The sequence below is a fragment of the Marinobacter manganoxydans MnI7-9 genome (assembly GCF_000235625.1).
Lineage (GTDB): Bacteria > Pseudomonadota > Gammaproteobacteria > Pseudomonadales > Oleiphilaceae > Marinobacter > Marinobacter manganoxydans.
This window is the reverse complement of record NZ_AGTR01000032.1, coordinates 55,609-108,235: the sequence shown is the minus strand read 5'-3', so window position 1 is coordinate 108,235 and position 52,627 is coordinate 55,609. Positions and strand designations below refer to the sequence as shown.

Annotated in this window: 62 protein-coding genes; 32 read left to right on the top strand and 30 right to left on the bottom strand. The window is 55.8% G+C overall.

The genetic code is table 11. The features are described from left to right. Positions 1-834, top strand: an 834-nt coding sequence (locus tag KYE_RS08910) for a sensor domain-containing diguanylate cyclase (RefSeq protein WP_008172522.1), incomplete at its 5' end; no start/stop codon positions are given. 203 nt (positions 835-1,037) lie between these two features. Here KYE_RS08910 and KYE_RS08905 read toward each other — a convergent pair. Together KYE_RS08905 and KYE_RS08900 are read right to left on the bottom strand one after the other, a co-directional pair. Beyond that, a complete protein-coding gene (locus KYE_RS08905) occupies positions 1,038-1,634 on the bottom strand; it encodes a class I SAM-dependent methyltransferase (protein WP_008172521.1) in 597 nt (198 codons plus the stop codon). Between the two features lie 131 nt (positions 1,635-1,765). Further along, positions 1,766-2,308 carry a nucleoside 2-deoxyribosyltransferase gene (locus tag KYE_RS08900; RefSeq protein WP_008172520.1) on the bottom strand — a complete coding sequence of 181 codons (543 nt, stop codon included), beginning with the start codon at positions 2,306-2,308 and terminating at the stop codon, positions 1,766-1,768. Between the two features lie 130 nt (positions 2,309-2,438). On the opposite strand from KYE_RS08900, the gene rho reads away from it, so the two are divergent. From rho to KYE_RS08865, 8 genes are all read left to right on the top strand, one after another. Then, positions 2,439-3,509 (top strand): transcription termination factor Rho, encoded by a 1,071-nt coding sequence (gene rho, locus KYE_RS08895; RefSeq protein ID WP_008172519.1) that lies wholly within the window; start codon positions 2,439-2,441, stop codon positions 3,507-3,509. Between the two features lie 38 nt (positions 3,510-3,547). Then, positions 3,548-3,760: a hypothetical protein gene (locus KYE_RS08890; RefSeq protein WP_008172517.1), complete on the top strand. Its 213-nt coding sequence runs from the start codon at positions 3,548-3,550 to the stop codon at positions 3,758-3,760. 31 nt (positions 3,761-3,791) lie between these two features. Next, positions 3,792-4,424: a nucleotidyltransferase domain-containing protein gene (locus tag KYE_RS08885; RefSeq protein ID WP_039881949.1), complete on the top strand. Its 633-nt coding sequence runs from the start codon at positions 3,792-3,794 to the stop codon at positions 4,422-4,424. Continuing rightward, positions 4,387-4,806, top strand: coding sequence for a hypothetical protein (locus tag KYE_RS08880; RefSeq protein ID WP_008172514.1), 420 nt, complete (start codon positions 4,387-4,389; stop codon positions 4,804-4,806). The genes KYE_RS08885 and KYE_RS08880 overlap by 38 nt, the downstream gene beginning before the upstream one ends. 87 nt (positions 4,807-4,893) lie before the next feature. Continuing rightward, positions 4,894-5,073: a DUF1294 domain-containing protein gene (locus tag KYE_RS21950; RefSeq protein WP_081467527.1), complete on the top strand. Its 180-nt coding sequence runs from the start codon at positions 4,894-4,896 to the stop codon at positions 5,071-5,073. A 97-nt stretch (positions 5,074-5,170) separates the two neighbouring features. After that, a complete protein-coding gene (locus KYE_RS08875) occupies positions 5,171-5,611 on the top strand; it encodes a DUF4174 domain-containing protein (protein WP_008172511.1) in 441 nt (146 codons plus the stop codon). A 167-nt stretch (positions 5,612-5,778) separates the two neighbouring features. Further along, positions 5,779-6,324, top strand: a complete 546-nt coding sequence (locus KYE_RS08870) for a ferric reductase-like transmembrane domain-containing protein (RefSeq protein WP_008172509.1) — start codon at positions 5,779-5,781, stop codon at positions 6,322-6,324. A gap of 6 nt (positions 6,325-6,330) precedes the next feature. Continuing rightward, positions 6,331-6,726, top strand: coding sequence for a hypothetical protein (locus KYE_RS08865; RefSeq protein WP_008172508.1), 396 nt, complete (start codon positions 6,331-6,333; stop codon positions 6,724-6,726). Positions 6,727-6,883: 157 nt separating this feature from the next. On the opposite strand, the gene gtfA is transcribed toward KYE_RS08865, so the two are convergent. The 3 genes from gtfA to KYE_RS22245 form a co-directional block, all read right to left on the bottom strand. Continuing rightward, positions 6,884-8,326 carry a sucrose phosphorylase gene (gene gtfA, locus KYE_RS08860; RefSeq protein WP_008172506.1) on the bottom strand — a complete coding sequence of 481 codons (1,443 nt, stop codon included), beginning with the start codon at positions 8,324-8,326 and terminating at the stop codon, positions 6,884-6,886. 17 nt (positions 8,327-8,343) lie between these two features. Further along, the gene (ggpS, locus tag KYE_RS08855) at positions 8,344-10,617 is read right to left on the bottom strand and encodes a glucosylglycerol-phosphate synthase (RefSeq protein WP_008172505.1); all 2,274 of its coding nucleotides are present in this window, start codon (positions 10,615-10,617) and stop codon (positions 8,344-8,346) included. Positions 10,618-10,809: 192 nt separating this feature from the next. Next, on the bottom strand, positions 10,810-11,091 hold the full coding sequence (locus tag KYE_RS22245; protein ID WP_227497796.1) for a hypothetical protein: 282 nt from the start codon (positions 11,089-11,091) through the stop codon (positions 10,810-10,812). A gap of 69 nt (positions 11,092-11,160) precedes the next feature. On the opposite strand from KYE_RS22245, the gene KYE_RS08850 reads away from it, so the two are divergent. Beyond that, positions 11,161-11,772, top strand: coding sequence for an MFS transporter (locus KYE_RS08850; RefSeq protein ID WP_008172503.1), 612 nt, complete (start codon positions 11,161-11,163; stop codon positions 11,770-11,772). 72 nt (positions 11,773-11,844) lie between these two features. Here KYE_RS08850 and KYE_RS08845 read toward each other — a convergent pair whose 3' ends face one another. Further along, positions 11,845-12,279: a DUF3010 family protein gene (locus KYE_RS08845; protein ID WP_039881956.1), complete on the bottom strand. Its 435-nt coding sequence runs from the start codon at positions 12,277-12,279 to the stop codon at positions 11,845-11,847. A gap of 27 nt (positions 12,280-12,306) precedes the next feature. After that, on the bottom strand, positions 12,307-12,651 hold the full coding sequence (locus KYE_RS08840; protein WP_008172500.1) for a PBPRA1643 family SWIM/SEC-C metal-binding motif protein: 345 nt from the start codon (positions 12,649-12,651) through the stop codon (positions 12,307-12,309). 260 nt (positions 12,652-12,911) lie between these two features. Here KYE_RS08840 and KYE_RS08835 point away from each other — a divergent pair, with 260 nt between their 5' ends. After that, positions 12,912-13,205 (top strand): hypothetical protein, encoded by a 294-nt coding sequence (locus KYE_RS08835; RefSeq protein ID WP_008172497.1) that lies wholly within the window; start codon positions 12,912-12,914, stop codon positions 13,203-13,205. A gap of 178 nt (positions 13,206-13,383) precedes the next feature. Continuing rightward, positions 13,384-14,016: a DUF1294 domain-containing protein gene (locus KYE_RS08830; RefSeq protein ID WP_008172495.1), complete on the top strand. Its 633-nt coding sequence runs from the start codon at positions 13,384-13,386 to the stop codon at positions 14,014-14,016. Between the two features lie 176 nt (positions 14,017-14,192). On the opposite strand, the gene KYE_RS08825 is transcribed toward KYE_RS08830, so the two are convergent. From KYE_RS08825 to KYE_RS08820, 3 genes are all read right to left on the bottom strand, one after another. Further along, positions 14,193-14,873: a hypothetical protein gene (locus KYE_RS08825; protein ID WP_008172492.1), complete on the bottom strand. Its 681-nt coding sequence runs from the start codon at positions 14,871-14,873 to the stop codon at positions 14,193-14,195. 30 nt (positions 14,874-14,903) lie between these two features. Beyond that, the gene (locus KYE_RS21625; RefSeq protein WP_008172490.1) at positions 14,904-15,071 is read right to left on the bottom strand and encodes a hypothetical protein; all 168 of its coding nucleotides are present in this window, start codon (positions 15,069-15,071) and stop codon (positions 14,904-14,906) included. Positions 15,072-15,192: 121 nt separating this feature from the next. Then, the gene (locus KYE_RS08820; protein ID WP_008172489.1) at positions 15,193-15,636 is read right to left on the bottom strand and encodes a YHS domain-containing (seleno)protein; all 444 of its coding nucleotides are present in this window, start codon (positions 15,634-15,636) and stop codon (positions 15,193-15,195) included. Between the two features lie 196 nt (positions 15,637-15,832). On the opposite strand from KYE_RS08820, the gene KYE_RS08815 reads away from it, so the two are divergent. Beyond that, positions 15,833-17,974 carry an ATP-binding protein gene (locus KYE_RS08815; protein WP_008172488.1) on the top strand — a complete coding sequence of 714 codons (2,142 nt, stop codon included), beginning with the start codon at positions 15,833-15,835 and terminating at the stop codon, positions 17,972-17,974. Here KYE_RS08815 and KYE_RS08810 read toward each other — a convergent pair. Continuing rightward, on the bottom strand, positions 17,971-18,618 hold the full coding sequence (locus KYE_RS08810; RefSeq protein ID WP_008172487.1) for a response regulator: 648 nt from the start codon (positions 18,616-18,618) through the stop codon (positions 17,971-17,973). The genes KYE_RS08815 and KYE_RS08810 overlap by 4 nt on opposite strands. A 172-nt stretch (positions 18,619-18,790) precedes the next feature. Here KYE_RS08810 and KYE_RS08805 point away from each other — a divergent pair, with 172 nt between their 5' ends. Further along, positions 18,791-20,779 (top strand): hypothetical protein, encoded by a 1,989-nt coding sequence (locus KYE_RS08805; RefSeq protein ID WP_008172485.1) that lies wholly within the window; start codon positions 18,791-18,793, stop codon positions 20,777-20,779. A gap of 150 nt (positions 20,780-20,929) precedes the next feature. On the opposite strand, the gene KYE_RS08800 is transcribed toward KYE_RS08805, so the two are convergent. The 3 genes from KYE_RS08800 to KYE_RS08790 form a co-directional block, all read right to left on the bottom strand. Then, positions 20,930-21,136, bottom strand: coding sequence for a cold-shock protein (locus tag KYE_RS08800; RefSeq protein ID WP_008172483.1), 207 nt, complete (start codon positions 21,134-21,136; stop codon positions 20,930-20,932). A 281-nt stretch (positions 21,137-21,417) separates the two neighbouring features. Then, a complete protein-coding gene (locus KYE_RS08795; protein WP_008172481.1) occupies positions 21,418-22,227 on the bottom strand; it encodes an OmpA family protein in 810 nt (269 codons plus the stop codon). Positions 22,228-22,254: 27 nt separating this feature from the next. Further along, positions 22,255-22,641, bottom strand: coding sequence for a DUF4398 domain-containing protein (locus tag KYE_RS08790; RefSeq protein ID WP_008172479.1), 387 nt, complete (start codon positions 22,639-22,641; stop codon positions 22,255-22,257). 228 nt (positions 22,642-22,869) lie between these two features. Between KYE_RS08790 and KYE_RS08785 the strand changes: the two genes are divergently transcribed. The 4 genes from KYE_RS08785 (at position 22,870) to KYE_RS08770 (ending at position 26,725) form a co-directional block, all read left to right on the top strand. After that, complete coding sequence (locus KYE_RS08785) at positions 22,870-24,627, top strand: DEAD/DEAH box helicase (RefSeq protein ID WP_008172477.1); 1,758 nt, start codon at positions 22,870-22,872, stop codon at positions 24,625-24,627. 89 nt (positions 24,628-24,716) lie between these two features. Then, positions 24,717-25,199 carry an FKBP-type peptidyl-prolyl cis-trans isomerase gene (locus KYE_RS08780; protein WP_008172475.1) on the top strand — a complete coding sequence of 161 codons (483 nt, stop codon included), beginning with the start codon at positions 24,717-24,719 and terminating at the stop codon, positions 25,197-25,199. A 16-nt stretch (positions 25,200-25,215) separates the two neighbouring features. Next, complete coding sequence (locus KYE_RS08775) at positions 25,216-25,671, top strand: metallophosphoesterase family protein (protein ID WP_039881955.1); 456 nt, start codon at positions 25,216-25,218, stop codon at positions 25,669-25,671. A 139-nt stretch (positions 25,672-25,810) separates the two neighbouring features. After that, positions 25,811-26,725 carry a DUF4124 domain-containing protein gene (locus KYE_RS08770; RefSeq protein ID WP_008172473.1) on the top strand — a complete coding sequence of 305 codons (915 nt, stop codon included), beginning with the start codon at positions 25,811-25,813 and terminating at the stop codon, positions 26,723-26,725. On the opposite strand, the gene KYE_RS21940 is transcribed toward KYE_RS08770, so the two are convergent. The 3 genes from KYE_RS21940 to KYE_RS08760 are packed head-to-tail and all read right to left on the bottom strand — an operon-like array spanning position 26,720 to position 28,027. Then, positions 26,720-26,944, bottom strand: a complete 225-nt coding sequence (locus tag KYE_RS21940; protein WP_254775530.1) for an MBL fold metallo-hydrolase — start codon at positions 26,942-26,944, stop codon at positions 26,720-26,722. The genes KYE_RS08770 and KYE_RS21940 overlap by 6 nt on opposite strands. Further along, complete coding sequence (locus KYE_RS08765; RefSeq protein WP_008172471.1) at positions 26,908-27,438, bottom strand: MBL fold metallo-hydrolase; 531 nt, start codon at positions 27,436-27,438, stop codon at positions 26,908-26,910. The genes KYE_RS21940 and KYE_RS08765 overlap by 37 nt, the downstream gene beginning before the upstream one ends. Next, complete coding sequence (locus KYE_RS08760; RefSeq protein WP_008172470.1) at positions 27,428-28,027, bottom strand: NUDIX hydrolase; 600 nt, start codon at positions 28,025-28,027, stop codon at positions 27,428-27,430. Before KYE_RS08760 ends, KYE_RS08765 begins: the two co-directional genes overlap by 11 nt. Before the next feature lie 226 nt (positions 28,028-28,253). Between KYE_RS08760 and KYE_RS08755 the strand changes: the two genes are divergently transcribed. After that, complete coding sequence (locus tag KYE_RS08755) at positions 28,254-29,825, top strand: inorganic phosphate transporter (RefSeq protein WP_008172469.1); 1,572 nt, start codon at positions 28,254-28,256, stop codon at positions 29,823-29,825. Here KYE_RS08755 and KYE_RS08750 read toward each other — a convergent pair. Next, positions 29,803-30,048 carry a hypothetical protein gene (locus KYE_RS08750; protein WP_008172468.1) on the bottom strand — a complete coding sequence of 82 codons (246 nt, stop codon included), beginning with the start codon at positions 30,046-30,048 and terminating at the stop codon, positions 29,803-29,805. The genes KYE_RS08755 and KYE_RS08750 overlap by 23 nt on opposite strands. A gap of 38 nt (positions 30,049-30,086) precedes the next feature. Continuing rightward, on the bottom strand, positions 30,087-31,895 hold the full coding sequence (locus KYE_RS08745; protein ID WP_008172467.1) for a Na/Pi cotransporter family protein: 1,809 nt from the start codon (positions 31,893-31,895) through the stop codon (positions 30,087-30,089). A gap of 202 nt (positions 31,896-32,097) precedes the next feature. Between KYE_RS08745 and KYE_RS08740 the strand changes: the two genes are divergently transcribed. Next, positions 32,098-32,565 (top strand): AtaL-like protein, encoded by a 468-nt coding sequence (locus tag KYE_RS08740; protein ID WP_008172465.1) that lies wholly within the window; start codon positions 32,098-32,100, stop codon positions 32,563-32,565. A 63-nt stretch (positions 32,566-32,628) separates the two neighbouring features. Continuing rightward, on the top strand, positions 32,629-33,063 hold the full coding sequence (locus KYE_RS08735) for an SRPBCC family protein (protein ID WP_008172464.1): 435 nt from the start codon (positions 32,629-32,631) through the stop codon (positions 33,061-33,063). Between the two features lie 23 nt (positions 33,064-33,086). Here KYE_RS08735 and KYE_RS08730 read toward each other — a convergent pair whose 3' ends face one another. Continuing rightward, complete coding sequence (locus KYE_RS08730; RefSeq protein ID WP_008172460.1) at positions 33,087-33,290, bottom strand: hypothetical protein; 204 nt, start codon at positions 33,288-33,290, stop codon at positions 33,087-33,089. 72 nt (positions 33,291-33,362) lie between these two features. Between KYE_RS08730 and KYE_RS08725 the strand changes: the two genes are divergently transcribed. Together KYE_RS08725 and KYE_RS21620 are read left to right on the top strand one after the other, a co-directional pair. After that, entirely contained in the window at positions 33,363-33,692 is a 330-nt protein-coding gene (locus KYE_RS08725) for a rhodanese-like domain-containing protein (protein WP_008172458.1), read from the top strand. 80 nt (positions 33,693-33,772) lie between these two features. Further along, positions 33,773-33,931 (top strand): hypothetical protein, encoded by a 159-nt coding sequence (locus tag KYE_RS21620; RefSeq protein WP_008172456.1) that lies wholly within the window; start codon positions 33,773-33,775, stop codon positions 33,929-33,931. 8 nt (positions 33,932-33,939) lie between these two features. On the opposite strand, the gene KYE_RS08720 is transcribed toward KYE_RS21620, so the two are convergent. After that, positions 33,940-34,113 carry a hypothetical protein gene (locus KYE_RS08720; protein ID WP_008172455.1) on the bottom strand — a complete coding sequence of 58 codons (174 nt, stop codon included), beginning with the start codon at positions 34,111-34,113 and terminating at the stop codon, positions 33,940-33,942. Positions 34,114-34,289: 176 nt separating this feature from the next. Between KYE_RS08720 and KYE_RS08715 the strand changes: the two genes are divergently transcribed. Together KYE_RS08715 and KYE_RS08710 are read left to right on the top strand one after the other, a co-directional pair. Beyond that, positions 34,290-35,429: a mechanosensitive ion channel family protein gene (locus KYE_RS08715; RefSeq protein WP_008172454.1), complete on the top strand. Its 1,140-nt coding sequence runs from the start codon at positions 34,290-34,292 to the stop codon at positions 35,427-35,429. A gap of 285 nt (positions 35,430-35,714) precedes the next feature. Further along, complete coding sequence (locus KYE_RS08710; RefSeq protein ID WP_405421057.1) at positions 35,715-36,962, top strand: carboxylate--amine ligase; 1,248 nt, start codon at positions 35,715-35,717, stop codon at positions 36,960-36,962. Positions 36,963-37,022: 60 nt separating this feature from the next. Here KYE_RS08710 and KYE_RS08705 read toward each other — a convergent pair whose 3' ends face one another. The 5 genes from KYE_RS08705 to KYE_RS08685 form a co-directional block, all read right to left on the bottom strand. Further along, the gene (locus KYE_RS08705; protein ID WP_008172450.1) at positions 37,023-37,754 is read right to left on the bottom strand and encodes an SDR family oxidoreductase; all 732 of its coding nucleotides are present in this window, start codon (positions 37,752-37,754) and stop codon (positions 37,023-37,025) included. Positions 37,755-37,776: 22 nt separating this feature from the next. Continuing rightward, on the bottom strand, positions 37,777-39,390 hold the full coding sequence (locus tag KYE_RS08700; protein WP_008172449.1) for a GMC family oxidoreductase: 1,614 nt from the start codon (positions 39,388-39,390) through the stop codon (positions 37,777-37,779). Between the two features lie 253 nt (positions 39,391-39,643). Then, positions 39,644-40,021 carry a cupin domain-containing protein gene (locus KYE_RS08695; RefSeq protein ID WP_008172447.1) on the bottom strand — a complete coding sequence of 126 codons (378 nt, stop codon included), beginning with the start codon at positions 40,019-40,021 and terminating at the stop codon, positions 39,644-39,646. Positions 40,022-40,087: 66 nt separating this feature from the next. Further along, a complete protein-coding gene (locus KYE_RS08690; protein ID WP_008172445.1) occupies positions 40,088-40,756 on the bottom strand; it encodes a glutathione S-transferase family protein in 669 nt (222 codons plus the stop codon). A 90-nt stretch (positions 40,757-40,846) separates the two neighbouring features. Continuing rightward, the gene (locus KYE_RS08685; protein ID WP_008172443.1) at positions 40,847-41,740 is read right to left on the bottom strand and encodes a patatin-like phospholipase family protein; all 894 of its coding nucleotides are present in this window, start codon (positions 41,738-41,740) and stop codon (positions 40,847-40,849) included. A gap of 154 nt (positions 41,741-41,894) precedes the next feature. On the opposite strand from KYE_RS08685, the gene KYE_RS08680 reads away from it, so the two are divergent. Next, positions 41,895-43,490, top strand: coding sequence for a BCCT family transporter (locus tag KYE_RS08680; protein ID WP_008172442.1), 1,596 nt, complete (start codon positions 41,895-41,897; stop codon positions 43,488-43,490). A 71-nt stretch (positions 43,491-43,561) separates the two neighbouring features. Here the strand turns inward: KYE_RS08680 and ltaE are convergent, their stop codons facing one another. After that, on the bottom strand, positions 43,562-44,572 hold the full coding sequence (gene ltaE, locus KYE_RS08675) for a low-specificity L-threonine aldolase (RefSeq protein WP_008172440.1): 1,011 nt from the start codon (positions 44,570-44,572) through the stop codon (positions 43,562-43,564). Positions 44,573-44,707: 135 nt separating this feature from the next. Between ltaE and KYE_RS08670 the strand changes: the two genes are divergently transcribed. Further along, on the top strand, positions 44,708-45,163 hold the full coding sequence (locus KYE_RS08670; RefSeq protein WP_008172437.1) for a GatB/YqeY domain-containing protein: 456 nt from the start codon (positions 44,708-44,710) through the stop codon (positions 45,161-45,163). A gap of 115 nt (positions 45,164-45,278) precedes the next feature. Continuing rightward, positions 45,279-45,707 (top strand): organic hydroperoxide resistance protein, encoded by a 429-nt coding sequence (locus KYE_RS08665; protein WP_008172436.1) that lies wholly within the window; start codon positions 45,279-45,281, stop codon positions 45,705-45,707. 33 nt (positions 45,708-45,740) lie between these two features. Here KYE_RS08665 and KYE_RS08660 read toward each other — a convergent pair whose 3' ends face one another. Beyond that, on the bottom strand, positions 45,741-46,559 hold the full coding sequence (locus KYE_RS08660) for a hypothetical protein (RefSeq protein WP_008172432.1): 819 nt from the start codon (positions 46,557-46,559) through the stop codon (positions 45,741-45,743). 144 nt (positions 46,560-46,703) lie between these two features. On the opposite strand from KYE_RS08660, the gene KYE_RS08655 reads away from it, so the two are divergent. The 4 genes from KYE_RS08655 (at position 46,704) to KYE_RS08640 (ending at position 49,841) form a co-directional block, all read left to right on the top strand. Next, positions 46,704-47,399, top strand: a complete 696-nt coding sequence (locus KYE_RS08655; RefSeq protein WP_008172431.1) for a hypothetical protein — start codon at positions 46,704-46,706, stop codon at positions 47,397-47,399. 46 nt (positions 47,400-47,445) lie between these two features. Continuing rightward, positions 47,446-48,165 carry a DnaJ domain-containing protein gene (locus tag KYE_RS08650; RefSeq protein WP_008172429.1) on the top strand — a complete coding sequence of 240 codons (720 nt, stop codon included), beginning with the start codon at positions 47,446-47,448 and terminating at the stop codon, positions 48,163-48,165. A gap of 107 nt (positions 48,166-48,272) precedes the next feature. Beyond that, positions 48,273-49,067 carry a transporter substrate-binding domain-containing protein gene (locus tag KYE_RS08645; protein WP_227497795.1) on the top strand — a complete coding sequence of 265 codons (795 nt, stop codon included), beginning with the start codon at positions 48,273-48,275 and terminating at the stop codon, positions 49,065-49,067. Positions 49,068-49,151: 84 nt separating this feature from the next. Next, on the top strand, positions 49,152-49,841 hold the full coding sequence (locus KYE_RS08640) for a hypothetical protein (protein WP_008172425.1): 690 nt from the start codon (positions 49,152-49,154) through the stop codon (positions 49,839-49,841). Positions 49,842-49,894: 53 nt separating this feature from the next. On the opposite strand, the gene KYE_RS08635 is transcribed toward KYE_RS08640, so the two are convergent. Both KYE_RS08635 and fabG read right to left on the bottom strand, forming a co-directional pair. Further along, positions 49,895-51,793: a PHA/PHB synthase family protein gene (locus KYE_RS08635; protein WP_008172423.1), complete on the bottom strand. Its 1,899-nt coding sequence runs from the start codon at positions 51,791-51,793 to the stop codon at positions 49,895-49,897. A gap of 25 nt (positions 51,794-51,818) precedes the next feature. Next, a complete protein-coding gene (gene fabG / locus KYE_RS08630) occupies positions 51,819-52,562 on the bottom strand; it encodes a 3-oxoacyl-[acyl-carrier-protein] reductase (RefSeq protein WP_008172421.1) in 744 nt (247 codons plus the stop codon). Positions 52,563-52,627: the final 65 nt, after the last annotated feature.

The following is a 52,627-nucleotide window of genomic DNA, read 5'->3' as shown; positions in this document are numbered from 1 at the left end:
AAATATCTGAACCATAAAGTCGAGAGCCTTACGGGATTGCCCGCGGAGGAGTTAATTGGTCAACCGCTTTCCCGGCTCGTTCATGAAGATCACATTGCGAAGCTTCCACTGTTCTTTGAGAGGGCCGAGGCTGGCGAGCCAATAACCCAAGAGATCAAGCTTAAGACCCACAGTGGAGGAGTCGGTCATAAGGACTTTGATATTATCCTTACCTCTACGCTTGAGGTGAATACCGCGCTAACTCAAGCAACCTTTTCTCCAGAGGATCCTCCTTTTTTGGGCATTGCCCGGGACATAACTGAGCGCAAACAGGCACTGGAATTAATGGAGTTTCGTGCTTCTCACGATTCATTGACCGATTTGCCTAATAGAAACTTGTTTATGGACAGACTTAGGTTGGCTGTCAGTCAGGCGAGGCGTAATAGGCAAAAGTTTGCTGTGTTTTTTATCGACCTCGACAATTTTAAGGCGATAAACGATGCATACGGGCATGGGATTGGTGATCAACTATTGCAGAAAGTCGCATCCGGTCTGAAACATTGTTTGCGAGAAGGGGATACGCTTGCTCGCTATGGTGGTGATGAATTTATGGCTCTGTTGCCCTCGCTTGATGAAAAAAAGGATGCCGCAACGGTCGCACGCAAACTTTTGACCTCGCTCGAAGCCCCTTTTCGTTTTGAGGGCTGCGACCTTGGCATTTCTATCGGAACCAGCATCGGGATTGCACTGTACCCTGAAAACGGTGATGAGGCGGAAACGCTGATAGAGCGGGCAGACATGGCCATGTATGCCGTGAAACGGGAGAAAAAGAACGACTTTCGCTTTTACAGCTAGTGCAAATCTGAAAACGTCTTGAAATCAGCTCTAACACGGCGATTGCTGATAGGTATAGAATTTGCGCTTATCTTGAGAAGGGTAACGACACAAGAGGCGCAAATAAACCGCCGCCCATATTTCTAGAACAAAAAGACAAGCTCTGGGCGATTTTTCAAGCCATTTGTCCACTGGACACTATCTTCACGAAGGCAACGTCTGACTCAAGATGGGATTACCGGTCGCTTACCGTTGATGCCGGGAGGGCTGAAAAAATACAGACCGTCTGGGCATCGATTCTCAAGCTCTTCATAGGAAATCAGTCCCCCAATCACCAAAGCGTCGCTAAAGACGAATTTCCCACCAGGTTTTAGCAACCGTTGTGTGTTGGAGAGAACTTCTCGCCGACGAGGGACATGGCACAGGACATCCGTGGAATAGATGGCGTCGAACGAATCATCTTCATAGGGCAATTCTTCAGACGCATCGTGTTGCTCGAATTTCACGAGGTCGCTGACCTTCTCATCTTCGGCCAACGCATTCGCCGTTTTCACGCCCGATTCATTTATCTCGAACCCTAGAACCCTACAGCCTATACGCTTTGCCAGGCCGACAGCGTACCCGCCAGATCCACACCCTATGTCCAGGACCGATGAATCCGATGTCAGCTGAAGTAACTCGGGTATCTCGTGGGATTCTTCAGTCGAAACCCAGCTGGTTTGCCCATAATCCTCGCCATAGGTCTCCAGCCGGACCTCGCTGTAGGTTTCCAGCGAGTAATTGCTGTACGAGCTACTGTAGAGATCGATCTTTTTGCTCATGGATTCTTCCCTTCCTGTGCTGCCGGCTTTCGCTGCTAGGTAGTGGATACGGCAAACCGGTGGTCTTGTTTCACTGTAGCAACGCCTGCACTTCGTCACCACGAGCTAGCTTGGGGGAAACCGGGACAGATTTATTTTTTTATCGCCCTCACGCAACGACGGAACAGCTCGGCCGAAAAGTACCGGTGTTCGCCGGGCTGCTCTGCCACGAAGAGCTGGCCACCGGAACTGTAGATTCCGCCCTCGATCATCAGGTTGTCGCTCATTTCAAAGTCTTCAATGGTATGGCCCAGTTCGTCCAGGTCGGTGGCGCCTGCTCGTTCCCGGTAATATCGGCTTTCGAGGGTAAACCCGAAGGCGGGTTTACCCTGTCCGATCATGTAACCCACCTCAAAGACGGTGCCCGGGTCCGCGCTGATGCCGCGGAAGGGGGTCAGGTTGGCGATGATGGCCTGGCAGCTGTCCATCAGTTCCCGGTTGGCCCGGTAGATCCGATGCCCGCGCCTGAATTTCGCCTCGTTGGCGGACAGCGCCAGTTCAGTATCCAGCGGGTCTACGCCCTCCAGTCCGTTTTCCTGAAGCAGGCGTTTTTTCTCGGCCACGATGGCCTGATGTTCAGCTGCGGGGAAGAAAACTTCCGGGCCGGCGAGGTAGATTCGTTTTGGCTTCGTCATGGGTGCCTCATAGAGCTGATGAAACTGCAGGATAGCATCCAGTATTTTGGAGGTAGCAGAAATGGTGCAGCGTGGTCATACTCGCCAGCCTGTTTTCACGTTCCTTTGTGACCGTTCGGATGAGTGAAAATTGGGACAGACGTATTTTGTGCACGCTGGTGTTTTGCCTTGGGCGGTGTTTTTCGAAAAATATTTATCAAACAAGAGCTATCAAACAATCATGACGAGAAAGACATTAGGTTTAACCGGAACACGAAAAAAAGACCCTAAACCAGTGGCTACGGAAACCGAAGCTAAGGTTGAGGTTGAAAGTGAGGCTGATCCACAAAAACGTTTTTTAAATGCTGTGGCTATCAATCCCGCGCCGGGGATTCGCCTGGAGTTGGGTTCCGAACAGCTCACGGTGCGCGCGATGGATTTGATCACGCCGATTGGCATGGGGCAGCGAGGTTTGATCGTTGCGCCGCCGGGGTCTGGAAAATCGACGGTTTTAAAACATATTTGCCAGGCGGTGGGAAAGGCGTATCCCGAGATTAAACTCTACGCGTTATTGATAGATGAGCGACCCGAGGAGGTCACTGATTTCAGGCGTAGCGTCCCGGCTGAGGTACACGCTTCTTCTTCGGATGAAAGCTATGCTCATCACGTTCGCGTTGCCGATGAACTTCTTGATATCGCTCGCCAACAAGCGGGCGAGGGTCACAACGTTATGATTGTGATTGATTCTCTCACGAGGCTTTCGCGTGTGCATAATGCGGAGCGAAAGAGCAGCGGTCGTACTATGTCTGGCGGGATGGATGCTCGAGCGATGGAGATCCCGCGGAGGTTGTTTGGCGCTGCACGAAACATTGAGAATGGCGGCTCGCTGACCATTCTGGCAACCGTTCTGGTGGATACGGGCAGCCGCATGGACCAGGTTATCTTTGAGGAATTCAAGGGCACGGGGAACATGGAGCTGGTGTTATCGAGAGACGTTGCGAATCAGCGAATTTTTCCCGCGCTGGATATTTCGAAAAGCAGTACACGCCGTGAAGAGCTGCTGTTGGATCCAAAAGATTTAGACAAAATAAGAGCATTGCGCCGGGCGCTTGGCGGTCTCAAACCGCTAGAGGGCACAAAAAAGTTGGTGGAGCTGCTTGAGAAGTACCCCACAAACGCCGAGCTTCTGAAAAACATCCCCCATTCTTTTGACAAGGCGTAAGCGTAGCGTTCAAGACAGGGCGTTTTTGAGGAGTAGGTATGTTCCACATTCACGTCGAGCGGGTGCTTGAAAAGGATATTGATACGGTTTTTGAGGCCATGGAATCGGCTTTTCCTTTCGGGCTCTTTCGAGCTGAAGATGAACCCGGAGATGCCAACGATGCAGTCCCCGGCGCCAATGTCGCAGAGGTTTTCTGTGGTTTCTTCAGCCACAGTTTTAGAGAGGTGCTTTCCGACCCATTTTGGGTATAATTGTACCTTAATTGGGTATTTCGGGGTTTGTATGGGAAATCAACAGCTTTCGAAGCAAATGGGAATGGCGGAAGCGCTTTTCCCCGCGACCCGGCAAAAGGTTTTAAAGCTTTTTTTCTTGAGGCCCGATGCCGAATTTGCTCTACGTGAGGTAATTGATGCGGTTGGCGCAGGGTCTGGTGCAGTGCAACGAGAGGTAGCGCGGCTGGTCGATTGCGGACTCGTTTTTCAAGATCATCGAGGCCGGCAAAAGCGCTACAGAGTAAATCGAGAATCCCCGATTTACTTTGAGCTCGCCTCTCTGGTGACGAAATTGCTCGGCCCAGAATCTCAGATCGATGCTGCGTTGCAACCTCTGTACCCTGAGATTGATATCGCGTTGCTTTACGGCTCGGTGGCGAAGGGTGTTGATCACGCGGGAAGCGATGTTGATCTCTTGCTAGTATCCGACACTGTGAGTCTGGAAGATATTTTCGAGACCCTTGATCCGGCAGAACGTTCGCTCGCTCGGACAATTAATCCTACGGTGTATACTCGAAGCGACTTCAGAAGCCGTATTGTGAAACAGCAATCTTTCCTTACCAGGGTCCTGGATGGGCCTTACATCCTACTTAAAGGGAATTTGGATGAATTCGGAATCTCTCGACAATCTGGTCAAGATTAATAAGCTCCATCGGGAGCCTCCCGATGCAGAAGAAATCAAAGGATTGATACGCTCTGGGACCGTTCGTTTGAACGATGCACGTTTTGAATCGCTTAGCATCGAAAGCCGTTTTGATCTCTCGTATAACGCTGCACATGCGCTGTCACTCGCCGCTTTACGGCATTGCGGTTATCGGTCGGACAATCGCTATCTCGTCTTTCAATGTTTACAACACACCCTGGGGTTGTCGGCGGCGAAATGGCGGGTGCTTGATCAAGCCCATAAAAAGAGAAATCTGGCGGAATATGAAGGGGAGATCGACCTGAGCCCTGCCTTGGTTCAGAGTGTTCTCAAAATTGCAGAAGAGATCGAGGAGGCCGTTCTCAGGCTAACGGGCGATTGAAGAACGTATCGTCAAACTCTTGCATCGAATCCAGGGCTGCTCACCTCATTGAGCCAATAAAATCCAGTCGAAGCATTCGAAACCCAAATTGGGTACAAAAATACCCGATTTGGGTATTTTGATAAGCGGTCAGCAAAGCGGGGCGGTCAGCGCATCGCGGAAAACACGCTGCACCTGTTCGAGCTGTGTTGTCACTGGCCCGGCGCACTGGTCGCCCAGCAGTTGGGCTTTGATTTGTCGAAGTCTTTGCAGCCGCTTATCTGGTAATCGCCACTGGTTTCACGATCCACTCAGGCAGTTCGCCTGATCAACTGAGCACAAACTCTCGTAGCTCTACAGGGAGAACGATAACGGGAGCAAGCAAATGAGCTTCAACTTAGCCGTCAACAAAAATCGCACCATTCTGACGTTGATGCTTTTACTCATCACACTGACTACTCAAGGGGCCGGCATGAACAGCCTGAGCGACTATCAGTGGAAAAACCGACTGATTCTGGTGCAAGCCACAGATGAGAATGCCGGCGAGATTGACACGCTCAGGAGTGCCCGGGCCGAAGTAGATGACCGTGATATCGTCTGGTTTGTATACACCGGCGCAGACCTGGTTTCAAATCAGGATGGGGTTTCGAGCAGTCTAGAGAGCGAGATCAAGGCTCTGCTTGACCAGTTCCGTTCGGATGAGAGGGTTCTGTTGATCGGCAAGGACGGCGGTATGAAAAGCCGAGAGCCCAGTCTCGATCTCGACGCTATTTTCCGCCGTATCGACCGCATGCCAATGCGCATGCGAGAGATGCGCTCTGATTGAAGCACCAGGCTCTATCTCCGTGTTCAAGGGCTATACTGGAAGGGCCTTACGTCGACTGAGATTGACATTCCACTCCATGCCACGTGACCCCATCGGGGTGAGGGTTTCTGGCAGGCTTTGAAGTTGGGTAGATTGAATGACCAAAGGAAGGGAAGCAAACTAGCCAGATGAAACCGCTTTTTCTGATCGTTGCTTACCTTGCCGCTGTCACCCTGCCGTTGCTCCTGTCCGCATGGGTGGGAGGTCCACCACGCCAGTTCCACCAGGAACTGGCCTCCGGCTTTGGCATTCTTGCCTTCTCGATGATCCTCGTGGAGTTCATCCTGTCCGGGCGTTTCCGGGCCATTTCAAATGACGTGGGCATGGATGTGACCATGCGGTTTCACCAGGTCATGGCTCGCACGGCGCTCGCTTTTGCTCTGCTGCACCCGTTTCTTTACCAGGGAACGCCGACAGGAGGGCAGCGCCCATGGGCCCCCACGCGCCAGTTGACGCTCACGACTGATTTCTCCGATCTGGCGACAGGCATTGTTGCCTGGCTGCTGCTTACCGGCCTTGTTGTCATGGCCATCGGGCGCACCCAGCTGGGCTACCGATACGAGACATGGCGCCTGTTACACGGGATTGGCGCGCTGCTGATCGCGGTACTTCTGTTGCACCATACCGTGTATGCCGGGCGTTACGGATCGCAGCCGGTGATGACCTGGGTGTAGTTGGCCATGACGGGTGTGGCGATTGGGTCGCTGCTGATGGTGTACCTGGTGGTTCCCTGGCTGCAGAAGGCTCGCCCCTGGCGCGTGACGTCCGTGGTCCGGTTGACGCCAAAGCAATGGGAAGTGACCGTGACCCCCAACGGTCACCGTGGTCTGGATTACCGGGCCGGGCAATTCGCCTGGCTGAATGTGGGGCAAAGCCCTTTCTCGATGAAGGAACACCCTTTCTCCATTTCCATTGATGGCGAGCTGATGGATCGCGTCTTTTCAGAGCTGGAGTTCCGTGACTGGGTGTTTGTGATGTGCGGCCCGGCGGTCATGATGGATGTTGTTGAGGATCATCTTATCCAGCGGGGCACACCCGCTCACCGGATTCTCTCGGAGCGGTTCAGCTATGACTAATCCAATCCAGCGGCTGACTCAGCGGCGGCGGCTTTCTTTGGTTATCTGGGGACTGAATATAACCCTGGTCCTGATCCTGCTGGTTTTTGTGTTGCGCTGATGCGAAGGCAGGCCAGGGGTATGATCAGGTGAGCCCGATGCGCATCCAGCGCCTCGGTCAGCACTCCAGGTGTCGGGTTTCCCCCGTTTCCACATCGGTATAAGTGACCTTCACGGTTTTGAAGTTCAGGTCTACAAACAGGTGGCAGTAATAGTCGCCATGGCGCCAGGCCATGGCCACGCTTGAGTTGTTGGAATAGTTCAGTTCGAAGTGCCCATCAAAGGCCGGGTAGTTGCTGCGGAATTTCATCAGGTTCAGCAGTCTTTGCACCACCGGTTTCTGGATGTCCTGCTCCACCTCTTCCAGGCTGTAGTAATGCCGATTGATGTCTCGCAACTCGCCACTTTGTTCCATCAGTTCGTGATCGTTACAGCCGGCCAGCAGCCCCACGTAGTAAACCTGTGGGATGCCCGGGGTGAAAAACTGGATGGCCCGGGCGGCGATATAGGCGTCGTCGTTTTGCATCAGCGCGTCATAAAAGGTGCAGGTGAGCTGATAGATGGCACCCACGCTGTGAATGTTGGCCGCTGAGCGCCGCATGATGGGGTCCGCGCTGCGGGCGTCGATGTTGTCGATCAGTACTTTGATTTTCTCATCCGGCAAAACGCCTTCCACATCGGGAATGCAGATGCCGTCATGGGTATCCAGCACGGTGACCATGTTGCGCGGGCACATGCGCAGCCAGTTCTTCAGATACACACTGTTGGCGTCCAGCAGTGAATACAGCAGCAGCGGCGGCAGGGCAAAGCCGTAGGGGTGCATGTTGCGCCGGCTGATGGCGTATTGGTAGCTGGTGTGGTCGTGTACTTCCGGCAGGCATTCCGCCCCGTGTTTCAAGGCAACCTGGTTGACCCAGTCGAGGATCTGATACACCTCCGGTTCCACCAGAAAGCAGCTGGTGCCGATCCGTTTGGTGGTGTATCCGAAGGCGTCCAGCCGCAGCAGATTAACCCCTTTTGATGTCAGAAATCCGATGTAGCTTTCCATCAGCTGATAGGCCAGGTCGGATTCGTAATTCAGGTCGATCTGCTGCTCGGTGAAGGTACACCATACTCGGGTTTTGGTGCCGTCGGACAAGGTCACTTCCCGGAAGGGTTCTTTCTCCTTGCGGATGTGAATCTTCGCCATGTCGTCCGGTGAGATCTCGCCGAATTTGTCCACGTGCACAAACAGATCGGCGTATTCCGAGTCGAAGCCGTTGGCAATGAAGTCGGTGAACTCCGGCGATTCGTCCGAGATATGATTAACCGTCAGATCCACGCACAGATCGTACTTTGCCGTAAAGGCTTCGATGTCGTCCCAGGTGCCCACCTTCGGGTCCACTTCCTTGTGGGTCAGCGGCGAGAAGCCGCCATCGGCGTTGGAGGGAAAAAACGGCAGGATGTGCAGCCCGCCGATGGCCTCGGACAGATGCGTGTCCACCACGGTGTAAAGGTCTTTCAGATTGTTGCCGATCCGGTCCGGGTAACAGATCAGCTGCACCGCATTTTTGAGCAACATGGTGTGGTTTCCTCCGTTCAGGCGGCGCAATGACCAATGGGCAGAATTTTCTTCAGTTTGGTGGCGCGGCGCTGTTCGGCGGTGTCGATGAATTCCCGCCCCCAGTAATCGATGTCGTAACGGCTGACCACTTCAAAGGCCTCGCTGAGCCGATTCTGTGCTTCGCTGCGGCTCATGGCCAGGGCGTAGTAGCAGGTGTCGGCAAGGTCCTGGGGGTGGTGGGGATTGGCCAGGATGGCACCGCGCAGTTCGGCGGCGGCGCCGGCGAATTCCGAGAGCACCAGCCTGCCACTGCCCTGGGTCAGGCCCTGGGTGGCAATGTATTCCTTGGCCACCAGGTTCAGGCCGTCCCGCAGCGGGGTAATCCACATCACGTCCGCCATGGTGTAGTAAGAAACCAGTTCCTCGAACGGCAGGGCGCGGAAGAAGAATTGCACGGGCGTCCAGCCCACCTGCGCGAACTGGCCGTTGATGCGACCGACCGTCTGCTCGATCTGCGAAAGCAGTTCCTCGTAGATGGTCATCCCTGCGGCCGCCGGCACGCAGACCATCATCAGGGTGACTTTGGTTTTCAGCTCCGGGTGCTCGTTGAGCATGCGTTCGTAGGCATCCAGTTTTTCGATGATGCCTTTGGTGAAGTCCAGGCGCTCGACCGAGAGAATCAACCGAACGTCCATCAGTTCTTCACGCAAGATTTCCATTCGTTCTTTTACGCTCTGGTCCGCCAGGGCATTGCGCACCCGGTTCAGATCCAGCCCCACCGGGTGGGCGCCGAGCCCGATCTTGCGATCATTCACCTTGATTTCGGTGCTCATCTCATCAAGGCCGACGGCGCAGCCATAGGTCAGGAACCGGGGCGCACAGCCGGCTTTCTGAGTGACTTCCAGGGGGGTGACACCGCGAGCCACATCCACAAAGTTTTCGGCCTGCCTGGGGATGTGAAAGCCGATGTGATCGCACTGCAACAGGCTGCCAACGATTTCACGGCGCCATGGCAGCACGTTGAACACGTCCGCCGAGGGGAAATAGGTGTGGTGGAAAAAGGCAATTGTCAGGTCCGGGCGAATCTCGCGCAGATAAGCCGGCACCATCCAGAGGTTATAGTCGTGAATCCACACCACCGCGTTCTCTGCGGCTTCCTCGGCCGCGCGCTCCGCAAACTGCTTGTTGACCTTGAGGAACACCTGCCAGTGATCATCGTGGAAGGTGGCCCGTTCCCAGAAGGTGTGCAGGGTGGGCCAGAAGGCTTCCTTGGAGAACCGCTTGTAGAAAATCTCGACGTCGTCTTTGCTTAGGGGCACGCGCGCGGCCACAAGTTTTTCGTAGCGGTCGGTATCCACTTCGGTGTGGGTCTGGAACGGGCCCAGGTCCGGGTCGTCAATGGACCAGGCCACCCAGGAGCCGGCTTTGCCGTCGGCAAAGAAGCTCAGCAGCGTGGGGATGATGCCATTGGGGGATTTGGGGCGACGGCGGATCAGTTCGCCGTTTTCCACTACTTCTTCGTAGGGCAGGCGGTGGTACACGATCACCAGGTCGGATTTGCCCCGGTTCATGTAGTCCGGCGCTTCCGCTTCAATGCCCAGATGGCCGAGATACCCGAAGTGTTCGAACGCCTCAAGGATACCGCCGCAGCCGGTTGCCCCGGCGTGAAGAACCCTTGCCTTGTGCATGGTAGCGTCCAGCAGGTCGGGCTCAGATTCGCCCACGCACACGCCTTTGAAGCCGTGCTCGTACATCGACAGGTCATTCAGGGTGTCGCCGGCCACCAGCACGGATTCCGGGTCGACGTTCAGGTGTTTCACCAGTCGTGACAGGGTACGCCCCTTGTTCACGCCCCGGGGCAGGATGTCCAGGTACTTGTGGTTGGAGAAGAGCGCATTGCAGGACAGCGCCTCGATGCGGGCGACCATCTCGTCAGTGACCACATCGCCGTCGCAGAAATAGGACACCCGGCGTTCCTGGGGGACTTCCTGTCGCTGCAGGCCGTCAAAGGGGAGCAGGGCGTCTTCGATCATCTGTTCGCCCGGCCAGAGCTCGTCGATCTCGCCTTGCAGCGGTTGGATGGCCTGCTGGGTCTCGCCGTGAACCACGGTGCAGCCGACGTCACAGATGATGTAGTCCGGCTGCGGAATGGTGGGGTCGGACAGCAGCGGCAGCACGGATTCCAGGCCGCGACCGGTCACGAATACCAGGTCTATTTCGGGGTGGGCGGCAACCAGTCGGTAGAGCTTGAGGCGGTTATCGGGATCACCCGCGAGAAAAGTACCATCGAGATCGGTGGCCAGTAACATAGTCTGCTCCTATCGAAACTTTTGCTCAGATAAGGAATGCGTTGCAGCTTTCATACCGGAATCGGATTAACAGCGTCACCTATGGCGCAGCGATTGCAGGCCAGTAAGCAGTGGCACGGCGATCAGGGCGATACAACAACTGAACAACACACCCCAAGTGCTTGCTGTCTGAGGCAAACAAGCCCTTTCATTTCAGGGCAGGGAGGTGTGTATCTGGACTTTAATGCGCCCTATTGGTGCAATTCTCGCGAGTGTCGCGCTATTACAGCTCGGCAGTGGCTTGTTGAATACGCTGCTGGCGGTCACGGCCAATGAGCAGGGTTTTTCCACGGCACGGATCGGCGTCATCATGTCCGGTTTTTCGTGGGGTTCGCCTGCGGCATCTTTATCAGTGGCCGTTTGATCCGCCGCATGGGCCATATCCGTACCTTTGCCTTCTGCGCGGCGGTGTGCGCGTCCATCGCGCTGCTGCACTCCCTGTGGGTTGATCCCTGGGCATGGATGGCGCTTCGCTTCCTTTAAGGATTGTCCCTGGTCACCCTAATGACAGTAACGGAGAGCTGGCTAAACGCCCGCGCTGAGAAGCACGAGCGCGGGCGGGTCTTCGCCATGTATATGGTGGTCAACCTTGGGGGAATTGCCCTGGCTCAGCAACTGCTCAGGCTGAGCCCGGGCGAGCTGTTTGTGCTGTTTTCGGTGTCGGCCATCCTCAGTTGCTGGGCGCTGCTGCCCATCACCATCAGTAGTCGCAGCCAACCCCACATTCCCGAGCGGGCTAAGAGCAGTCTGAAGAAAATCATCGGCTTTGCGCCGCTGGCCGTTGCTACCTCGGCGCTCTCCGGCCTGGCCATGGGCGCTTTCTGGGCAATGGCGCCTTTGTACGCGAGCGAGCTCGGATTCGGGTTGTCGGAGGTGGGGCTGTTGATGAGCCTCACCATTGTGGGCGCTGCCCTGGCGCCTCTGCTCGTGGGTTTGATTATGAATCTGGTGGGCCCTCAGGGCATGCCTGTTTACATGGCCGTTGTTCTGGGCTTGCTCGCCACCTATGCGATCTATCAGGTACGCCATGTTTCCGTGCTCACCGCGGGCGAGCAGGCGCATTTTGAGCCGATGGCGCAGTCGTCCCATGAGATTGTTGAAATGATTGAGCGGTAGACAGTTATCGCACCGGCTCACCGCTCCAAGAACGCTGAGTGAACCGCGTTCGAGCTTCCGATAGCCGGGAAGTCATTGGCTCTTTAGCTGCCCTACATAGGCGGAAACGAAGGCCGCTTCCTGGAAGGCCTTCAACCCCGTCTCTGCAAACGCAATGGGCAGCGGATTGGCTGCCAGTGTGGACTTGATGAGAGCGGAGGGCAGCAGGGTCACCGTCAATTCGATATCGGTGATCAGTTGAATGGCCGCTTCCATTTTGAAGCTGACAGCACCACCGGCAAATTTGCCTTTGGGCATTCGCTCTTTGATCGCGACGTGAGTCACGCCGTACTCGGCCATTAATGCCGCAAAGGCCGCCTGGAACTGCTTCAGGTCTTCACGGCTATGGTTTTTTGGCAGTGACAGTTTGCGCACCTTGCATTCCGGCAAATTGAACTGCCCCCGGTCCATATTCAGCAAACACACCACTGCATCACTGCCGGTAAGCTCAACGCCGCAAACAATCATAGCCATTTCCCCCGTCTCCGCCGGTTATCAGCCGCAGCACTTCTTGAATTTGAGCCCGCTACCGCAGTTGCAGATATCGTTACGTGAAGGCGATTTTACCGTGGTAACCGTCCCGCCTTTGGTCAGGATAGCAGTGAGCTCGGTAATGGACTCAACGGCGCCCTCGCGGGTATCCACCGAAATGTTTGCGTACAGCTTTGCCCTGGCCACCTGCGCTTCGACTTCCTGCTTGCGCGCGTCACTGGTTACCACCAGCGTAAGCGGGTATTTCTTGCTGCCACTCTTCTGGCTGGCGTTGGTCTGAAAGCCGCCGTAAGCGGTGTGGTGCTGGCGTGCGTCCTGCCGGCCTTTGAAGAAAAATTTGTCTGACATGCTGAGATCCTGATGGGGAGAATGCCCGGGCTATTGCCGGGAGGAGTCTTTTAGCATGCTTATGGAGACGGCGATATAGGGAGATACGAAATCCGCCTGGTCCCCCGTGACGGTTTTGTGACCTTTCCTTGATCGACTTTTTACCCAGCCGTGACGGCCGCGTAAGCGTTCCTGCTTAGTCTGCATTCTGATGCTGCTGGTCTTCAGGTATGGGGGCGGCAGTGTCGAATAGACACTATTTCCAATAAGGAGAATGCACAATGAAAAGCCTGACAGCGACGCTTTTGGCCCTCGGTACCACCCTGGCCCTGATGGCCCCGGCCCATGCGGACGACATGGACAAGGGCAACAAGGGAATGGACGACACCATGATGCAGGACGACATGAAAGAAGACGGCATGGCCAAAGACTCCATGAAGTCCGACACCATGGACACCATGCATGACGGGATGAAGACCGAAAGCATGATGGATGAGGACATGAAAAAAGAGGGTATGGAAAAAGACGCCATGAAAAAGGATGGAATGTCCGAAGGGGATAAAACATCCATGTAATGGCCGGAAATTTTCCTGGTTGTAGTGGCAAGCTTAGCGTTGGTGAGCTTGCTATGAACTGAGGGGGTAACCGGAGTAAAATCTCGTGAAGTATCACGGAAAGTCCGCTCTGGAGTCTGTTCCAGTGCTGCGGGCTTTTTGTGTCAGGCACAAAACTAACTATTCAGGGAAGAAATAAGTGAATCAAAAGGGGTTTCTCACCTCATGGAACGATGCCAAGGGCTTCGGTTTTATCACGCCGGAAAACGGGGGCGAGCGTCTGTTTGCTCACATCAGCGCCTACAAGGGGCAGGGCAGGCCCTCGGCCAGCCGTAAGGTCGTTTACTCGCAGACCAAAGACGAGAAAGGGCGGTTAAGAGCGGCCAGTTTCCAGTACGCCGGCGTCGCACGGCACCGCGCAGCGGTCGCGCCCGGAGTATGGGTTGCGCTGTTGATTGCTGCTGCAGTCGGTGGGGCGGTGTCGACGTTGTATCTTTTGGGCTATGTGCCGGTTCTGTTGCCGGTGGCTTATGGGGTGATGAGCCTGGTTACCTTTTTGATGTACGCGATCGACAAAGGAGCCGCCGAGAGTGGTAACCGGCGCGTGCCGGAGGGACGGCTACACCTTTTTGAGCTTCTATGTGGCTGGCCGGGTGCGCTGGTGGGCCAGCAATTCTTTCGTCATAAAACCCGCAAAACCTCGTTTCAGGTGGTCTTCTGGGTTTATGTGATTCTCAATCTTGCGGTGCTCGGCTGGCTGTTGTTCTGGCCGGATGCCGAGTTTGCGCGGCAGGCGCTGGAGATTAAACCGGTCATGCTCATCAGGATGTAGTTATGCAGAAGGTCTGTTCAGAAGAGGCTTTGGCGGGCAGCGATTCGCGGAATTCGCCAGGGTGTTTTCTATTGGCGATATACGTTGTGCGCTGGAGCGGCCCTATGAGCTTATGACGCAGAATTGAATCAGGGCATACGATCTGCTTCTGAGTTGGCCACGAAACACGTCAGAGGCTACTCTTTGAGCCGAACGAGCAACCGCCCATCCTGGACCTGGATATAGTCCACGCCGGCTGCAAAGGATTGCCAGAACCCCGGGCTGGCACCGAACTCGTTGACCAGATCCACGTTTTTGAGGTTGCCCAGCCAGGCGTTGGGGATGGGAACGCCCATCAGGCTCACTCCCTTTAACTTAACCAGCGGGCGACCGTTGGCAAAGGAGAGTTCAACTCCTGCATTTACCCGCACCGTTCTGCCGCCGAGTACAGGGAAACCCTTTTCAAAAGGTACGAGAAGCACCGCGCTCAGAAGATCGTCCGAGAGATCGACGGCGAGGCGTTGAGCCAGATCCGTGTTGTTGGCGAGCATGCTATTGAGTTCCCGCTCGCTGAAGCGTACCTCCCGGCTGGCACCTTCCTCACTGTAGGGCTCTGGCTTTAACGGGCCGGCAGATCCACCACCTTGGGTGTCAATCCCCAGGGTGTTCAATTTGCTGTTGAGTGAATCCTGTTCACTGGCATTCAGGGTTACGGGTTCGAAGTTGTCTGGGAACACATAGTGGCTTAACCACCAGTAACCAATGCCTGCCGTGGCAACGATGGTGAGCAGGACAATGCCAAAGACGTGTAAGCCACTGAAGCCCTTCTTTGCGGGTGGTGGCGCGGATGTTGATTTATCGTCGGTTGTTTCACTCATTGCCGATGGCACCGCTTTGACGCGGTGGTTTCAGTTCCCTTTTTTGAATTTCGCTTTGCAATTCCCGCTCATGCACATGGTGCAGTAATGCTCACGGTCCTCGTGCTTGGTGCCCTCTGTGATCTTGATGCCACAGCCGTTGCAGAGCAGAACGGCAACGTCGCCTTCAAATTTCACAATAGCGTGTTCGTATTCCATAAGACACCCCGATCCTGATTTAAAATTCATCCTGAGTAGTACGGTATTTGCAGCGGGGCAGACCGCTGGCGGGCTGCTACCACCGGCGTGTTTGAGATTAAACCGAGACCAATTCTATTCGTTATTCCAGAATCTTTGGCCAGTTTGCGTCTGCCTGTCGAATGAAGCCCTCTGTGTCCTTCAGCCATCGATCCTGAACTGACTCATTGTAGTTGAGATACAGCCGGCCATCGCGGATGGCCCAGTGTTGAGGGTCGCCTTTGGCGAGGTAGCCTTGGGCAACCGCCCAGGCGCAGTAGCCGCCGTAGGCAGGCAAGTAGCGTTCAGGATTGGCTTCGAAGCGCGTCAGGTTCTCCGCACTCGCGAATCGCCAGGTTACGCCCAGGTGCTCTGTGGTGTATTCGCGCGAGCCTTTGGCTGGTTTTCCCGTTTCGAAGTAGCTGACTGTGTCGTAGCCGCCCGCCCCGGTATTGCTCAGCAGGCCGGTGTAGACGGCAGGCTCAGAGGCCCAGGCGCTGGCGGTCAAGAAGAATACGAGGGTGATGAAGGTCAGTTGTCTGTTCATATCGATTTCCCCGAAGGATTTCAGGCATTTTGGAATTCTGCGCCGTGCTATCTGGTTTTAGAACCGGAATCATCAGTTTTGTTTCACTGGATCGACGTTAACGTGGGAAAACAGTCCCCCTCATTCAGGGTGTCGCAAATCCTCCCTTGGGTGGCTAATCTGAAAAGCAATCTATAGGGATTGTGGAGGATTTCAGATGGCACCCAGGCAGCGGTTTCTGCTGATTGCCGTCGTGGCCCTGGCGGCCATTGCCATCTCAGCGCAGGTCGCGCTGTCGTCGCCCTGGCTGGGGCTCGAGCTTTCGCCCCATGATGGGCCGGAAGGGCTCCGGGTCGATCGGGTGCACCCGGATTCACCGAACGCCGGGGTTATTCGGGTGGGCAGCATAATTGTGGGGCTGCAAGCGGCGGATGGTCGGCAAATCCCGCTGCATGGCAATCTGGTGATGGAAGAACCAGACCTGCTAAGCCACACCGATCTTAATCTGTTTATGAAGCGCCAGACCGAGTTGGATCAGGCGCTGCACTCAGGCGGGGCACGGTTTGTTCTCGCATCCGGTGACCAGGTGCCGGCTGTGGCCATCGATACGCCGTGGCATCAGCTCTCGGGCGGCTTTTCGATTCACACCTTTTACGGGCTGATTGCTTTGATGGTGGCGGTTGGCATCTGGGCCTTCCGCCCGAAAAGCGCAGCGACCCGGCTTTACGCGCTTTCCGGCGTAGCAACCATGGTGAACACCCTGACTCTTGCCATCTACGGCGATCGGGAGTTTGTGCTGAGTGGCGATGTGTTTGCGGTGGTTTCTGCGGTTAACCACCTGGCCACGCTCATGGTGAACGCTTCCCTGGTCTCCCTGTTTTGGGTGTATCCGCGCCCGCTTGCCCGTTTTCCCGTTCCGGCACTGATGATTTGCATCGCACTGATCATGTGGGTTCTGAGCGAACTCCAGGTGGGCGAAAGCGCCCAGGTGACGGTCTACCTGCCTATTGTCGTCGGTTATGTGCTTGGCTTGTGCTTTGCGGGTGCCCAATGGGTGGCCTCGAAAGGTCGCCCCCTCGAACGCGCTGCCCTGAAATGGTGTGTATTGGCAATTTTCCTGGGCAGTGTTTTGCTGATGGGGCTGGTGATCATACCGCCAGCCTTCGGCCACCCCCCGCTCGTGCCGCTGCTGGTGGGGTTCGGCGCCTACCTGATTCTGTACCTTGGCATCGCGGCGGGGCTGGTGCGCTATCGCCTGTTTGATATTGAGCGATGGTGGTTCAAGACCTGGCTCTGGTTTGCCGGGGGGCTGATGGTGCTGGTGTTGGATGCGATCCTGATCATGGGCGTTGGTTTGACCAGCACCTATGCGCTGACTCTTTCGCTTGCCATTGCGGGCTGGCTTTACTTTCCATTGCGGCAATGGCTTTGGGATCGATTCGGGCAGCGTTCCAGCATTTCTCTGAACGAGGCTCTCAGGGAGCTGGTGGATAAGCTTTTTTCTGCCTCTACGGAAGCGGAAGTTCGCAGGGCCTGGCCGGATCTGCTGCGCATGACGTTTCAGCCACTCAGTCTGGAGATGCCCGATGCGCCGGATAAAAAGGCCGCGGTGGCAGTATCGGCAGACGGTGTGTTGATGGAGCTGCCTGCGCTACCGGGTGATACCCGGCGGGCGAGCCTGGAATTTGCCAGCAATGGGGCCCGGCTGTTTACCAAGGAGGATATGCGGGTGGCGAACCTGCTGTATGACCTTACTGGAAAGGCGTTGCAGGCGCTGCAGGCCCGTGATGCGGGGGCGAAGAAGGAGCGCAGCAGAATCATGCGGGATCTTCATGACGATCTGGGTGCCCGGTTGCTGAGCCTCGTGTACGCCACGGACACAGGAACGGTGCGCGAGGTGGCCCGATCGGCCCTGAGGGACCTGCATGGGCTGGTAGATACCACTGCAGGGACACCAGCCAGTCTGTTGGAGGTGGCCAACGGCTGTGAGGGTGAAATACGCCAGCGGCTGACGGACTCGGGTATCGAACTGGATTGGCAGGCAGATCCCATGAGGCTGTCTGACCAGGAGCTTTCGGCCCGGGCTGCTGCCAATATCGCGCGCATTCTCAGGGAAGCAATTTCCAATATCATCAAACACGCCAATGCTGATCGGGTAGAGGTAACGTGGAGTCGTGATAGCGACCATCTTCTCGTGCGGGTTTCCGACAACGGCAAAGGCGAGACCCTGGATGGCCAGGGTGACGGGCACGGCCTCAGAACCATGCAGGTTCGTGCCGAGGACCTGGGCGGTCGTGTTGATTGCTGGGTGTTGGCGGAAGGCGGCTTTGCTGTGGAGCTGACGCTGCCGGCAGCCTAGCTGTCGATCATACCCATGCGCATGGCTTCCCGGGTGGCTTCCGCCCGGGAGGACACCTCCAGCTTGCGATACACGGTTTTCACGTAACCGGCGGTTGTGTGGCGGGTAATGCCCAGGGCCTGGCCAACCTGAGCCAGCGTGAAGCCTCTGGCAATCAGTTCCAGTACTTCCTGCTCACGCGGGGTCAGGTCCGGCTGTGCGATGGTATCCGGCGGTGCAAAGGTTGCCAGAACCCGCCTGGCCACCGACGGCGACAGTGGCGGCTCATCGTCAATAATACCCGCCAACCGGCGAGCCAGCTCGGATTGGGATTGCTGTTTCAGCAGGTATCCCCTGGCGCCCGCCCGTAGTGCCGGGAACACATGGCGGTCGTCGTCGTGGATGGTTATCACGATGCAGAGGCACTCGGGCACCGCCTCGCGCAGGTCGCGGATAAAGTCGATGCCATTACCGTCTGGCAGGCTGAGATCAATCAGAGCAATGTCCGGCTCAAGATCCGCCTGTTGAAGGTGAGACAGTTTATCCCTTGCCTCAGTGAGCCGGTTGGCAACGGTCACCGAAATCTCCGGAAAAACTTCCTTGAGCACGTCGCGCAGCCAATCCTGAGCGCCTGCGTGATCTTCCAGAATAAACCCCAACTTCATTTGATCGTCCTGATGCTCTTGGGTTGCCGCTCTTTCAACATAGCCCCCTCAAATGGGGGAGTCAAAGCCGGCCAAGGTCCCCTCAGGTGCGGTCTGCTGCCGTTGGTTCATGTCCGATAGCCTAGTGACGGACAGCGTAAAGCAACGGCTTTACGAACAAGGAGGCAGTCGAATGAAAACATTGAATGTTATACTCAGGGTGTTAACCGTTTTGGCCGTGTGCTTTGCCCTGGCGGGCTGCTTACGGAGCAGTGATTCAAATGATGATGACCTGGTTGAGGAAGATTCCAGCGAGGAGGTCGGTGGCGATGATGTCGCTGACAGCGGTGATACCGGGGACAGCAGCGGTGATGGCGGGGGTGGTGGCACAGCCTCTGGCGCACCAGCCGCGCCAGTGGTTACGCCCGCCTACGATGACTGGACGCTGACGTTTACCTGGCCGGCAGTGGCCGACGCAGACTTCTACCAGGTGTTTGAAGACCCGGACGGCGTGAGTGGCTTCACCCAGATAGGTTCGGACCTGACTACCAACGAATACACCAACAATATCAGCCTGACCGAACGCAACGGCGCCCGTTATGTCGTTGCCGCCTGCAACAGTGAGGGCTGTACCGATTCCAGTGAAGTGACGGTTGATAGCCTGGACAGCGGGATCACGCCCATCGTGGTAAGTGGCGATCCGGCGCCGGGCATTGGCAGTGGCGCCGTGTTCAGCGGTGAAGTTGGCACCCAGCTGAGGTTTGATGTTAACCAGGCCGACGACGCCACGCTGCCCTCAAGCGATGCTACCTACAACGGTTTTTTCAACGTACTGATCGATAACACCGGTCAAATCATCTTCGGCGGTATCCTGAACCAGCAATCGGGCTCGGTGACGGATCAGGTCGATGGGCTTAACAATGAGGTGCTGTTACGCAGCAATGCCGGCACAACGTCTGTGATCGCCCGGGAAGGCGACCCTGCGAGGAATGGCACCGAGTTTCCGACACTGGATGCGGGAAATATCTACTTTACAGAGAATATCCAGGGTAATCGGTTATTCTCGTCCTTGAGTTCAGACGGCAATGGTGCGATTACCTTTAAGCCCGGGTCGAACACGGATGCCTTCAAAGTGGCAGACGATTCGTTTTATCCAGCGGGCAGCGCATTTTGGACGATCACAGGCTTGGGGCAGAAGGCCCAATCGTTAAAGGCCGGTGAAACGCTACTTCCCGGCAATCTCGAGGCAAAAAACTTCGGTTTCCTCGAGTTTGACAGTAACCAGGCAGAGCAGCTGGTTATTGGTCTGTCACTTCAGAACGCAGATGGCACAGCTCTCTCCGGTTCGACGGATTCAGGCATATACGTCCGTAATGCCGATGGCAGCTACCGGGAAGTTGTGCGGGAGGCCGGTGGCTCCGCAAGAGATTTTATCGATGATCTGAACTCTGCCAGACCTAAGTTAACCGATAATGGCGAAGTGTTTTACTTCGCTCCCAGAGCGGTTTCCGGGGCGGCCAATCGGGGAATCTACACTGATTCGCTGGGTAACGGTGATTTTACCCGGATCAGCCGTAGCGAGCAGACGCTCCTGCTGGATGATGGCTCGCTCTTTGAGGTCACCGGCTTTATTGGCGGCGCGAACTCGTTCGATGTGGGCGCCGACGACTCCGTGGCCTTCCTGGTCAACTCCGGCACCCTGGATCAGGAAGACGCTTTGCTGGTCTGGACCAACGACGGAACCAGTGCCACCACGGAGGTGTTTTTCCAGGAAGGGGATCCCGTTCGAGGTTTGCCGGATGCCTCCGGTGTGGAGCTTGCTGTTAGCTTGGGCTCGAACACAACCAGATTGGCGTTCAGCCGGCAATCCTGGGCGGCATTCCGGGCGAGCGATGAGGCGGACATCAATAACCGCAAGAGTCTGCTGCTTGCCTCTAGCCCTTCAGGTTATACCCGCGTGATCGCGAGGGAAGGGCAGCAGTTCGCGGTTGATGGCGTCAATTACGGTGTTGTGACCGAAATCCTGGATTTCAAAATGGCTGCGCCGGCCGAAATGATTGTGTCATTGCGATTTGATGAAGATGGTATATCCGGCCTGCAACCAGACGGCTCTTTTGTGGGGCCAGACGGCAAGAATGGGCTCTTCCGTGTTGTATTGTGCAGCCCTTCAGAGCCCTGTTAACAGGAACTCGGTAACTGCAACATTCATCGGCAAGGTAAACGGCATATCAAAAATAAACGGGTAGGGTGCCAGCAGCGATCTTGCCCGTCTTCTTTCAAACAAAAAAGGCAGCCCTGGGGCTGCCCTTTTTGTTTACGTATTGGCTGTTATTTACAGGCCAATAACGTTTTCTGCTTGCGGGCCTTTCTGGCCCTGAGTCACGGTGAACTCAACTTCCTGGCCTTCGGCCAGAGTTTTGAAACCGCCACCCTGAATATTGCTGTAATGAACAAAGACGTCTGCGCCGCCTTCACGAGTAATAAAACCAAAACCTTTTGCTTCGTTGAAGAACTTAACGTTGCCGGTAATTGTAGACATAAATAGTTATCCTGAAATTAATCAATAAGGTGCCGTCAAAGGATCGTTGTGATCATTGATCAGCGATATGCGGGAAATAAAAAAACGTGCAGGATCAAAAACAGGACAAAAGGTGTGGCAACACAAGAGGTCTTATTCGTGAAATGCTTTGCTAGATCTTTCCAACGAGAAAGACAGTACGCTAATTAAAAGGCCCTGCATAGCAAAGTTTTCAAATGTTGCGAAAAACCGGGACAGATTGGTTTGCTGGACAAAAATCTGTCCCGGTGCGCATTCGCGTTCTAACGTTCTTTTATATTGCCGTCCGCATCGGAAATCACTATCTCGACCCGCCTGTTCTGTTGGCGCCCTGCGGATGTTTCGTTCGTCGCAACCGGGTATTGTTCTCCGAATCCCTGCACTTCAATCCGGGCGCGATTAATACCTCTATCCATCAGGGCCTCTCTTACAGCCTCAGCCCGACGCTCTGACAGTTGTTGGTTGTAAGATTCTGCTCCGGTGCTGTCCGTGTATCCTTCCACGCGCACGCGACGGTTTTCATATTCAGCCATGAAGTCAGCCAGGCGGCCTACTGTCGTTTCCCCGGCAGGTTTCAGTTCAGCACGATTCAGGTCGAACAGAACGTCACCCAGGGTAAGTACCATGCCACGGTCTGTCTGTTCGGCCTGCATAGCCTCCATTTGACGGCGCAATTCAGCGGCTTCCTGCTGGGCAGCCTGAGCCTGTGCAGAGCGAGCCTGCAACTCCAGTTCCTTGCGTCTTTCTTCGGCGGAATTTATCTGTTGCTGCAGCTTGGCGCGTTCGGCCTGCTCCCGGGCAATCTCGGCATGGCGATTGGCCAGGTAGGCCGCATGCTCGATTTCCGCGGTGCTGGCACCCTCTTCCAGTAATCGTTCAGCGCGGGCCAGCTGATCCCTGGCGCTTCTTAGCTGGCGGTCGCCACTGCGGGCAACGTCTGGATCGGTTCGAATGTCCTCATAGGCCGCCTTTGCTTCATCAACCATCTGATTGTCCTTGGGCGTACTGGCACATCCGGCCAGGAAGACGGAAAAGCCGACAACCATGCTCAAAATCATGTATCGATTGTTCATATCAATCTCCTGTTTAAGCTGGCGCCCTTACTGGCTTCCATTCATGCGTTGGCGAAGAGACTCGATGTTCCTGTTGATCTCTTCCACAGCCTGTCTGGCTTTTGCAGTTTCGGCACGCGCGCCGGCCAGCTGAGCATCGACGGATGCCTGTTCCAAAAGGTGCAGTGCTCTCTGATAATTCTCTTCGCTCATTTCATCGTCGATGAGCTCTTCGGCATCGGCAAGCTTGTTCTGGGCCTGATTCAGCAGCACTGGCTCAAAGTTTCTTGCGTCGGATGACACCGCTTGTTGAACGGAAGATTCGGCGGCTCGCATTTGAGAGGTGGGGGGCTCCACGGAGCCTGCGCAACCGGTGATAGCGACGGCTATGCCGGCGATCCCGACGGCGCCCAATATCGACATATAATTGCTCATGCAATATCTCCTTATACTGGAAAACGGAGGCCTGACTGATTCCTTTAATCCAGTCAGGTTGCTGATCTGTGGTAATGGACCTGGAGGAGAACTCAGGGTATCTGTCAGCTCAAACGCCTCTACTTCCTCAATTCAAAGATAGCAGTCAGTGGTGTTGTGCACATGAGCATTTATCAATGAACATTAACAGCCGAAACACACTGTCTGAGAACGAGTAAGCCCTCCAAAATGAACGCTCCTTTCAAACTCCGGCCTTACCAGCGGGAAGCGGTTGACGCCACGCTGGCTCATTTTCGGAAAACCGATGAGTCCGCCGTTATCGTGCTGCCAACCGGTGCGGGGAAAAGCCTGGTTATTGCCGAGTTGGCGCGTCTCGCGAAGCGAAAGATCCTGGTGGTAACCCACGTAAAGGAGCTGGTGGAGCAGAATCAGGCCAAGTATCAGAGTTATGGATTAACCGGCGGAATTTTCTCCGCCGGGCTGAAGCGGAAGGAAAGTCACCACCAGGTGACCTTTGCCAGTGTGCAGTCGGTATCGGCGAACCTGGATCAGTTTCGGGACGAATACTCGCTGGTTATTATCGATGAATGCCATCGGGTCAGCGGGGAAGAAACCAGTCAGTATCAGCGCATCATAGAGCTCTTGCGGCAACAGAACGATTCTCTGAAAGTGCTCGGGCTGACTGCTACGCCATACCGTCTGGCCATGGGCTGGATCTATCGCTATCACTATCGGGGCTTTGTTCGGGGCGAGGATGACAAGCCCTTTCAGCACTGCATTTACGAGCTGCCCCTGAGTTACATGATCAACCGGGGGTATCTCACCCGGCCGGAGCTGGTGAACGCGGCAGTGGCGCAAAACGATTTCTCTGCGCTGCCCCAGGACCGCTTTGGCGAATACGCCGAGAGGGACGTTAACCAGCTGCTGAGCAAACATAAGCGCGTGACCCGGGCGATCATTGAGCAGGTTGTGGAGTTGGCTGCCGAGCGTCAGGGCGTGATGATCTTTGCGGCCACCGTGGAGCATGCGCGGGAGGTTGCCGGGTACCTGCCAGAACACGAAACTGCCTTGATAACGGGCGCCACCGATCTGAAGGATCGGGACTTGCTGATTCAGCGCTTCAAGCAGCGGCAGTTGAAATATCTGGTGAACGTGTCTGTGCTCACCACGGGCTTTGATGCGCCCCATGTGGACTTCATCGCCATTCTTCGGCCCACCCAGTCGGTGAGTCTCTATCAGCAGATTGTGGGCCGTGGTCTTCGTCTGGACGAAGGCAAGCAGGATTGCCTTGTAATTGATTACGCCGGCAACCATGTAAACCTGCATCACCCGGAGGTGGGGGAGCCGAAACCGAACCCTGATAGTGAGCCGGTGCAGGTGTTCTGCCCGGGCTGCGGGTTTGCCAATATCTTCTGGGGCAAAACAGACGATGATGGCCGTGTGATCGAGCACTACGGCCGCCGTTGCCAGGGGCTGCTGGAGCCGGTTGACGGGGTTCAGGATGAACGCCCGCAGCAGTGCGATTACCGTTTCCGCTTCAAGGAGTGCCCGCATTGCGGGGCCGAGAATGATATCGCAGCCCGTAACTGCCACCAGTGCCAGAAAGCCATCATCGACCCGGATGATCAGCTGAGAGATGCGCTGAAACTCAAGGATGCCATGGTCATCCGCTGCGCCGGGATATCGCTGGTTGCCGATGGCAGCAAGTTGAAGATCACCTATCACGGGGAAGATGGGGAAGAACTCGGCGAGTCGTTTGATTTCAGCAAGCCGGGCCAACGCGCTGTTTTTAATAAAATGTTCGGGCGTCGCTTTGCCAATAGCCAGGCCCCGAAAGAGTTCAGCTCAGCGGATGAGGTGCTTGAGCTGGAGGCCTTATTGCCGGCACCGGATTTCGTGATTGCGCGTAAGCAGAAGCACTATTGGCAGGTGCAGGAACGGGTTTTTGATTATCAGGGGCAGTTTCGGAAGGCGAATGAAGTTTAGGCCCGGTTTTCCTGTCCTGCTTTTACTTGCCTGCAGTCAGCTCCGCTGCTCGTTATAATGGCGTATCTAAAATCATCGAAGAGAACCCTATGCCAATTGAAAAGAATCAGGTCGTCCTGTTCCACTACAGCGTTCGTGATGAGCAAGACAACGCTGTTGAAGACTCCCACGGCGGCGAGCCGAACGCCTACCTGCATGGCCATGGCGGCATCATCAAGGGCCTGGAAGAAGCCCTGGAAGGTCGCGATGCCGGCGATACCTTCAGTGTGACTGTCACTCCCGATAAAGCCTATGGGCCCCGCAAGCCCGATGCCATCCAGCGGGTGCCGATCAAGCATTTGATGGGGGCCAAACGCTGGAAGGCGGGCATGGTTGCTCAGGTTCAGACCGAGCAGGGGCCTCGCCACGTGGTTGTTGCGAAGGTGGGCCACAAATTTGCCGATGTGGACACCAACCATCCGATGGCCGGCAGAACCCTGACCTTTGATATTGAGGTGATTGACGTGCGCGCCGCGACCTCGGAAGAGATAGCCCACGGCCACGCGCATGGCCCGGGCGGCCACCACCACTAAGCATCTGGGGGCAGGCATGCAGATCGGCGTGATTGCAGATACCCATAGCAAAATGCGTCCAGAAGCCCTGGAAGCCTTGAAGGGCTCGGAGGTCATCCTGCATGCCGGCGATGTCGGGCGGGACGACGTTCTGGACGCGCTCGAGGCGATCGCGCCGGTCATTGCCATCCGCGGTAATATCGATAAATCCGGCCGTGCAGCCGAGCTTCCCGACACTCGAGATCTGGAGTTTCTCGGCCAGGCCCTTTACATGCTCCACGATGTCAAAACCCTCGACTTCGATCCGCAAGGCCGCTACCGCGTGGTGATTGCTGGCCACTCCCACAAACCCCGTAACGAGTGGATTGGCGATGTGCTGTACTTCAATCCTGGTGGCGCAGGCCCCAGACGCTTTACTTTGCCGATTACGGTGGGGCGGCTTGTAGTGAATGAAAACGGTGTGACTGGTGAGATTATTGAACTGCGTACCTGATCGAAAATGGCGTTACACTAAATCTACCGGTGTTGGCGGCACCGTTCTTTCGCCGAACCATTTTGGGTTTCGAGACTAACTTTCAATTTTTATCGGGTAAGGCGCAGTGATTAAAAGGTTAAGGAAAGCCGTTTATCCAGTGGTGGTTTTAACGCTGTTTATGATGGCTGCGTGCCCGGTTTCTGCAAAGATCTATAAATGGGTGGATGAAAACGGCCAGGTGCATTTTGGCGATCGGCAGGATCACCGGGTCGCGCAGGAAGTGGTCAATGTTAAGCCAGGTGCCTCTGAATGGTCGCGTTTTGAGATCGATATCAGAACTGTTGATGTTGAGCTGAGCGAAGCGGAACACCAGCAGATCGTTGAAGGCGTAAACAACGTCTATGAGTTCTTCGACCGGGTGATGTCTTTTGATATGCACCGGACGGTGCCGGTCAATATTCTGATTCTCAAAGACAGCGCGGCATACCGTAACTACCTCGTCCGTCGGAACAGGGGGATGGCTGTTGCCTCTTATGGGCTTTACATACCTTCCGAACACCAGATCGTCGTCTATATTCGTAAAAACAGAAATCTCACCTTCAAAACCATCAAGCACGAAGTGAGTCATGCGGTTGTCGATACCATCGTTCCCTATGCGCCAGCCTGGCTGAACGAAGGGTTGGCAGAGCAGATGGAGACCATTGAGCGCGATGAATCCGGCTTGTATTTTGAGCGCCACCGTGAAAATCAGTGGGTGGTTGATCAGGCACTTGAACAGGGCCGTCTGGCGGGCATCGATCAGCTATTGAAGCTGCCAAGCAACAAGTGGCGACATTCTGATCTGTCGGGGCGCGGAAGCCTGCGGGCCCAGTCTGGCCAGTTCGTGTATTTCCTGATGTCCAAACCTACCCGAAGAAACTTTGTGGTGCGCCTGATGCACAACTTTAATCGGGGAGATCGCACCATCTCCTATTATCTGGTCAACGACAATTACATTGGTGGTGTAAGCATGCTGGCCCTCGACTGGCGGCGCTGGTTGCACGATCAGGGAGAGGGCGTCGTCAGGTTATAAGTTCGAAGCCGGCGACCAGACTTCCCCGTGCTGCATCACCCGAAAGTTCGTTTCGTTCAGCCCTTGTCGCTCCAGGGCGGCCCTTAGCCGTCGGGGCGGCTCGTCCATGGGCTCGTCGGTGAGCACGAACGTGCCCCAGTGCATCGCCACTGACTGTCGGGAACCGATATCCTGATGAATGCTCACCGCCTCTTCCGGGGCCACGTGCACCGGCGCCATGAACCAGCGCGGGTCGTAGGCCCCAATGGGCAGCAGCGCAGGTTGGCTCCGAAGCGCCGGTGTAACTGGCGCACGGTTTTTTCATCAAGGTGGTCGTAGTGGTTGTGGGAAATCAGCACCAAATCAATCGGCGGCATGTCTGCTACCGTCAGGGCCGGCGGTGTATAACGCTTCGGCCCGACCAGTTGAAAGGGGCTGGCGCGTTCCGACAGTACCGGGTCGGTGAGCACGTTCAGACCACGATACTGGAACAGGAACGAGGCGTGACCCAGCCAGACCAGTTGTGGTTCTTCGGGCGGATTCATCAGGGAATGCGTATCTGGCCGCAGCAGCGTGAAGCGTTTTCCCTTCGGGAAGTTGCGGCCCGGGGCCAGTTGCCAGCGCATAAAATCGCCAATGCCATGTCGGGGGACTGGCTCCAGGTTGCGGTACCTGCCCCGATAGAAATGAGGTTCCGCAGCGAGAGCGGCAAGGCGATTACGGTCAACGGTCATGGATCGAACTCTCATTCTTGTCAGGGGCCAATGCCAGTAGCTCCTGCAACATGCTGTAGCTTAATCCCCAGATGCAGGCATCCTGGTAACGGCAACAGGGCATGTTGAGTGTGCCCAGGGGCGTGCGCCAGGAAAGTCGGCCCTGGTTCGCGTCTGCGCCGAGGTAGTCCATCGGCACCCAGACCGCTCGCTCGACTTCGTGATTCGTTGAGACCGACTTCGGTCCCCGCCACTCGAACACATAGGGGGTGACCACCATCGGGCGCCAGCGGCTGTGATGGCGGGTGACCAGGTCGGACAGCCGGGTGAGAAAACGGCCGTGGCGCCTCAGATCCATGCCGGTTTCTTCCAGTGTTTCCCGCTCGGCAGCGGCCCGTGCAGATGCATCTTCAGGTTGCAGGCGGCCGCCCGGGAAAGCCATGTCGCCAGACCAGGGGTCACCCTCCCGACGGGCCCGCTGGATAAAGAGCAGCTCCTTGCCACCGTTTTCTGTGCTTCGAAAGATAAGGGCGACGGACGCTCGGGCGAATCGGCGCCGAAACGGTATCTTGTGGGGGCGCAAATGGCTTAGCCAGGATTTCGAGGTCAAGAAAGACTATCCTCTGGTAATGGTTGGTTATAGTTAAACACATCCTGCACAGGCTAGACGCAATCCCGATATTCAAAACTTCAATCTGACGGCCCGCTGGCTATTGTCGGCTCCTTCGCCGTGCGCAAAACCGGTCAAAATTTTCTGGCTTTGGTCTACATTGTATTGAAGCGAACGGTAAGTCACCGGTTATCGCACCAATGATGGACACCTTGGCGGTAGGCTGATGGAGCTGGAGCAGATCAATGCCATAGAACGGGCAACCCGTTATGGGCGCGCCGAGGTGCTTCGCCTCGGTGTGGCCGTGATCTTCATTGTCGGCATCATGTTGTATGTCCGCTCGATAGGGGCGGATGCGCCAAACATGGTCATGCTGGTGGCAGCGGCCATGATCGGCGGCTACATGGCGATGAATATTGGCGCAAACGATGTCGCCAATAACGTAGGCCCTGCCGTCGGTTCCAAGGCTCTTACGCTTGCGGGTGCAATCGCCATTGCCGCGATCTTTGAGGCCAGCGGCGCGCTTATCGCCGGTGGCGATGTGGTGAGCACGATAAAAAAGGGGATTATTGATCCTGCCCTGATTGGCGATGCCGACACCTTCATCTGGCTCATGATAGCCGCTTTGCTGGCTGCTGCACTGTGGTTGAATGTTGCCACATACGTAGGCGCGCCAGTCTCCACGACACACTCAATTGTTGGTGGTGTTATGGGTGCGGGCATCGCTGCCGGAGGCTCGGGCATTGTTGATTGGGGCCAGTTCGGCCAGATCGCTGCCAGTTGGGTTATTTCCCCGGTGCTTGGCGGTGCCATTGCAGCCTTGTCTCTATACCTTATCAAGCGCCGGATTACCTACAAGCGGGATATTGCCCAAGCTGCGAAACACAACGTTCCCCTGTTCGTTGCAATCATGGCCTGGGTCTTTTCGACCTATCTGGCGTTGAAGGGATTAAGCAAGATTGTCGAGATCGGGTTACTCCCCGCCGTTGGGTTGGGGGCAATCGTCGGAGCCATCGTGTGGTGGCTTACAAAATGGTTGATTCACCGCCACTCCGCCGAGGTGGAAAACAGCAAGGCGGGCGTTGATGGCCTTTTTACTATCCCGCTGATTTTTGCGGCCGCGCTTCTGAGCTTTGCCCACGGCGCGAATGACGTTGCCAACGCAGTCGGCCCGCTGGCCGCGATCAATGAAGCCGTGCTTCAGGGCGGAATAGCGTCCAAGGCCGCGATTCCCAGCTGGGTGTTGTTGGTGGGTGCACTTGGTATCGCGCTTGGCCTGGCACTGTTTGGCCCCAAGCTCATACGCACGGTAGGTTCGGAAATAACGGAGCTCGACCGGATGCGGGCTTTCTGCGTAGCGATGGCTGCGGCGGTTACGGTTATCGTTGCCAGTCAGTTAGGCCTTCCGGTGAGCTCAACGCATATTGCGATAGGGGGTGTGTTTGGCGTTGGCTTTTTGCGCGAACATCTCAAAACGACCTATCGCCAGAAGATTGATGAGATCGAGGCGCACTATGCCGGAGAGGACCGGGAGAAAGTAGAGCGGGTGCTGGAGGAGTTCGAGGAAGCTTCCTTCGAGGAGAAGGGGCAAATTCTACAGAACCTCAAGAGGAATAATGGTGGCACGGCACCGATCTCGAAAAGCGATCGCAAGGGTCTGAAAAAGGTTTATCGCCAGGAGCTGGTAAAGCGATCAGCGGTGTTCAGGATTGTGGCTGCCTGGATTGTCACCGTTCCATTATCGGGACTGTTAGCGGCTATGCTTTTCTTCACGATCAGGGGGATGCTTCTTCCATAAGCTCTCTCAGTTTGGCAAGTTGCGCCTCAACGACTCGCAGGCGAACTTCTGTTTGAGCGGGTGTTTCCCCCGGGGCGCCGGAAGTCAGTCGGTCGCGGTATTTCTCCTGTTTCTCCACCAGCCGCTCTTCAAGCCGCTTCAGTTCCTCAAGCTCCAGGGACTTACCCTTGTCATGGTCGCCCAGAATATCGTCAAGCTTCGCCACAAGATCCTTGAAACCCACTGTTCCGTCCTCTCTGTTTAAAGCTTAATCGGAATTCGTCATGGCATGACTTCTGCCCGCCCTGCGTCGCTCACCGACAGCTCCTCTGTGGTTCGAGCGGCTTCAACATCCATGGCAGTCAGGAGCTCGCGGGTTCCTGTCAGAATAGCATCGACGGTTTCGCTGGCGTAGGCAGAGTCGTTTAGCAGAGACGTAGCCATGGCGGCATCAATCCGTTTTGCACCCAGGAGTTTTGTGACACGACCGACCATCGATTCGCGGTCTACTCGTGCACGCACAGCGATCTCGTCGAGCTCCAGTATTGCTGCGCTGGCATCCTCAAACCGGCCTTCGTAAAAACGATGGGTCTCACGCAGTACCATCGCGACTCGCAGTCGAAGCTCGTTGTACTCTTTGCGAATCGTGGCGTTATCCGACGCCATATAAATTGTGAGATTCTTGCGTAGGTGTTTGACATGCTTGATGGCTTCGACCATCTCCGCGGCAGCATGCTGAAGACGATAAAGCGATTCGGTGGAGTTGGCCGGCGACTCCCGGGTCATTCGCCCGGAAATAAAGTCGAGAATGGCGTTGTACAGGCGTTTTACTCGCTGTCGGTAGATCAGGTCGATGTCGATATCGATGCGTTCCCGGGAATTGTTAATCATCGCTTCAAGGTCATCGCTCTGGCGAATATTTTCGCGGTGCAGGTGGAGACCATGGGCAAGGATAACGAAGGCTTGATCGAACAGGTGCCAGACCTCCCTGCGCACTGCCGCGTTTGCACTATCGGGTGAGTCCATCGCAGCCTGATTCAGGTACCGCGGCTGTGCGGCGACCTCTTCCTCTCGCTCTGGCAGCCAGCGCTCGAGTGCCCGTGCCATTCTCGATATCAGTGGCAGCATGATGGCAACACCAAGGCAGTTGAACAGGGTGTGGAATACGGCGAGCTTGACCGTGTAGTCATCGTCGGCGATCGACATGAGGGCTGACAGGGCATCCACTGACCAGCGCAGGGGCTCGATCAGCACCAGGGCAATCACCGCCGTTACCGCGTTGAACAGGAGATGGGCGCCTGCCAGACGCTTGCCAGTGATATTTGCACCCAGACCACCGATCAGAGCGGTGACGGTTGTACCAATATTTGCACCAATGGCCAGGGCCAGAGCGTTTTCGTAGGTAATCTGGCCCGTGGCCAGACCGGCCAGAGTCAGCGCCAGCGTCGCATGGCTGGATTGCATCACGACGGTCGCCAGAATTCCGAGGCCTGTGTAGACAAGAAGTCCTGAGATACCGTCCATTGCATACTCGCGCAGATCGACAGCCGACTGATAGCTTTCGAAGCCCGCCTTCATGAAATCGATACCGAGAAACAGAAACCCGAGCCCGGCGAGAATTGCACCGAAGGCTTTCCAGGCTCGTGGTTGCTGAAAATTCAGTACCACGCCAAAGACAAGCATCGGCAAGGCAAAGGCCGAAAGGCTCATTTTCATACCGATGGTGGCGAATAACCAGGCGCCGGTCGTGGTGCCAAGATTGGCGCCGAAGATAATGCCGATACCCGTGATCAGCGGAAGCAAGCCGGCGCTCAAAAACGAGATCGTGATCACCGATACCAGGGAACTGGACTGCATGATGGCGGTACTGACGATGCCAAAACCGAGGCTTTTCGGAATCGTATCGGTTGTACGACGCAGCACGCTCTCGAGAAAACCACCGGTAAACTGGCGAAACCCGTTCTCCAGCGAGAGCATGCCGAACAGAAAAATGGCAACGCCGGCGGCAATCTGTTTGAACTCTGGGCTCAACCAGAGCGCAAGGGCGAGGATTCCGAGGATCAGAGCAAGAAAGAGTTGGCGATAGTTCACTGGGATTTAAAGTTCCCTTTTACGAATTATTTGACTATCAGTTTGCACTGGGACCATATCAGTGGTCATCCTTTTGAATTGTAGACTGTTAACTTTTTAAACGCGTACCCAAACCGTGAATCGGACTTTAATAACCCGGCATTCATCGCAAAAAAGCGAGCGATTGAAACCGTGCCTTGCGATGCACCCGAAAGGAGGCCAGATGACGTTCGAGCATATCGTTCAGATAAACGACCTGACCAAGCCAGAGCTACCGGTTCTGACCCGATTCCAGGTGTGGGAGGGGCTGGTGCTCAGGGCCCGGCGCCCGGACAAGTTCCTCGTTGGTGTCTATGATTACGAGATTCTGGATCAGGGCCCGGCTTACCTGAAGCGTAGCCTCCAGCTGCCGGGACTGCAGGTGGTCGATGAAGTTACTTTCTGGCACGAGGCGAGGATAGAGTGCCGGACTCAGCCAACGGCCACCCTCCCGGCCGCAACACTTGTCATGGATATCGAAGAGCCCGAGCCGGCATCACTGTTTGTCCGTTTCCGGTATGAAACAGCGAGCATCGAGAACCGTGGTGATTCGATGCCCTATGACCAGTATCTTGAACAGGCCTATGTAGCCACAGACATTGAGACGATTCAGATCATTCGGCAGTTGGCCGAGACAGGGGTATTCTGCTAAATCCCACTCGTTTGATGGAGTGGGAGCGTATCCTGTCTGTGAGCCCACTATTGAGGAGTAGCCATGTTTCGCATTCATGTCGAACGAGTTCTCGAGAAGGATATCGAGTCAGTCTTCGAAGCCATCTCCGACCACGCCCGCTATGCCCGGTTTCCCGGGGTCAGCAAGTCTTTACTGATTGAAGAGGGTAGAGACGAGAAAAATGGCACTGGCGCCCTGAGAATTATCGGAGCGGGCCGGCTTGAACTCACTGAGCGTATTACCCGGTTCGAGAGGCCAAACCGAATGCACTATCAAATTGAAAAATCGAGCCCGTTCGCCGTTCAGCACACGAAGGGAGAGATTGTTTTTAAGGCAGAAGGTGAACAGACCCGGGTAACCTGGGTTTCTGAAGGGCATGTGCAAGTGCCGCTGCTGGGTGGGGTAATGGACCGATTGGCTGAGCGCAGCTTTTCCAGAGCCTTCAGCTCTTTGCTCAAGGCTATTGAGCGCCTCTAGAGCTTGAGCTGAGCCCACACTATTCATAACTCGACAAACCGTGGCACAACCATGAGCCCTACACCCACTGCCAGCATCTCCCAGGCGCTGCTGGCCAGGTAGGGATACAGGATCATGGCAATGCCGCAGTAGCGGGTGACGATGTTTTTCCTGCGCCGGCCATACATGAAATAGGCGAAACCGATGCAGCCGAACAGCAGCGACAGGAAGATGTCAGCGGTTTCCATGCGGTGAACTCCTCCGGTAAGTTTACCCGTATAGACTAATTGTAGAGCCTCAAAATAGGGAGCAAGTTGGTTATGAGAGTGTCTTTTTCAGTGAAAGCGGTGCTAATCCTGCTATCACTTGCGCTGGCACCGATAGTAGCGCACGCGAAGCCCGTGTGGATCGATGTCCGCACAGAGGCGGAACACCGGCAAAGCCACATAGATGGAGACCCGCTGATTCCGCATGACCAGATCGTTGCGGAGGTTACCGAGAGGTTCCCGGATAAAGACACCGAGATTAATCTTTATTGCCGCAGTGGCAACAGGGCAGGTAAAGCAAAATCGGCTCTGGAGCGTGCCGGTTATACAAATGTTGAGAACAAGGGGAGCCTGGCTGAGGCGCGTGAAGCGCGCAGTCTATAGGGAGCGAACAATTTTTAGCCACTTCAGGTATAATGGAAGGCTTACGATATTAATTAAGCCATCCCGACCTGGATATCACTATGAGCAAGAAACCCGAGAAAGTAACCCTGACTTCTGCTGCCATTGAAGAACAGACAGCCGCGTTTTTGAAAGCGGGCGGATCTGTGGAATACGTCGGCAAGGGCAAAAGCGGACAAGTATCCCCCACGGGTTCAAAGCAGATCAGCCTGAAAAAGTAACGCCCATCTCAGTGACGAGGATTGCTCTGATCGGGGGAGGACTCGTCATCTGAGGCGTTGTCATTCGATGTGAGGTAGTAGTCTTTCTCATCGAATGTTTTCACATCAGGATCTTCAATATAGTTTTTGCGTTTGCCCCGATACAGCCAGACGGCGATGATCGCGACAATTACTGCGAGCACAATTCATTTCATCGTTATCTCCTCCACAAGGTCGTCGTTCTTATATTGAGCACCTTGCAGAGTGACCAGTCAATGTAACTTGCACATACGCTTCAAAGAGGCTCGGATCGGCATTTGAGCAAAATGCCATTCGCGCCTTTACTTGATGTACGGACAGCAAAGGTGTCGTGCAGATCATGATGGAATCATTCGGTGCAGATTTGATTGAGCAGCTCCGTCGAAATCTTGGCGATGCCTTTCAGGCAGTGTCAGGCGAGAATCTCGACTGGGGGGCGTTGCTGGTACAGGTACTTGGCCAGCTGCTGGTCTCTGTAATCTACCTTGGCGTCTTCCTGGGCGTTTATCTGATTCTGATCGCTGCCATCAGGCTGGGTCTTGGTGAGCGGCGAACCAAAACCCCTCTTTACATCCAGATGCGCAGCGGCCTGCGCTATCTGGCCGGGTTGGGTGCGCTGATAGTTATTCTTGCGCAATTCGGGGTTTCTCCTGAGGTTCTCAAGGCGATGGCGAGGGCAGGTTTCATGGTCCTCGGTTTCTACGTGGTCTGGGTAGTTTTCCGGCGTCTGATCAAGGAAGGCACTTCACGCTATCGAATGGATCCTTCCATCCGGCAACTGGTCGAGAATCTGTTTGCGGTTATCGCCGCAACCCTTGCGGTGGTGACGGTGCTTGCCCAGTTCGGTTTCGATGTGGTGTCGATTATCGCCGGTCTGGGCATCGTCGGTATTGCCGTTGGTTTTGCAGCGCAATCCACTCTCTCCAATTTCATTGCGGGAATCACCCTGCTCATTGAAAGGCCTTTTCGAATCGGTGATTGGGTCACCATCAACGGACAGGAAGGCAAAGTGGTGAAGATTGCCTTGCGAACCACCTGGCTGCGAACCCGGGATAATATCTTCACGATGATTCCAAACGACAGTGTTGCCTCCACGGATATCATCAATTACAGCGCAGAGGGCGTGACACGCCTGAATATTCCCGTGGGGATTGCTTACAAGGAATCTGCGAAGGCGGCGAGGGAAGTGCTGATGCCGGTTTTGCTGGCACATCCCGAAGTTTTGCAGGGCGCTGGCATGGAGCCCCGTGTTTTGCTCAAAAGCCTCGGTGATTCGTCAGTGAACCTCGAAGTCAAAGTGTGGATAACGCCGGATAACCTGGATGTTCGGCCCAGAATCATGGCCGATATTCTCGAGCAGATGAAAGAAGCCCTGGATGCCGCCGGTATAGAGATTCCCTTCCCGCATCTGCAGCTGTTCATTGACGATGCAAAAGGATTGAAGCCGGTTCTCGAACCCTTCTACAGGCTGCGGGGATAAAACGGAAAATCTCTGCAGGCAGGCCTTTGGATGCTTGCATCTTTTGACTCGAGATCCTTTCGCAATCGTCTTGATAGTGGAGGGACAGGCTCGCTTCCTGGCCTGTAAGGGTCTAGATTGTTGTGTATGGAAACTAATTTCCGCGTTTGGCTGGGACACTCTGGTCTGACGCATCGGGTTGTTGCCAATGCCCTTTGCGTTATTTCGAATATAAAAGGTTAACTTATGGCGATCATACCGGAATCCAAAATGTCGCAGGAAGTGCTGGCCTGGCGCGATCCCTCCATGGACTCGGTTCTCGGAACGGAAACACCCAAGGACCCAAACAAGGGCTATATTGCCCTTCTTGGCTGGAGTATTAATGCGATCAAGGCGGCTCAGAAGTTCGATCGCCGCTATATCGTGGTTGCCCCGGATTGGGCTGCCGATTTTTGCACGGCCAACAATATTCCCTTCATTCCCTGGGATTTTGTTCGCCTGAACGATCGGTCCATGGAAATCGCTGAAAAGCTGAAAGCCGAAGGCGTGGATGTCGCAATCCCATTGTTCGAGGAAACGGTGGAATGGTCAGGCGCGATCAACTCTGTTCTGTTGAATAATCCGCGTATGTACGGCCAATCCATTTTGTTCCGGGACAAGGCGCTGATGAAACGTCGGGCCCAGCTTGGTGGTATTCGCGTCGGGATTTTCGAAGAAGCCCACGAAAAGGATGACATCATTCGCTTCATGAAGCGGGTTAACCAGACGCTGCTCAAACTGGATGGTGACCCGGACGATCCGATTCACGTGAAGGCCTTCGATAAAGCCGGCTGCCTGGGTCACCGCATGATCCGCACTCTGGAAGAAATCGATACGATTCCGGACGAGGAATACCCCCTGCTCATGGAAAGTCACCTGAGTGGCTGGGAATTCGCCGTTGAGGCCTGGATCCACGATGGCAAAATCAAATTCCTGAATATTTCAGAGTACGTCACCCTGGGTTACTCGGTATTTGTTCCTGCCACGAAGGAACTTGAAAGCTGGCGCGAAGCAATCACCAAGCAGATCGAGTTGCTGGTCAAAACATTTGATATCCAGTTCGGTCTGATTCATCCGGAGTACTTCGTAACCAGCGACGGCACCATGTACTTTGGCGAAGTTGCGTATCGCCCACCCGGGTTCAAGGCCTTCGAATTGATTGAACGCGCGTATGGATTCAATGCCTACCAGGCTTCCATGCTGGTGTTTGATCCCAAGAGCACCAAGGAAGAGGTCGATGCCTTCTTCCCCCGCGAAGTGGTCGATGCCAAAGGTTATGCCGGCTGCTTCGGTGTTTATCCGAGACGCCGCGTGGTGAGCAAGCTGGAAATGCCCAAAGAGTGCATTGAGCATCCTTACTTCGAGTCGCACGAGTTGGTGGCCCCTGCCGAGGAAACAGTTCCGGACCGATCCGCTTTTGGTACTCACTGGGGGCTTGTGTTCTTTTTCGGTGACGACCCGATCAAGATGCGGGATCTTCTGAAATCCCAGGAGGAGCTGGACTTCTACGTCTAGGAACGACAGGAGCCGGCTGATACCCGGCTCCTGATAGTCCGACACAGCTTCTCCGGGGCGTTACCAGTTCTCTGAGAAAGGCCGCGCATCGAGCTCGAAAGTCCAGGCTGAGCGTGGCTGGTTGTGTAGCTGCCAATAGATTTCCGCGAGTTCGTCGGGCTCGATAATGCCGTCCTCGCCCTTGCTCGCATAGAGGTCCGGCAAAAATTCTGCCGTGGCTTGATTGCGGATGAGGCCATCCACCACCACGTGAGCGACGTGTATCCCTTGCGGGCCCAATTCCCTTGCCATGCTTTGCGCCAGGGCGCGCAGCGCATGCTTGCCGCCGGCAAAGGCCGCAAAGCCGCGTCCGCCGCGGAGGCTCGCGGAGGCGCCAGTAAAGAGGAGAGTGCCTTCATTGCGTTGCAGCATTTTCTTTGCGACCTCGCGCCCGACCAGAAACCCGGCCAGTGCGCACATCTCCCAGACTTTCCGGTAGACCCGGGTGCTGGTCTCGCAGATATCGAATCGAACGTTTCCGCCCACGTTGAAGACGGCTACCCGTATTGGGCCATGCTCTGACTCAACGCGTTCAACCAGCTCAATGACCTGGTCTTCGTCCCTTGCATCGGAATGGATGGCTGTCGCGCTCGAGCCGAGAGCCTGAATTTCCGAGCTGAGAAGATCAAGATCCCCGCGCCGGCGGGTGACCACAAGGTGGAAGCCTTCCTTTGCAAAGCGCCGGGCGATGGCAGAGCCGAGGTGGTCTCCGGCCCCGATGATTAGAGCAACTGGTTTGTCTTTTGTTGTCATTTTGCCACCTTTAGTGAGGCCTTTATCCGCTGGTTCGAATCGTATCGGCGATCTTTTCAGCAATCATGATCGTCGGGGCGTTGGTGTTACCACCAATCAAAGTCGGCATGACCGAAGCGTCGACCACCCGCAAACCCTCAAGTCCGTGAACCTTGAGGCTGGAGTCAACCACGGCCAGATCATCTATGCCCATCTTGCAGGTGCCCACCGGGTGATAGATCGTATCCGCACGGGCGCGAATGTGGCGTTCCCATTCCTCATCGCTCATGCCGTCGTGAACGCCGAACATTTCGGATTGTCGGTACGGCGAGAGTGCAGGCCCTTCGAGAATCTCCCGGGTGATTTTTGCGCCTTTGATAGTCAGATTCAGGTCGTCCGGGTCGGACAAATAGTTGGGGTCGATGCCGGGATCGGCCATTGGGTCGGCGCTGAGCAGAAAAACACGCCCTCGGGATTTCGGCCGCAGGTTGCAGACGTGGCAACTGAAGCCGTGTCCCCAATGCAGTTTACGGGCGTGATCCTCCACGATGGAGACGACGAAGTGCAGCTGCAGGTCTGGCTTGTCCTGCTCCGGGTCAGACTTCAGGAATGCCGCCCCCTCTGCAAAGGGCGAGGCAATCATACCCGTCCCATCCGTTCGCCATTGGAGGGAATGGCGAAGCATGTTTTTCATGCCCGTTAAACTGAAGCCAAAGTTATCGGTATCCCCGGACTTGTAGGCCAGAATGAAATCCAGATGATCCTGCAGATTTCGGCCGACACCCGGCAGTTCGTGAATCATGGGAATACCGTGCGGGAGGATGTCTTCAGGGTTTCCCACTCCGGATAGCTGTAGTAACTGCGGTGAACCGAAGGCACCGGCGGATAGGATGACTTCGCGGTTTGCTGAGGCCGTGAGCGATCGGCCCTTGAGTCGATACTCAACGCCGGAAGCACGTTTTCCGTTAAAAAGAATTCGGGTCGCACGGGCACCGGTCACAACCTTTAGGTTGTTGCGCTGTTCCATGATCGGATACAAATACGCCGCAGCGGTGGAGCAGCGTTCACCATTGCGTTCGGTGTCATGAAACTGGGTAACTTCATAGAGGCCAACGCCCTCGTTGTCGCCGGTATTGAAATCGTCGCTTGCGGGATAGCCGTGCTCTTTAGCCGCATCGATAAAGGCTTCGGAAATGGGCCTTGGTGATCGCTGTTTGCAAACATGCAGTGGGCCATCGGCCCCGTGGTATTCGCTGGCTCCACCTTCATGGCATTCCGCTTTGCGGAAGTAGGGCAAAACATCGTCCCATCCCCATCCGTCGCAACCCAGCTCGGCCCATCCATCATAATCCGCGCTGTGTCCACGCACATAAAGCATTGCGTTGATCAGGCTGGAACCACCCAGCCCACGGCCTCTGGGCTGGAATCCTCGACGCCCGGCCAGCTCGGGCTGCTGCTCTGTATTGAGCGCCCAGTTATTGATCTTGCCATGGCCGGGCATGATTGCGACCACACCAGCTGGCGCGCGGGTCAGCAAGTGATCGCCCTTGCCGCCTGCCTCCAGGAGACAGACGCTGACATCGGGGTCCTCACTCAATCGCGCCGCCATCACGGCGCCAGCCGATCCGCCACCTACAATGATGTAATCAAAAATCATACGGTCCCCGGTTCCTGTTTTTGTTTTGGGTGTACGCTTTCCTGAGCCAGAAAAGGCAGCAGTCAACGAGATGCAGGATCAAGGTTAGACCATGGCCTGGCCGAGCGCCTCTTGGCAGATGGACAGACTGCTAAGAGCGTAGGATGCCGAACTGATCGTGATTCCCGGTGCCGGGCATGCTGCAAATCTTTCGCACCCGGATCCGGTTAATCAGGCATTGGATAATTTCTTGAAGCGACTGTAGGCCGCGGATTCATTCCGCGGCATCCGCTTCCTGCTTGGTTTCATGCTCGGTTCCCGGGGCGTGCTCTGGTGGACAGTAGGTTGTGTAAAGCTTGAGCATGCCGTTTCCGGTGTTACGGAAGTTGTGAAAGGTACCCGAGGGCACGATGCTGACGTCGCCCGCCTTTACAGGTACCTTCGTTTCGCCGATCGTCGCTTCCCCCTCGCCCGAGACGAAATAAAGCAGTTGATCATGTCCCTCGTGAACTTCGCCGCCAATCTCGCCGCCTTCGGGAATGGCCATCAGAACGAGTTGCGTATGATCTCCGGTCCATAATACCTGCCGGAACTCTTCGTTGCTTTTCGCCATTTCCACAACGGGTAGCGTGGTTCTGCGAACTTCTTTCATTCCAGTATCTCCATCCGTGAATTCAGTATTTGATACTCCTTTTAGCCTCAATCAGATCGCCGGTCTTCAGGCGAAGTCGTAATCACCGCCTTTCTCGAGCGCCCTCTGATAAGCCGGTCGGGCATGAACGCGTTTGACCCATCCGCTGATGTGAGGCCGGTTCCTGCCGACGATGCCCCTGGCTACGGAAGCCTCGAGCGGGAAGCTCATCTGGATGTCCGCCGCGCTCAGTTTGTCCCCCAGGAACCAGGTGTTCTTCGCCAGATGGCTTTCCACGAAATCCAGGTGGGTCTTGATCATCGGGCCGATAAACATCTCGTTGGTTTTGTCCGAAATGCCTTTGGCGACAGGTTTAACAAAGAACGGCATCGGGCTGGTTTTTACCTTTTCGAAGACAAGGCGCAACACCAGAGGCGGCATCAATGAGCCTTCGGCGTAGTGCAACCAATAGGTGTAGTCGAGCCAGGCTTGCCCCCCGCTCTCCGGGAGCATGGTGTCTTTGCCGTAGGTGTGCGCCAGGTATTCAATGATGGCACCGGATTCGGCCACCACCAGATCGCCGTCTGTGATCACCGGGGATTTTCCAAGCGGGTGCACCTTTTTCAGACTTTCGGGGGCCAGCATGGTCTTGGGATCTCGCTGGTAATGCTTGATCTCGTAGGGAACACCCAGTTCTTCCAGCATCCAGAGAACGCGCTGTGAGCGGGAGTTGTTGAGGTGGTGAACTGTAATCATGCGCTAGCTCCGTTCGCATTGAAAAATGGTCGGGTGTGAAGAGTAGTCTGCAAAGAGCGTTTTGGTTCACCGCTGTCGGTGATTAAGTGGCTAATTACGATTGCGCACCGCAAAGCCGTGGCGCCTGAGCTCCTTCAGAATCTCGGGCACTTTGAAGGGCATCAACGTTCGGGTTGTTTTCAGAAGGCTGATGGCAACATGCATCCGTTTGTACCAGAGTACCTGGCGGATCTTCTTCTTCATCGGGTGATAGCCTTCCCGATAAAGCTCGTCAACGCGGTCGGCGTTATTGGTAAGGCTGTAGTCGCTCAGGTCCAGAGGGACCGATATGTCGGCATGCTTCAGTTGCTTGCGGGTGTTGAAATCGATGCCAATGTTGATGGCGTTGGAAATGACATCGAAGGTGTTGTCCGGCTTCGGATAACGGCTGACATGGCTGAGATCAACGGCCACCGTAATACCAGCACCCATTTTGGCCAATGGCGAAATGGGGACGTTTTCCACCAGCCCCCCGTCCACCAGAATCCGCCCATCGATTTCAACAGGTACAAACAGGCCGGGAACCGCCATTGAGGCGCACACGACATCCGCCAGATTGCCTTCCCGGAAGATCAGCTGTTCACCGGTTTCGATATCCGTGGCACAGATGGCCAGCGGAATCTCGGCGTCCTCGATCCGGACATCGCCCAGATCGCGGTGAATCATCTCCCGAATGGCGTTGGTGCTGAACAGCCCGCCGCGCTCAAAGGTAAAGTTGATGATTTTGGAGAGGTTCAGTGTTGAGCAAATGCTGAGGATGGATTCCGCCGGGCGGCCGAAAGCGTAATAGCTCGCGATAAGCGCGCCGGCGCTCGTACCCGAAATGCAATGAATCTTGATTTGCTCTTCTTCAAACGCTTTCAGCACACCAATGTGCGCAATGCCTTTGGCAGCGCCGCCTCCCAGAGCCAGACCGATGCGGGTGTTAAAGGGGTTGAGTTTCATCAGCGGGAACCTTCAGGCGTTGCGAGGATTCGTACCGCACAAGTCTAACAGAGTTGGAAATTTTAATTCTTAGAGTTCAAAATATTGGGGTGGCACTTAGAGAGGTAAACTTTCCAACCGACTGCCGGGTTATGCAGTCATAGGAGTCCTCACATTGGGTGACGTCATTTCAGACGATTATCAGACCGACTACGTAGCCGGTCAGGATAATATCGAGAAGTTCGGCTTCGATATCCACAACATCGTATTTCCGTTAACCGCAATCCTGATTGTTGCCTTCGTTGTCGGAACACTTATTTTCCCCGCAGGTGCAAAGGAGTTGCTCGATAGCGCCAAGAATGGTGCGATCGCTGTGTTCGATTGGGGCTTTCTTCTCAGCGCAAACCTGTTTGTTGTTTTCTGTCTGGCCCTTATTTTCATGCCGGTGGGCAAGATTCGGATTGGCGGGCTTGATGCCAAGCCAGAGTTCTCTCTGCTGTCCTGGTTTGCCATGTTGTTCGCAGCTGGTATGGGTACCGGGCTTATGTTCTGGTCGGTTGCCGAGCCGGTGGCCTATTACACCGACTGGTATGGAACGCCCCTGGGTGTTGAGCCAAACACTGCTGAGGGTGCCCGGCTTGCGATGGGCGCAACGATGTACCACTGGGGTCTGCATCCATGGGCAATCTACGCGATTGTCGGGCTCTCGCTGTCGTTTTTTGCCTTTAATAAAGGCCTGCCGCTAACCATTCGCTCTGCCTTTTTTCCAATTCTGGGAGACAAGGTGTGGGGGTGGCCCGGTAATGTCATCGACACCGTGTCGGTACTGGCGACCATCTTTGGTCTTGCAACCTCGCTCGGGTTTGGCGCCCAGCAAGCGGCATCCGGTATTTCCTACCTGTTTGATATTGAGGGCGGCCTGAATATTCAGGTCGGCGTGATCGCCGGCGTTACGGCTGTTGCTACCCTCTCCGTGATTCGGGGGATCCATGGTGGTGTCCGGATTCTCAGTAACGCGAACATGATCATGGCCGGGCTGCTGCTTCTGTTTGTAATATTTGCCGGCCCCACACTTGCCGTGTTCCAGTGGCTCTGGGATACGTCGGTCTCCTACGCGTCCAATATGTTCTCGCTCAGTAATCCCTTTGGCCGCGAGGAAGACACCACCTGGTTCCATGGTTGGACGGTCTTCTACTGGGCCTGGTGGATTTCCTGGTCACCGTTCGTAGGTATGTTTATCGCGCGGGTCTCCCATGGTCGCACGGTGCGTGAGTTCGTCACGGCGGTTCTGATCATCCCGACCATCATTACTCTGTTCTGGATGAGCGCATTCGGAGGCGGGGCGCTAAATCAGGTCCAGAACGAGATTGGCGTGTTGGGTTCAGAGGGTCTTACCGAAGTGTCGTTGGCCATGTTCCAGATGCTGGAAAATATCTCACTGTCTGGAATCACCTCGTTTATCGGGATCACTCTGGTATTGACGTTCTTCGTCACATCCTCGGATTCCGGTTCCCTGGTGATTGACAGCATCACGTCTGGCGGCAAGACCGATGCCCCGAAAGCCCAGCGCATCTTCTGGGCGGTCACCGAAGGGACCATTGCCGGGGTGCTTCTGTTCGTTGGCGGTGAGCAAGCCCTCAACGCACTGCAAGCTGGCGCCCTGAGTGTCGGGCTGCCATTTACGCTGGTGCTGTTGGTGATGACCTACAGCCTGTTCAAAGGCCTTCATCATGAACGCCGCTTGCTGATTGCCGAAGGCAAGATGGTGTAACCCCAGGCTGATATCAGGTGACGCTGGAAGGGCCCCCCATTGAGGGGCCTTTTTTGAGCGAGAGTATCCGGTCAGGACGGGTAGAATTGCCGGATGGCCGTCAGCAGCATGTCGACATCCTCACGGCTGACATCCTGGTGGGTCACAAAGCGGATCGGGTCGCCGGCCGTAATCAGGATGCCCTGTTCGGCCAGGTAGTCTTTCAGCTGTGACGCCCCGCCTGCCTTGCACCTTGCGTAAACGATGTTGGTCTGGGTACTGGCCGGGTTGACCTCAAGTTCCGGAATCTTTGCCAGGCCGTTGCTCAGGTATTCGGCGTTTTCATGGTCCTCGAGCAGTCGAAGCGGCCCCCTTTCGAGCGCGATACGTCCCGCGGCGGCCAGAATGCCGGCCTGGCGCATGCCGCCCCCCACCATTTTGCGCAGCCGGGTGGCCCGCTTGATGAATGATTCCGACCCCAGCAGCAGCGATCCAACCGGTGCGCCCAGGCCTTTGGACAGACACACGCTGACGGAATCGTAGTGCCGGGTTATTTCGGTGACATCGCAGTTTGATTTTACGGCGGCATTGAAGACACGGGCGCCGTCCAGGTGCAGAAGAAGCCCGTGTTCGTCGCAGAACGCACGGGCCTGCGCCTGGTACTCAAGGGGCAGTACTTTGCCTCCGATGGTGTTCTCAAGGGAGAGCAGACGGGTGACGGCAAAATGAAAATCGTCCGCCTTGATCGCGGCCCGGGCTTTTTCCAGATCAATGCTCCCGTCCGGCTCGTTCTCGATCGGTTGGGGCTGGACACTGCCCAGCACCGCGGCGCCTCCGCCCTCATACTTGTAATTGTGAGCGGACTGGCCACAGAGATACTCATCGCCACGGCCACAATGACTCATGATGGCAAGCAGGTTGGCCTGGGTGCCTGTGGCAGTAAAAAGGGCCGCTTCGAAGCCGAGCCTCTGGGCGGCGTAGGCCTGCAGGCTGTTAACCGTAGGGTCGTCGCCATAGACATCGTCTCCCACCTCGGCGCTGGCCATGGCTTCGCGCATCTCGGGGGTGGGGCGGGTCACAGTATCGCTGCGGAAATCAATCATTGTTCCTGGCGCCTTTTTCTTTCCTCGGATGCCTGCATTCTACAGTGCAGCAGGAATCATGGAATTCCCACCCTTTGCATTATTCCCGATTCGTCCCCATAAACCAGAACAAAGCCAAACAACAGGAGATCAGCAATGACGGCACCAACCCTTAAGGAACAACTGTACAGCGCGGTAAAAGAAGCAATGCGGAACAAGGATAAAACCCGCCTGGTTACTTTGCGCATGGCCCAGTCTGCCGTGAAGCAGATCGAGATTGATGAACGCCGCGAGCTCAATGACGAGGATGTTCTCAAGGTGCTGGACAAGATGCTCAAACAGCGCCGCGACGCGGCCAGTCAATACGACGAAGCCGGCCGCGAGGAACTGGGCGATAAAGAGCGAGCGGAAATGGTGATCATTGAAGAGTTCATGCCGGCGGCTCTCAGCGAGGATGATCTTGACGGGTTGATTCGGATGGCCATCAGTTCAACGGATGCCCAGGGCATGCAGGACATGGGTAAGGTGATGAATGAACTGAAGCCCCAGGTACTTGGCCGCGTTGAGATGGGGCATTTGAGCAAGAAAGTGCGGGCCGCGCTGGCGGGTTGATCCAGTTAACCATTTCTATCGCATAAAACGGGGCGACGCGTCGTTCAGAAAATCGTCGCGCGGAAATGCCTCGGAAGGTATTTCTGTTCAAATTCGAAGGAAAAAGGAAAGCGTTATGTCTATCGAACAAGTGCTCTATCGTGCCCATGCAGAAGCAACCGGTGGTCGTGACGGCCGTGCAATTTCGTCAGACGGCATTCTTGATGTAGAGCTGGCAACCCCGAAAGAAATGGGCGGTGCCGGCGGCAAGGGGACCAACCCGGAGCAACTTTTTGCTGCAGGCTATTCCGCATGCTTTATCGGCGCCATGAAATTTGTGGCCGGTCGCGACAAGCTCAAGATGCCGGAGGATGCTTCCATTGAAGGCGTGGTTGGCATCGGCCAGATCCCCAATGGGTTTGGCATTGAAGTGGAATTGCGCATCAGCCTTCCGGGTATGGACGATGCGGAGGCCAAGCAGCTGATCGATGAAGCGCACAAGGTTTGCCCATATTCCAACGCGACCCGTGGCAACATCGACGTAACACTCAACCGGGTAGGCTGATACCCGGTTTGGATCCGGTCTCGGAACCTGGATCTACCAATCGAGCCTGAGGCTTGCCAGCAGGGCATCCCCAAGGCTCAGATCCTCGGTGCCCGTGTTCAGGTCCTTGTATTGGACACGGGTAGCCAGACTGGCTCCTATGCCAAGAACGATGGTTGGCCAGGATTGTCCCCCCTGGTGCAGCCGATAAGTCAGTTGGGTTCTCCACTCGCGTAAATAGAGCGCGCTTTCTACTTCCCTGTCCTTGTCCATCGTGGCCCAACGGTCCCCGTTTCGTTCCACCCGGAACGCCCAAACCTGCCCCGGGCTCTGCCACTGCATCAGAACAGGCAGGTCTACCAGCCAATGGCCGTGTGCGTTGCTTCGTTCCCAGCGTGCTCTGGGGAGCCAACGGAAAGAGCCGAACCTGTGATCGCCTCCGATACCCAGGCTCAGGGTGCTGGACCTGTTCACGGCCCGGAAGACCGCGAGACGCCCGTTAAGGACATCGCTGTGAAAATCCTGATATTTGAACATATTGGAGGTGCCGGCGATGCCGGCCCGCGCTTCCAGGCGGTAGAGCTGATGCCGCCATTCGCCACCGATGGTTAACCGATGCAGGTGCCCGTTGTGGGCCGGCTCGCCTGTACGGATGCGTAGTGGCTGGTAATCGTAATCAATACCTAAGACGCTGCCAGAGCCCCGGGCTTGCCAGCCGAGTCCTCGCTGCGAGCGGGTGACCTCGTTGGCAGATGGCACATTCTCGGGCCAATCGTAAGGCTGCCATTGGCGATAGAGCAGGTAATACGTGTTTGAGGCATGCACCGCGCCTGGCAGCGCAATGGCGGTCAAAAGAAGGGAAGCCAGGAGCAAAGGCCGGAATCTGGCCGCACTCCTGATTCGGTACCAACGCCCTGTTTTCACCATGCGTTGCCCTCGCCAAACCTGTGAATTGCGCGATCTATGCCCTACTATTTTAGCGTCAGTTTTTTCAGCCGCCGTGATTTCCAGGAGCCTATGTCCGATAAAGAGCTACGCACCCGATCCGACAAACAGGCGATCGACCAGTTTATCAATGAGGTTCGCACGTTGCCCAAGCAGGGTGGTGGGCAGCGGCGGCTGATTTTCGCGCTGGACGCGACTGCAAGCCGGGAAGCTACCTGGGACCAGGCCTGCCATCTGCAGAGCGAACTGTTTATAGCAACCCGGGATCTGGGTGGCCTGGCCATTCAGCTCTGCTACTACCGTGGCTTCGGTGAGTTCAAGGCCACGGGTTTTGTGACCGAAACCGGGCAGTTGCTGAATCTGATGAACGGCGTTTCCTGCCTCGGTGGGCGCACCCAGATCAGCCGGGTATTGGCCCATGCGGTGAAAGAGACCCGTGCAAAGCCCGTCAAAGCTGTGGTGTTTATCGGTGACTGTTGCGAGGAACCGGTGGACGAACTCTGTCACACCGCCGGGGAACTGGGAATGCTGCGCACACCGGTGTTCATGTTTCACGAGGGCAATGATGCCCATGCAAGGGCGGTATTCCAGCAGGTGAGCAAGCTTTCAGGGGGCGCATACGCACCCTTTGACCGTAACAGTCCTCAGGTGCTCAAGGATCTTATGGCGGCAGTTGCGGTCTATGCTTCCGGGGGAGCCAAGGCTCTGCAGGATTTTTCCAGCAGTAGTTCCCCGGAAGTGAAACGCCTGACCAGACAGATCCGGTAGTGTTTGTGAGAATCCATTGATGGGCCGTTGTGCCCGGGGTATTTGAGTGCCTTTAACGCTTGTTGCCATCGTTGTCGCGGTTGTGGCCTGGGTGTGGTTGCGCAATCAGCCTGCCAGTCAGCGCAATGCCGCCATTCTCAAGCTGGCCCTGCTGGCCGGTATCGGCATCGTCGTCTTGCTGGCTGTAACCGGGCGACTGCATTTTGTCTTCGCCGGTTTGGCCTTTCTCTATCCTCTGTTGCGTCGCCTGCTGCCATCTCTATTGCGTGGCGGGCTCGGTCGCGTGGCTGGCGGTGCCGGACCCAAGTCGGGCAACCAGTCCCATGTTTCCAGCGATATTCTGGAAATGACTCTGGACCACGACTCGGGAATCATGAGCGGCAAGATCATCAAGGGCCCGATGGAAGGGAGAGAACTGGCGGAGCTAAGCGAAAGCGATTTCCTCGAGCTATTGCGCTATTGCCGCGGCCAGGACGAGGATTCTGCCCGGCTACTTGAAACTTACCTGGATCGCCGGTTCGGAGACTCCTGGCGAGCAGACGATGAGGCGGCCTCTGAAAGCGATCCGTCGGGCGGCAGTGGCAATACGAGCGGCCCGCTTACCGAGAGCGAAGCGCTGGACATTCTGGGGCTCGAGCCCGGAGCCAGTCGGGAAGAGATCATCAAAGCCCATCGGAGGATGATGCAAAAACTTCACCCGGACCATGGTGGCAGCAATTACCTGGCGGCGCGCATCAATGAGGCCAAGGAGTGTCTTCTGGGCTGAGTTGCATCCTGGTTTGCAGGCATATGCTCAGAGTGATTGCCTGCACGCCCGGATAAGGATATTGTTCAAAAACTGAACTTTTTAGCCCGAGGTGAGAAGACAGCGGTTTGAAGATTTCAACGCTCGCCCATTTCTTTTTATTTCTTCTGCCAGGATTCCCTTTGGCTGCGAATTCGGAGCCACTGCCGCGGCTTAAAGTTCTCGCTGCTCAGATACCGTGTGCAGCGGAGCCAAGTCTCGAGGGGCGAGATATAGAATTGGTTTTGGCGACCTTCGATGAGTGCGGATTTGAGGCCGAATTCATCATGCAGCCCTATGAGCGCCATGCAAGGACCTACAGGGATCGTCAGGACTTCGATGCTATTGCCACAGTACCTTTGCACTGGCGTCTTCCCGGTTATTCCACATCCGCCTACATCTGGTACCAGAACGGAGCTTTCTACAATCACTCCCGTGTCGGGCCGATTGAAAGGGTCAAAGACCTGGCCGGTCTCAACGTGGTGACGTTCCGTGAAGGGGTCGATGTGCTGGGGATCAGCGATAACGTACCTGAATTTGCCTCGCTCACCGAAATCGCCGATCAGACCATTCACTCCCGGCTACTGTTTATGGGCCGGGTCGATGCGATTCTGGCCGACGGATTCGTGGTCGCGGAAGTGAATCGGAGAATCTTCAACAAGAAGCGCCGCGGTGAAAGCTGGCCCTCGCAGTCTGATGCTTTTCGTTTCGCGCCAATCTTCAACCCGGCGCCGCACAAGATGGTTTTTCGGAACCCCGCATTCGCCGCAGCCTTTGATCAATGCTTCGACGATTTGCGGCAATCGGGTGTGATTGGTCTCATCAATCAGAAATACATCGATAAGTATCAGAATGTGCTACGTTTCAGGTATCTAGGACGTTAAGTACAGGTCCGTATGGAAAGGTAAGCGAACCTGGACGACCCTGATCGCAGGAAATTCATGCGTTCAGTCCCATGGAGTGGAGCGATGGTTCGGTCACACTGTGCAGTCTTCATCAGCCTGCAGATCTTCTTTTCCAGCCTTGCGGCCGCCTCGGTTCCTGTCGCCGTTGGTGAAGGGTTGCAGGGCGTGATCGGGTACTCCGATGGCAAGCTCCATGGGTCCCTGGCGCCGCTCTACGAATGTATCTTTGATCGCGCTGACATCCAGCCCCAGTTTATTCAGGTGCCTCTGAAAAGAGGGCTGGGGTATTTGCACTCGGGAGAAGTCTCGATGGTTCTGCCCCTTGCCCAGAGTGAGCGTCGGGACAGAATCGGCGAGTTCGCCGGTGAGTTGTTTTCGGCGGACTATGTTTTTGTCTCGAATCGCCAACTTCCGCCGATATCTGAAACCTCGGGCCTTAAATATGGGCTGCCTCGGAGTTTTGTTGGTGAACAGTTCATTACCGACGAAAACCCGAGAATCGAAGAAGTCACAGAGTGGTCCCAACTGGTTGCCATGCTTCACTATGACCGCCTGGATGCGGTCGTATTGCCGGCGCTTCTGGTGGAGGATCTCTTTGGTCCTGATGTGGTCAAGGTATTCCAGCAAACAGCGGGAACCCTCCCGGTTTCGCTTTACCTGTCTCGAGCGAATCTGGACAGCGAGGATGTGGGCAAGATCAAACGCGCAGTCAGGAGTTGTCGCGCCGGTGACCTGGTTTCCGAGCTGCGTTAGGGAGCTTTCGCCGGCCCGCTATTCCAGAGTTTCCCGCTCAGTCCACGGATGCTTCACTGCGTGACTTTCTCAGGTGATGGCGTTTTCTGCTTCGCGGAACCCGATTTCCCGCGTTGCGGTTGTCGCCGCTTCCGGACCGCCGGGCTTGGTGGTGCCGGCTCGTTGCGCAAGTAAGCCCCGGGCGCCGGTTCAATCACCGGCAGATTGCCTTCTCCCGGAATGCGAGCCTTAATCTTACCGCCACCGAACTGCTCGGCCCAAGCCACCCAATCTGGCCACCAGGAACCTTCAAACTGCTCGGCACCTTTCAGCCATTCCTCTGGATTGGCCGGGTTGTCTTCGTTGAGGCGATAACCGTACTTCTTTTTCTCGGGCGGATTGATGATGCCGGCAATGTGCCCTGAACCGCCGAGGACAAAACGCAACGGGCCGCCCAGGTTACGTGCGCCTTTGTAGCAGGAGATCCAGGGTGCGATGTGGTCTTCAATCGCAGATGCAAAGTAGGCGGGGGACTTCACCTTTCGCAAATCGATCGGTGTACCCGCTAGAGTAATACCCCCGGGCTCACGCAGCCGGTTGTTCAGGTACATATTGCGGAGGTAAAAGCTGTGCATGGCCGCTGGCATGCGGGTGGCGTCCGAGTTCCAGTACAACAGGTCAAAGGGCGCCGTGTCGCGGCCGAGAAGGTAATTATTGACGAAAAAAGACCATATCAGGCTGTTGGCACGTAGCATGTTGAAGGCCGTTGCCATGGAAGCACCTTCAAGATAGCCCTGTTTGTTCATGGCCTTCTCGATTTTGGCAATAGAGTCCTCGTCGATGAAGACTTCGAGATCGCCGACTTCCGAGAAATCCATCATGCTGTTGAGAAACGTCGCACTTTTTACGCGATCATCCCCGCGAGCGGCCAGCCAGGCGAGCGTGCAACCAAGCAGAGTGCCGCCGATGCAGTAGCCGACGGTATTGATTTCCCGCTCACCCGTCGCCTGCTCGATGGCATCCATGGCGGCGACCGGACCTTCGAGCATGTAGTCCTCAAAGGTCTTGTGTGCCAGCTCTGGCCCGGGATTTACCCAGGAAACCACAAACACGGTGTGGCCCTGTTCCACCCAATAACGAATGAAGGATTTTTTCTCGCCAAGATCGAGGATGTAGTACTTGTTGATCCAGGGCGGTATCACCAGCAAAGGCCGGCGATGAACTGTCTCGGTGGTCGGCCGGTACTGGATGAGTTGCATCAGATCGTTCTGGAACACCACGTCGCCGGGTGTGTTGGCCAGATTGTCGCCCACCTCAAAGGCGTCCGGGTCGGACATGCGGAAAGGCATCGGGCCCTTTCCCTCGTCCAGATCACGCAGCAGGTTTGCCAGGCCTCGCAGGAGGTTCTTGCCCCGTGTCTTAACGGTTGTGCGCAACACTTCCGGATTGCTCAGAACGAAGTTGCTGGGGGCCAGGGCGTCGGTCATCTGGCTGGTGAAAAAACGGACTTTCCGTCTATCGTGATCATCCAGATCCCGGACATCGTCGATGGTGTCCATCAGCCAGCGAGTTGACAGTAAATACGCCTGCTTGAGGGCGTTGAAGGCGATGACGTCGTTCCAGGCCTGGTCACGGAAGCGACCATCGCCAGGCTCTGGTTCTGCTACGGTCAACGGTTTCTTGCCAATACCGCTGGCCAGAATGCCAGACCAGAACAGACTGGTGTCCTTGAGCAGCCGCATCTGTGCAAACAGAAGCGTGTCTGGCTGGGTTGCAAGCTTGCCGGTCAGGGTGAAGAAGGGTTTGGTCATGCTCCCCACGCTGGCCGGATTGGGCGGGCCACCGCGCAAACGTCGCATTATGGAGCGCTTGAGCAGGTGACCACCATGAACACCCACTCGTGCCAGAGAGCGGCTTACCACATTGGGTTCGAAGTCAGGCGTTGATTGCTTTTTTATTGGTTTATCAGCCATTTTTTCGCCTTCTGTCTTTCAAGTGTTACATGTAAACGCCGCCGTTAACGTTGATCTGCTGGCCGGTGATGTAATCGCCTTCCGCGGCCAGGAAGACCACGGCGCGGGCAATTTCCTCCGGCTTGCCAAACCGACCCATGGGAACCCTGGCAATGATCTGTTCACGGATATTCTCCGGGACCTGGGCCAGCATTTCGGTTTCGGTAAAGCCGGGCGCGATGGCGTTGACTGTGATGTTGTACTTGGCCATTTCCAGTGCCAGGGTCTTTGTAAACGCAATAATGCCCCCCTTGCTGGCCGCATAGTTGGCTTGCCCGAAGTTGCCCGCCTGCCCGACGAAAGAGGTGATGTTGATGATGCGACCGTATTTCTGATCCATCATGATCTTCAACACTTCGGAGCACGTGGCGTAGACGCTGCCCAGGTTGGTGTCGAGAACGTCGTTCCAATCGTCGTCGGTAAGCTTCTTCATGGACTTGTCTTTGGTGATGCCGGCGTTGTTCACCAGGATATCGATACGGCCCCACTGTTCCTGGACCTGGCGAACCAGGCTGCGCGCTTCCGGCATTTTTGACAGGTCTGCTTTGAAGGAGAGTGCCCGTACGCCGGTTGCCTCAATTTCCCTGGCAACTTCGTCGCCTTCAGGCTGACGTGAGCGGTAGTTGATGGCGACATCGGCGCCGCGTTGAGCAAGCTGAAGTGCGATGTGACGACCGATGCCGCGTGAGGCACCGGTTACGAGGGCGACCTTGCCCTTGAGGTCTTGCATGAAATCCTCCCTGGAGCGGTAGCCCGCTCTGGTTGTTATTCCTTATTATTAATCACCTCATTCAA

Bases quoted from the DNA above. Each gene is read 5' to 3' on its own strand.
- KYE_RS08705 (WP_008172450.1), bottom strand. From the start codon at position 37,754: ATGACAACAAAAGACAAACCAGTTGCTCTAATCATCGGGGCCGGAGAC.
- KYE_RS08800 (WP_008172483.1), bottom strand. From the start codon at position 21,136: ATGTCTACAATTACCGGCAACGTTAAGTTCTTCAACGAAGCAAAAGGT.
- KYE_RS08815 (WP_008172488.1), top strand. From the start codon at position 15,833: ATGGCACCCAGGCAGCGGTTTCTGCTGATTGCCGTCGTGGCCCTGGCG.
- KYE_RS08835 (WP_008172497.1), top strand. From the start codon at position 12,912: ATGAAAAGCCTGACAGCGACGCTTTTGGCCCTCGGTACCACCCTGGCC.
- KYE_RS08875 (WP_008172511.1), top strand. From the start codon at position 5,171: ATGAGCTTCAACTTAGCCGTCAACAAAAATCGCACCATTCTGACGTTG.
- KYE_RS08655 (WP_008172431.1), top strand. From the start codon at position 46,704: ATGTCCGATAAAGAGCTACGCACCCGATCCGACAAACAGGCGATCGAC.
- KYE_RS08735 (WP_008172464.1), top strand. From the start codon at position 32,629: ATGTTTCGCATTCATGTCGAACGAGTTCTCGAGAAGGATATCGAGTCA.
- KYE_RS08900 (WP_008172520.1), bottom strand. From the start codon at position 2,308: ATGACGAAGCCAAAACGAATCTACCTCGCCGGCCCGGAAGTTTTCTTC.
- KYE_RS08795 (WP_008172481.1), bottom strand. From the start codon at position 22,227: ATGAACAATCGATACATGATTTTGAGCATGGTTGTCGGCTTTTCCGTC.
- ggpS (WP_008172505.1), bottom strand. From the start codon at position 10,617: ATGTTACTGGCCACCGATCTCGATGGTACTTTTCTCGCGGGTGATCCC.
- KYE_RS08685 (WP_008172443.1), bottom strand. From the start codon at position 41,740: ATGAAACTCAACCCCTTTAACACCCGCATCGGTCTGGCTCTGGGAGGC.
- KYE_RS08825 (WP_008172492.1), bottom strand. From the start codon at position 14,873: ATGAGTGAAACAACCGACGATAAATCAACATCCGCGCCACCACCCGCA.
- KYE_RS08765 (WP_008172471.1), bottom strand. From the start codon at position 27,438: ATGACCGTTGACCGTAATCGCCTTGCCGCTCTCGCTGCGGAACCTCAT.
- KYE_RS08670 (WP_008172437.1), top strand. From the start codon at position 44,708: ATGACGGCACCAACCCTTAAGGAACAACTGTACAGCGCGGTAAAAGAA.
- KYE_RS08790 (WP_008172479.1), bottom strand. From the start codon at position 22,641: ATGAGCAATTATATGTCGATATTGGGCGCCGTCGGGATCGCCGGCATA.
- KYE_RS08850 (WP_008172503.1), top strand. From the start codon at position 11,161: ATGACAGTAACGGAGAGCTGGCTAAACGCCCGCGCTGAGAAGCACGAG.
- KYE_RS21620 (WP_008172456.1), top strand. From the start codon at position 33,773: ATGAGCAAGAAACCCGAGAAAGTAACCCTGACTTCTGCTGCCATTGAA.
- KYE_RS08690 (WP_008172445.1), bottom strand. From the start codon at position 40,756: ATGATTACAGTTCACCACCTCAACAACTCCCGCTCACAGCGCGTTCTC.
- KYE_RS08695 (WP_008172447.1), bottom strand. From the start codon at position 40,021: ATGAAAGAAGTTCGCAGAACCACGCTACCCGTTGTGGAAATGGCGAAA.
- KYE_RS08635 (WP_008172423.1), bottom strand. From the start codon at position 51,793: ATGGCTGATAAACCAATAAAAAAGCAATCAACGCCTGACTTCGAACCC.
- KYE_RS08710 (WP_405421057.1), top strand. From the start codon at position 35,715: ATGGACTCGGTTCTCGGAACGGAAACACCCAAGGACCCAAACAAGGGC.
- KYE_RS08810 (WP_008172487.1), bottom strand. From the start codon at position 18,618: ATGAAGTTGGGGTTTATTCTGGAAGATCACGCAGGCGCTCAGGATTGG.
- KYE_RS08740 (WP_008172465.1), top strand. From the start codon at position 32,098: ATGACGTTCGAGCATATCGTTCAGATAAACGACCTGACCAAGCCAGAG.
- KYE_RS08715 (WP_008172454.1), top strand. From the start codon at position 34,290: ATGATGGAATCATTCGGTGCAGATTTGATTGAGCAGCTCCGTCGAAAT.
- KYE_RS08905 (WP_008172521.1), bottom strand. From the start codon at position 1,634: ATGAGCAAAAAGATCGATCTCTACAGTAGCTCGTACAGCAATTACTCG.
- KYE_RS08805 (WP_008172485.1), top strand. From the start codon at position 18,791: ATGAAAACATTGAATGTTATACTCAGGGTGTTAACCGTTTTGGCCGTG.
- KYE_RS08755 (WP_008172469.1), top strand. From the start codon at position 28,254: ATGGAGCTGGAGCAGATCAATGCCATAGAACGGGCAACCCGTTATGGG.
- KYE_RS08700 (WP_008172449.1), bottom strand. From the start codon at position 39,390: ATGATTTTTGATTACATCATTGTAGGTGGCGGATCGGCTGGCGCCGTG.
- KYE_RS08840 (WP_008172500.1), bottom strand. From the start codon at position 12,651: ATGTCAGACAAATTTTTCTTCAAAGGCCGGCAGGACGCACGCCAGCAC.
- gtfA (WP_008172506.1), bottom strand. From the start codon at position 8,326: ATGTTGCTCAAAAATGCGGTGCAGCTGATCTGTTACCCGGACCGGATC.
- KYE_RS21940 (WP_254775530.1), bottom strand. From the start codon at position 26,944: ATGGCGCCGGTGCACGTGGCCCCGGAAGAGGCGGTGAGCATTCATCAG.
- KYE_RS08865 (WP_008172508.1), top strand. From the start codon at position 6,331: ATGACGGGTGTGGCGATTGGGTCGCTGCTGATGGTGTACCTGGTGGTT.
- KYE_RS08725 (WP_008172458.1), top strand. From the start codon at position 33,363: ATGAGAGTGTCTTTTTCAGTGAAAGCGGTGCTAATCCTGCTATCACTT.
- KYE_RS08775 (WP_039881955.1), top strand. From the start codon at position 25,216: ATGCAGATCGGCGTGATTGCAGATACCCATAGCAAAATGCGTCCAGAA.
- KYE_RS21625 (WP_008172490.1), bottom strand. From the start codon at position 15,071: ATGGAATACGAACACGCTATTGTGAAATTTGAAGGCGACGTTGCCGTT.
- KYE_RS08785 (WP_008172477.1), top strand. From the start codon at position 22,870: ATGAACGCTCCTTTCAAACTCCGGCCTTACCAGCGGGAAGCGGTTGAC.
- KYE_RS08890 (WP_008172517.1), top strand. From the start codon at position 3,548: ATGTTCCACATTCACGTCGAGCGGGTGCTTGAAAAGGATATTGATACG.
- KYE_RS08640 (WP_008172425.1), top strand. From the start codon at position 49,152: ATGGTTCGGTCACACTGTGCAGTCTTCATCAGCCTGCAGATCTTCTTT.
- KYE_RS08885 (WP_039881949.1), top strand. From the start codon at position 3,792: ATGGGAAATCAACAGCTTTCGAAGCAAATGGGAATGGCGGAAGCGCTT.
- ltaE (WP_008172440.1), bottom strand. From the start codon at position 44,572: ATGATTGATTTCCGCAGCGATACTGTGACCCGCCCCACCCCCGAGATG.
- KYE_RS08665 (WP_008172436.1), top strand. From the start codon at position 45,279: ATGTCTATCGAACAAGTGCTCTATCGTGCCCATGCAGAAGCAACCGGT.
- KYE_RS08880 (WP_008172514.1), top strand. From the start codon at position 4,387: ATGAATTCGGAATCTCTCGACAATCTGGTCAAGATTAATAAGCTCCAT.
- KYE_RS08730 (WP_008172460.1), bottom strand. From the start codon at position 33,290: ATGGAAACCGCTGACATCTTCCTGTCGCTGCTGTTCGGCTGCATCGGT.
- KYE_RS08820 (WP_008172489.1), bottom strand. From the start codon at position 15,636: ATGAACAGACAACTGACCTTCATCACCCTCGTATTCTTCTTGACCGCC.
- KYE_RS08870 (WP_008172509.1), top strand. From the start codon at position 5,779: ATGAAACCGCTTTTTCTGATCGTTGCTTACCTTGCCGCTGTCACCCTG.
- KYE_RS08780 (WP_008172475.1), top strand. From the start codon at position 24,717: ATGCCAATTGAAAAGAATCAGGTCGTCCTGTTCCACTACAGCGTTCGT.
- KYE_RS08845 (WP_039881956.1), bottom strand. From the start codon at position 12,279: ATGATTGTTTGCGGCGTTGAGCTTACCGGCAGTGATGCAGTGGTGTGT.
- fabG (WP_008172421.1), bottom strand. From the start codon at position 52,562: ATGCAAGACCTCAAGGGCAAGGTCGCCCTCGTAACCGGTGCCTCACGC.